This is a genomic window from Pedobacter heparinus (assembly GCF_032678725.1).
In the GTDB taxonomy this organism is placed as follows: Bacteria; Bacteroidota; Bacteroidia; order Sphingobacteriales; family Sphingobacteriaceae; genus Pedobacter; species Pedobacter heparinus_A.
On sequence record NZ_JAVTSC010000002.1, the window covers coordinates 403,701 to 461,371 of the forward strand.

A 57,671-nucleotide genomic window follows, 5' to 3' on the forward strand; every position below is an offset into this window, starting at 1 on the left:
GTTTTAATGCCTTAAGCAGGGCAGAGGCAAAGATCTTTGTCGATTTGCAGGAAGCCGGTAAGGCCTTGTTTTATTTTGATGCAGACCCTTACTATTTAGATGATCCTTTGCAGGAAGCGGGATTATTTTTACGTAAAAATATCCGGCAGCTGGGCATCAGAAATGTTTTTGAAAACAGTCCTGGTTTAATCCGTCATGAAAAACACCAGGTAAACGTGTATAGTGTGCAAGGGCAATCTGCACAGGCAAAAATTCTGAACACGATTTTAGAAGCAGATTATTTAGTTACGGAAGAGATTGGTTCTACAGCAGTTGTATTGGCTGATGAAAGTTTACTGATCCCTGCCTTGCAGACCATTCCCACCCATTACAATGGAATAGCAGTAGATCTTAATGTTACCATGGGCTTTGCCCTGGCAGCATCAAGCGTATACGGTCTGATTGATCTTTGGCTGGGTTGTCAGCTCGAGATCCAGCAAACGGGGCGGCTATCTTATAAAAATGTGGAGTCTTTTTTAACACATCCTTTAACTGGATTAAGTCAGGCCATGCGGGATAAAATTAAAACGGCTTTATTGGTAGAAAAGGAAGTAGAAATAAGTCAGACCAGGTTAGTGAATCAAAAGGGGCTGTTTGAGGTGTTCTTTAGGAAAGTCGTGCATGCTCCGGAGGTGATGCTGCAATTACTGGAAGTGATGAACTTTGTGCTGTCCAGACTCTCTAACGCAGGCTTGCTGAAAAAGATTGATGCCGAACTGTTTGTTAAAGCCATACAGGAACTGAATAGGTTGTATGATACTTTTGGCAGGCATATCGACCAGGAAGAAATTTCATTTATCCTTTCGCTGGTACAGAAAGCTATCATCGGCCTTGCCGTTCCCCTTTCGGGCGATCCTTTAAAAGGCATACAGGTAATGGGCCTTCTGGAAACCAGGAACCTTAATTTTGATAAGGTGGTGATCCTGGGTTTTAATGAAGGGATTGTACCTAAATCGACTGCAGGTAACAGTTTTATCCCCGACAGTCTTCGCCGGGTTTATGGTTTGCCGGTCTTGGAAAACCAGGATGCCATATCGGCTTATATGGTGTACAGACTGATCCAGCGGGCTGGCAGCATTAATTTTGTTTACAACAGTTTAACGGATGATGCTACTTCAGGCGAACCCAGCAGGATTTTAAAACAGCTGGCTTATGAAAGCGGTTTTGAATTCAATTACTATACCCTGGACCTGGATGTAAGAACAGAGCCCATTAAGGAGATTGAAATAAAAAAGGAAGGAAATGTTGCGATACAGGAAAGTTTGCAGCGCTACCTGAACAAACAGCGTACCCTGTCGCCATCTGCGTTAACCCAATATATCCTTAATCCCATTGATTTCTTTTTCAATTACATTGCCGGCATTAAGGAACCGAAGGAGGTTACCGCTGTTGTAGAGGCCAATGAAATCGGTTCTATTTTACACAAGGTGATGGAATATTTTTATGAGGATTGCATCGGACAGGAAATTACAGCGGCATTGCTGAATGAAAAAAGAAAAATTATACCTGGTTTAACAGAAAAGGCCTTTGCTGCGGTAATTTTCAATAACCCGGAAAGGTCCGTGCCTTTTAAAGGGATGCAAAAGGTGATCCTGGCCATTGTCGAAGCCTATGTAAATATCATTGTGGCACAGGATGAAACACAAAGCCCTTTCCGTATCATTAGCCTGGAGCAAAGGGTGGAAGCAGACATCAGTTTCCCTGTTCATGGAAAAGAAGAAAGCATCAGGATTGGAGGGGTCATTGACCGCGTTGACCTGAAAGATGGCATTACCAGGATCATAGATTATAAAACAGGAAGTGATAAGCTGACTTATAAAGATATTCCGGAGTTGTTTAATACCGATGGCAAATATATCAATAAAGCGCTGATCCAGACTTTGCTATACACCTACGTATATGAACAGTTTTCTGGTAAAACTGCTGTGGAACCCAATTTATATATCGTAAAAACCATGAGCCAGGACGGTGTCTGGTTTAAATCGGGCAGGCAAAACTTGTCTGGCCATTACCTGGAAGAGGTAAAGCCGGAGTTCTTATCGGCACTAAAAGAAAAACTTACGGAGTTATTTGAGATGCCCTACTTTAAATCTTCCAGGATTGAGGACAATTATAAATACTCTATTTATAAAACATTATTTGGTAAGTAAGGAGCAAAGTGTAATTAAACCAATACGTTTTAATGTACTTGCAAAACATATATTTCCAGGCCTAACGCTTTGTTTTTAAAGGTTTCAGCAATATGGATAAACTTGCATTTGAACGCAATTTTATCTAAGTTTGCCCCAGTAAATATTTGAATATACAATGAGAGAGATTCAATTTAGAGAAGCTTTGCGTGAAGCCCTTAGCGAAGAAATGCGTAAAAATGAAAACGTTTTCCTTATGGGCGAGGAAGTTGCGCAATACAACGGTGCTTATAAAGTTAGTCAGGGTATGCTTGATGAATTTGGCGATAAGCGTGTAATTGATACACCAATTGCTGAATTGGGCTTTGCCGGCATTGCTATAGGTGCTGCAATGAACGGATTGACTCCGATTGTAGAGTTTATGACTTTTAACTTCTCTCTGGTTGCAATAGATCAGATCATTAACGGTGCAGCTAAAATGTTGTCTATGAGTGGCGGACAGTTTCCTGTGCCAATCGTATTCCGCGGGCCAACTGGTAATGCTGGTCAGTTAGGTGCACAGCACTCTCAGAATTTTGAGAACTGGTATGCCAACTGCCCGGGTTTAAAGGTTGTGGTTCCTTCTACTCCTTACGAGGCTAAAGGATTACTTAAGCAATCAATTATAGACCCTGATCCGGTTATTTTCATGGAATCAGAGGTAATGTACGGCGATAAAGGAGAAGTTCCTGAAGAAGAATATTATTTGCCTATAGGTAAGGCCAATGTAGTTAAAGAAGGTACGGACGTTACCATTGTTACATTTGGAAAAATGCTGACACGTGTGGTAAACCCTGCTGTGGAAGAATTAACTAAAGAAGGAATCAATGCCGAAGTAATCGATTTACGTACTGTACGCCCTATCGACTACGCGACCATTATTGAATCTGTTAAGAAAACAAATCGCCTGGTTGTTGTTGAAGAAGCCTGGCCTTTGGCTTCTATCTCTTCTGAAATTGCATTTAATGTTCAAAAGAATGCTTTTGATTATTTAGATGCACCTGTATTGCGCATTACCTGTGCCGATGTCCCATTGCCTTATGCCCCTACACTGATTGCTGCAAGTTTGCCAAATGCAGAAAAAGTTGTAAAAGCAGTAAAAGAGGTATTGTATCTGAACAAATAAGCTGTTGTTTCTTTTAAGCACATTATGATATATGATCCTGCCGGTATACCGGCAGGATTTTTTGTTAACATTATATTTATTTGAGATGTCAATTGTTAGAATTAATTTTGGCGGCAATTGTACGTTAGGATATCAAACAGAAATTAAATGAGCAATCATTCTAAAATCATTGCTGCTGAACTGGCAGTAACGGAAAAGCAGGTTATCGCTACTATTGAATTACTGGATGAAGGGGCAACTGTTCCCTTTATTTCACGTTACCGGAAAGAGGCAACAGGAAGCCTGGATGAAGTGCAGGTAGCAGGTGTCCGTGATAGATTTCAACAATTAAGGGAGCTGGATAAGCGTCGGGAAGCCATTTTAAAGGCATTGACCGCCCTTGATAAACTTACTCCGGAACTGGAGGGGAAGATTAATGCTGCAACCAATATTGCAGCTATTGAGGACATTTACCTGCCTTATAAACCTAAACGTAAAACAAGAGCTTCTGAGGCAAGAAAAAAAGGACTGGAACCCCTGGCCCTGATCTTGTTGGAACAGGCTAAAACAGACCCTGAAATTGAAGCGGGTAAGTTTTTAAATGACGAGCTTGGGGTAGGATCTTTGGAGGAGGCTCTTGCGGGCGCAAGGGATATCATTGCCGAACTGATTAATGAAAACGTCGAGACCAGGACTGCTATGCGGAATTATTTTCAGCAGAAAGCTGTATTTAAATCAACGGTCATTAAAGGTAAGGAAGAGGAAGGTATTAAGTACAAAGATTATTTTGACTGGCAGGAACCTTTGAAAAGCGCGCCGTCTCATAGGGTACTGGCCATAAGGAGGGCAGAAAATGAGGCGATACTGAAGCTGGAAGCTATGCCTGAGGAAGAAGGAGCGATCGGGATTTTGGAAAAGGAGTTTGTTAAAGGAAGCAATGCCTGTGCAGCGCAGGTAAAACTGGCTATTGAGGATAGCTACAAACGTTTGCTGGGCCCTTCGATGGAAACAGAGATCCGTAATCTTTCCAAGGAAAAAGCTGATGAAGAAGCCATCCGGGTGTTTGCAGAAAATGCGCGTCAATTGCTGCTTGCTGCTCCAATGGGCCAGAAGAATGTGCTGGCTATAGATCCGGGGTTTCGCACCGGTTGTAAAGTGGTATGCCTGGATAAGCAGGGCAAATTATTGGAAAATACAACAATCTATCCACATACAGGGCAAGTTAAGAAAGCGGGGGATAAGCTCATAGAACTTTGTACTAAATATGAAATTGAGGCTGTTGCTATAGGCAATGGTACTGCTGGCCGGGAAACGGAGGTATTTGTGCGCGGTCTGAACATTCCGGCTATTGTTGTGGTGATGGTAAATGAGAACGGTGCTTCTATTTATTCTGCATCAGAAGTGGCGCGCGAAGAATTTCCTACACAGGATATTACAGTAAGAGGTGCGGTTTCTATTGGTCGCAGGTTAATGGATCCTCTGGCCGAACTGGTAAAAATAGACCCTAAATCAATAGGTGTAGGACAATATCAGCATGATGTGGACCAGCATAAATTGCAAGCTTCGCTGGATGATACGGTGATGAGTTGTGTAAATGCCGTAGGAGTAGAGTTAAATACAGCCTCAAAACAAGTGCTTGCTTATGTGTCCGGCCTGGGCCCGCAACTGGCCCAGAATATTGTAAGTTACCGGAACGAACATGGTGCTTTCAGGAACCGGGAAAGTTTAAGAAAAGTTCCCCGTTTAGGTGATAAAGCTTTTGAGCAGGCTGCAGGCTTTTTAAGGATCAGGGATGCTGAAGCCATATTGGATTCCAGTGGCGTACACCCTGAACGATATGCGCTGGTACATAAAATGGCCAGGGATTTAAACTGCAGCATCAGCCAACTGGTTAAAGATGCTGCCTTACAAAAGCAGATCAAGCTACAGCAATATGTAAGTGACGATATCGGCTTACCAACTCTTAATGACATCATGGCTGAGCTGGCTAAACCAGGCAGAGACCCGCGTGAGCAGTTCGAGGTGTTCAGTTTTACAGATGGCGTAAATGAAGTTGCTGACCTGAAAGTAGGTATGAAGTTACCGGGTATAGTTACCAATATCACCAATTTTGGTGCTTTTGTAGACATCGGTGTACACCAGGACGGCCTGGTACATACCAGCCAGATTTCAGACAAGTTTGTGGCCAATGCCGCAGATGTGGTTAAGGTACATCAAAAGGTTGAGGTTACTGTTGTTGAGGTAGATATTGCACGCAAAAGGATTTCTTTATCTATGAAAAAAGAAGTTGGGGCAAAATCTAGAAACGAACAGCATAAGCAGTCAGATAAGGCCAAAAAGTTTGTGAAGGGCGGAGCAACCCATCCGCATAAAAAACCAGTTAAACCACAACATGCGCAGAAAGCTGGACAAAAGGAAAAGCCGCTTCCTGATGGGGATCTGCAATTGAAACTGGCAGCATTGAAAAATATGTTTAAAACTGAAAAATAACCGTTCTGCTCTGCGGCTGCATAACCACGTAGTGCTCTTGAAGACAAAAATCAATAGGCACTACTGAAAAATTCCGATGAAGGATCGGAAAAGATGCTATGCCGCTTCGCAGAAGGTAATTTTTCTTTTAAAGCGAGGGTGTTAAGCATCATGCCTAACCCACGCAGAAAAAAAGGCTAAGGAAGAGGGATCGAAGAAGGAATAGAAAAGGGTGAGCACATAAAGGCAATTGAAAAAGCAACCAGTCTTAAAAAAGAAGGCTTATCAGTTGATTTAATGCGGCCGCAGAAGAGATAGGTAATTTTTAAAGTTCAATTTGCCTCCTGATGCTTTCCTCTAATGAAATCAATGTTTCTGTACGTTGTATTCCGGGCACTGCCTGGATCTCTTCATTGAGTACATGTCTCAGGTGACTGGTATCCCTGCAGATGATTTTGGCAAACATACTATAGGCCCCTGTGGTATAATGGAGTTCTACAACTTCTTTGATTTTGCTCAGCTGTTCTACAGCATCTTTATATTGAATACCCTTTTCCAAATAGATACCCAGAAATGCGGTAACATCGTAACCGGCTTTTTGCGGATCTATAATTAAATGCGAACCTTTAATGATGCCCATTTCCTGAAGCTTTTTCATACGAACGTGTATGGTGCCGCCCGAAACGATCAGATCTTTGGCAATTTCTGTATAAGGTTTGGTCGCGTCATGCATCAATTGCTTCAAGATGTCTATATCCAGGTTATCAATTTCTAAATTTTGGCTTTCTTTTCTAAGCATGATTTTGATATTTGTTAACGATAATCAAATATAATTATTAATATGGTAAAAATAAAATTAAATGATTAAAATATTTGCAACGTATTGAGGTTGTTGTTACATTTGTATCAAGCAAGTAGCAAAAAATAGTTCTTTTAACATTTGCTTATACTCTGTAGGGTGGTGAAATTGGCAGACGCACCTCCTTGTCTCGGTGGTGGAGAATATGGAAAACCCGTAAGGGCTAACTACTCCTTGAAGGTTCGACTCCTTCCCCTACAGCTAATTAAGTTTAAGATCAGGATCGACCTAAACCAAAATCTTAAACTTAATGAAGTAGTACTTTTATATCATGTTGGGTGGTGAAATTGGCAGACACGCCTTCTTGTCTCGGTGGTGGGGATAAATGGATAAACGCAGTTTATGGGTTGACCACAAATTAATTTTTGAACTGTAGCTAACTACCCCTTGAAGGTTCGACTCCTTCCCCAACAGCCAGTTTTTTTATGAATAATAAGTTAGTTAAAAACGAGTGACCTTGGATGGGGTCACTCTTTTTTTTGTCTTATTTTTGGCTTTTCAGCAAGTATTTATCACTGAATTTTTTGTCCAGTTGTTTATGAAGGTTATCCAGATTGATGTCTCTACCTTGGATAAAGGCTTTTTCTACCTTATTGGTCTTCATGTCCAATGCATCCCCGGCTGAAATAAAGAAAGTGGCATCCTTGCCAATTTCCAGGCTTCCCGCCAGTTTGTCAATTCCTAAAGCTTTAGCCGTGTTTAAAGTAATGGTTTGTAAGGCCTTTTCTTTGTCAAGGCCCCAGGCAGCTATTGTTCCGGCCATGAATGGGAGATTTCTCAACTGCCAGTAACTGTGCAGGCTCATCACTACATTAAGCCCTGCGTTAGCCAGCAAACCTGCATTTTTATAAGGCATATTTACGTCATCATCGCTATTGTTCGGTAAATTATGAGGCTCTTTTACCACTACAGTAATGTTGTTTTCTTTTAGGAATGGAATGATCAGGTAGGCCTCATCCCCTCCAACCAGGACAGGAGTGATGCCATATTTTTTTGCGAATTTTACTGCTGCAAGGATATCTTTCTCTGCATTCGCATTGATGAACAGTTTTTGCGAACCATCAAACAGGCGCCTCATGGCAGCCATGCGCGTATTAATTACCGCTGGTTTGTCGGTTTCCGCATAAGCTTTAGCCTCAGCAAAAAGCTGGTCAAGGTTATTGATCGCTTTTTGCGTACGTTCTTTAACTGCCTCTGCCGAGCCTGCAGCCCTGCTTCCGGAACTTCTGAATTTAGGCGTAACCGGCCAGTTTAAGTGTTGGGCGTCATCTTTTCTAATCGCCGCATCTTCCCAGTTCCAGGCATCCAGTTGCACTACCGATGAGCTACCCGATAAGGTGCCGCCCTGTGGAGTAATCTGGGCCATCAGTACACCATTGCTCCTGATGGTTGCCGGTACCTTTGAATCCGTATTGTAGGCAACCAATGCCCTGATGTGAGGGTTTAGCTCACCAATTTCACTATAATCTAATGTCGCTTTTACCGAGCTGATCTCGACCAGCCCAAGATTTGTAATTGGTGCAATAAATCCGGGATAAACATGTTTATCATTTGCATTGATCACCTTAGCATCTGTCAGGTCAATACGGGCCACTGTTGCATCCCCTACACCGGTAATTTTTCCTTTGTCAAATATCAGATAGCCGTTTTCGATCAGCTGACCAGTGCCCAGGTGAAGTTTTGCACCCATGATCACTGTTCTTTTATCCTGTGGCTCTGCCGGGGAGATATTGGCCTGAGCAAAAGAATTAAGACTGAAGGCAATTGCCATTAAGGTTAAAGTGTATTTATTCATGGTTGTGGCTCCTTTCCGAATCGTTTAGCTCGATGGAATAATCTTCAATTGTTTCGCAATGGAACTCACGCCGCACTTCTGCTTTCGGCCGCTGGGTTTTTGCACCTTTGCTCTTGCTTTCCTTCATTTTCTGTATCAATCGCATCCGTTCGTCATGTTGCGCTTTTCTAAGTGCCGCATCACGGTCTATGTCCCAATAGGGGATGCCATCTATAAAAGTCTTTTCCGCTCTGGCATAAATAGACAAGGGATGTGCAGACCAGATGACGATGTCCGCATCTTTACCAGGCTTCAAACTGCCTACGCTATGGTCTATATGCAGCATTTTAGCAGGGTTCAGTGTAACAAATTTTAATGCCTCTTCTTCTGAAACACCGCCGTATAATATGGCTTTCCCGGCTTCCTGGTTCAGTCGTCTGGCCATTTCGGCATCGTCGGAGTTGAAGGCGGTAGTGATGCCGACGTTGTGCATGATCTTAGCGTTGTAAGGGATGGCTTCTGCTACTTCCATTTTGTAGGCCCACCAATCCGAAAATGTAGAGGCATTGATGCCACGGGCCTTCATTTTATCGGCGACTTTGTACCCTTCCAGGATATGGGTAAAGGTATTGATCTTGAAACCCAGACTGTCTGCCACTTGCATCAGCATGTTAATTTCTGACTGAACATAGGAATGACAGGTAATGAAACGTTTGTTGTCCAGAATTTCGACGATGGCATCAAGTTCCAGGTCCCGGCGAATCGTGTTCCCTTTTTTTGCCATCTCTGTTTTATAGGCTTTAGCCCGGGTAAACTGGTCAACAAATGTTTGCTCAACGCCCATCCTGGTTACCGGGAAGCGGGCTCCACTTCCACTAAAATTGCTCTGCTTTACATTCTCTCCAAGCGCAAATTTTATAAAAGCGTCAGCACCTTCAAACTTAAGTTCATCGGGAAGTTTCCCCCACCTCAGTTTAATGAGCTGGGACTGGCCGCCCACGGGATTTGCTGAGCCATGCAGAATCTGTGATGTCGTTACACCTCCGGCAAGCTGCCGGTAAATATTCACATCTTCAGAATTGATGATGTCGCCCACCCTAACCTCTGCAGAAGAAGCCTGAGCACCCTCGTTAATGCCAGCCGTCATCGCAATATGTGAATGTTCATCTATCATTCCAGGGGTGATGTGTTTAGCTGTAGCGTCAATCACGGTAGCATTTCCGGCATTCAGGTTTTTTCCAACTGCTTTAATTTTGCCATTTTCTATCCATACATCTGCATTTTGCAGAATGCCCTCTTTCTCGTTGGTCCATACGGTTGCATTTTTCAACAGTACACTTTCCTGTTTAAGCGGTGTGGCATTGCCGAAGGCGTTAAAAGGAAAAACCAATGTACCTGGGGCCGCGGGTTTTTGAGGTTCTTCCTTTTTTAGCGCAAGCTTTGTGCTGTCTTTTTCAGTCTCTTTTTTGACCAGGATGAAACGCTTACCCTGTACCCAGTTTTCTTCGATAACATTTTCTTTTTTGAAGAGGCTGTCAGAGGTGATGATGAAATTTGCCAGTTTTCCTACTTCAAGGCTGCCTACCTTATCGGTTATGCCAATCATTGCAGCCGGGATTTCCGTAAGGGCCATTAAAGCCTGTTTCTTTGTTAGGCCATTGCTGAAAGCCTGTGAAAGGTTTGGCCATAGATCTTTAACGTTCTCCAATCCCTGGGTACTGATGGCAAACCTGACGCCTGCTTTTTCCAATGCGGCTGGATTGGTTGGGGCCAGTTCCCAGGCTTTCATCTGCGCCAAACTGATGTCTCTGGTTTCCACGGTATCTTCCACATCATAAGCGCTGATAAAATTTACCGGAATAATGAGACTGGTTCCTGTTGCTTTAACGGCAGCTATTCGCTGGTATTCATCTCCATTGGATTTTATGATGTATTGTTTGCCAAACTCTTTTGCAATTTTATCAACACGCAATATATTTTGCCAGCCATCAGCTTCGAAGATTTGAGGAATGTTTTGTTGTTTGTTAAAAGCGGCTAAAGAAATGTTGTATTCTTCTTTCTGTTTGCCATACCATTGTGCATCATAATAGGTTTGACGCAACAGGGCAATTGCACCCATTAAAGAGGTTGGATAATCGTTTTGCGAGCTTCCTTTATTAAAAGAATAATTGGCGGCCGACAGGGCGTTCAATATGGTGCTATTCTCTTTTTCGTCACTTAACGTTACTGCAGCTGATGTTCCACGCACAATGCCATCACGGTTGATCACATTTACACTGCCAAAACCGGCTTTACGCATTTCATCGGCCTTTTTTTCATCGGCTACAAATAAATTAGCCGCCTGGATTTCAGGCCTTATGGCTTCATTCCATCCGTAAGCCCCCTTTTTTGTAGAGCTAAAGATTGCCTGGCGGCCCGTATTTCCTGTTCGTATAGCTTCAGGTATTCCGTAAGCTGTAAAAGCATCGATAAGGGATGGATAAATGAATTTACCCTTCAGGTCCATCACTACATATCCCTTGGGGATACTAAGACCTGTACCAACGGCCTGTATGGTTTGGCCCTTGATCAGCAAGATCCCATTACTGATGGTTTTCTGTGCATTAACTACAATGTTGGCATTGGTGAAGGCATATAAGCCCTGGCGGATATCATAAGTGCCATTAACAGGGTATGTTTGCTGCGCAGAAAGACAGTTTGCCGAAAATGCCAAAGCGATGGTGAGCAGGATTTTCTTCATATAAGAGTTTAGATGAGGCTAAATCTATTATAAAAAAATCATTTATCCTGCGCATCACCCAAAAAGCTTTCCATGGTATTTGAGTCAGATTTATTTATTTTTCTTTTTTTCTGCCAGTTCTGTATTTTCTTTAACCCGGAACTGCGTCATGTTTTTAATGAGCTGAGCTGGTATAGGCTTGTCTAGAGGTAACTGGATGGCAGATTTGCTTACTTTATAGACCGATAATTCATGTTTAAACACCTCGTAAACCTTAGAAGGGGGGATCGAAATAGAGATATGATTGGTATAGGCAGAATAGAAGATGAGCATGCCATGGAATTTAAAGGCCGGGATGTTATAGCTGATCATTTCCTGTGCATCCGGGGCATTTTCCTTAATGATCTGTCTGATTTCCTGTAACCTGGATTGGATGTCTCCAGAAAAAGTGCCGATGTATTCGTCAACAGTTGTAAATTTTGTTGTGGCCATTCGTTGCGTTTTTATATACTATAACAAATATCGGTCAGATTTGTGGCACATATGGGGGGCATTAGCGACAATAGCAGGGATATATAGCGTAATTGCCCTTTTTATAGTGTAGGTTTGGTAAAAAAGTTATGGATGAATTAAGGCACAATATCAACCCCAACGATTTAACGCAGCTGCATAAGGCTTCTGATCCGGAGCCTGCACTTAAAGTGGGCGAAACTGTGGAATACGATGAAGATTATAGTGGCGCCATACCCTCGCTGGATCGCTTCAAAAAATATCTGGACAGGTTTTATGAGTATAAGCTGATCAGCGGAAAAGAAGATCCCCTTGACTTTCCGCTTTATAAGATTACCGCAATTAAGTAGTACAGATCAGCCGGTTACTCGCCTGAGGCCGCTGGATAAATTATATTTCGGCCTATTTGCAGCAGGTAGGCATATGTGTTGGCTTCATCCTTTACACATTGCTCGAGCAAAATTGTGGCCTTGTCAAGCTTCAAGGCTAAGGCAGCTGAGTGCAGGGACTCGTAATCGTTAATTTTTACCTGTGTAATGAGCTTGGCCCAGTGTAGGATCTGGATATCCTTCATTAAAGATTTCTGCTTTACAAAACCGGATTTGTCCTTACTCATGTCGATCAGTTGTTCGTGTACAGGATTGACAATACGTGATGCTTTGAGTTTCTCTTGCTCTATAATCATTGTCAGTCTTGAGGTATGCTGCTCCAGATCTGTTCTTTCAGGGGACAGTGCCGCACTGATTTCAGGTGTCATTGCGGCTCTGGCCAATTGTTCATATACCTTAAGGTATTTTTTTTCCGTAGCGCAAAGTTCGGTGATGGATGCCTGGAAGATCTCGTTTAAATTTAGTGGAGGTGTTTTCATTATTGCTAAAATACAAATATGCGGAAATCTTATGTGGTTATAATGCGGAAGCGGAAGTATGCTAGGAATTATTGTTATCTTTAATCAATGAAAAATGTCAGGTTGATCATTCTCTTTTCGATCTTATCGCTGTTTAGCGGTTCTTTCCCTGTTGGCCTTTCTTCTTTTAAACTTCAAAAATATACCACAGAAAGCAACTGGTCTGCCAGGAAAGAAAGTAATTTTCGGGTTGCCAGTTATCAACCAGAACAAGGACTGGTGGTTAAAACAGTGGATACGCATGCTTTAAATGTTTCCCGGCATATGGCCCGGTTATATTATACCCAATTGTTTAGGATTCAGTTCATTCGTCAACAGGCAGAATTCAGGCAGATCAAAGCTAATATTTCGCCGTCCAAACTTTTTGTTCCAGCTGCAAAATACCCATGCAGACCAGCTTTCGGCTAATTCATTTTCTGTAACATCATGTGAATTAATTCTGGCCACCTGACAGGTGACCATTGCCGAATACGAATAATTAAAATTTAAGAATGGAAAGTTTAAAGAAAGCTTTCAGGTCATTTTGTTTGATACTAATGATCTTGCTGGCTTCAATAGGGGTTGGTTTAACTGGTGGGATACCGCTACCAACCTTGAGAAAACGTGAAGATAACCTTGTCTCTATAGAATTGTTTGAATTGGATAAAATGAAAGAACAGGAAACTTCTGAAATAGATGACGAAAGACATTGATCTGGTAACCTATGGTAGTCTTTTTATCCAATATTACCTTTTTCTTGCAATAACAGCATCAGGGTAAACATTTATGGAATATGGTTTGGTATAAAAAAAGCGGGAATAGACCTGTGGTGGTTATCCCCGCTTAAATTAACGCTCTCAATACCAATATACGAAAATTAAAATACATTGGATTTAATTATTTATAGGTTTTTAAAAATGCTTCGCCAATAGCTTGTCGCTCTCCCGCGGCATTGACAGAATTACTAACCTTGAGGCAGGTTTTATGGCCAATGCTAAGTGTAACTAAACGTTACGCTTAAGAATTAATGTTAATCGAATAATTGATTTCAACGCCTCCGGCTGCAAGCATATCGTGTACAGAACAATATTTTTTTACAGCCAGGCCTGCTGCACGTTCAGCCTTATCCGGATTGATATCTCCCTTAAGGCTGAAAGTCATGTGAATCTTCGTGAAAATGGTTGGAATCTGCTCCCTGCGTTCTGCTTCAACCGAAACAGAAAAGTCTTTTATTTCCTGTTTCTGTTTTTTAAGAATGTTAACCAGGTCAAGGGAGCTGCAGGAAGCCAATGCCATCAGCACCATTTCCATCGGCCTTACGCCCAAACCAAGCCCGCCAATTTCAGGTGATCCATCGATCTGAACTTTTACAGTTGATGATGGGGCCGAAGCCTCGAAATGCACAGCATCGTTTACTCTTTTTAATTCTACTTTCATCTGTTAGCTTATTTTCTTTTTAGGTTAGATGGAACCATGTTGGGTTATTTCTAAAATTTTAGCTAAAATACAGGAATTGGTGCATGGATTCAAATTGGGCTTGACTATTGACAATCTGGAGATATATTGGCAGAAAGTGTGATTAGCATATAATTTATAACGATTCTAAAAACTATTTACTTTTTGCCTTTTATGCGAATCAGAAAGTAAATAGTTAAGTTTGAAAGAAAAACGATTATGTATCAGATTTTAAAAAGCGCACATTCTGGCTGGCGTTACCTGGTTTTAATTTTACTGGTGATTGCCCTTATTCAAGCCATTTCTGGCTGGTTGGGTAAAAAGGCATACACTGAGGGAAACAGAAAACTAAATGTTTTTACCCTGATTTCCGCCCACATCCAGTTTCTATTAGGATTGATCCTCTATTTTATGAACGATTGGTATAAGATAGACAGCAGTGCTGCTCTTGGCCGCTATTGGAAAATGGAACACATCAGCATGATGCTTTTAGCTGTGATATTGATTACAGTTGGAAATGCAAGATCTAAAAGAGGCACAGATGCTGTAGTAAAACATCGCTCGGTAGCACTTTATTTTGGCCTGGCCCTAATCCTGATTATTGCCGCGATTATCGCCATGGTGAACGCCGATCCATCTCGCTCATTCTTTGGTGTTTCATAAAAATTACAAATTTAATTTTGCTTTGTTAGATTTATTTATATTTTTGTGACACATGATTAACAATATACATACCTGGCAATGGCGTAGTACTCCTCAAAAGAGTCTAGTCGTAGCTTTGTGTACTTTATAGTTTATCAACCTAAACCAAACCACATTGAAAACCCGACGTAGACCACACGTCGGGTTTTTTATTTGATTAAATTTAAAAAGAGGCCCCTGAACAAGACAGGGCAATGATGCATATGAATAATTATATAATTAACACCACTTATAAGAAGAGACTGGCGGATACAACCACTCCCGTGAGCATCTATTTGCGGTTGCGCGACGTATTTCCTAATACCATTTTGCTGGAAAGTTCTGATTACCATAGCCGCTCCAATTCAGTGAGTTATGTTTGTGCCGAACCGGTTGCCGGCATAATTTTGCAGGATGGCCTGCTTTCAACCTATTTCCCAGACGGAAAAAAAGAAGAAAAGAAAGATTTTGTACTTACCACAGAGATTGATGTCTTTAAAGCACAGTTTAAACCCGATGTGGTAGACGATACGCGGTACATTTCAAGCGGCTTGTTTGGTTACTTTACCTGGAATGCGGTACAGCAATTTGAAGACATTACCTTTAGTGCAACCTCGCCAAAGGATCAGGAAATTCCTTTAATGCAATACCACATTTACCGGTATATCATTGCTATCGATCACTTTAAAAATGAGATCACCCTGTTTAAAAATGCTTTTAACGGAGATGACAATGGGGACCTGGAAAAGATGGAATACATTATCCAGAATAAGAATTTCCCGGAATACAGCTTTAAAATTGCAGGTGAAGAGCAATCCAACCTGAGCAATGAGGGATTTATGGAAATGGTGGAGCAGATGAAGAAGCACATTTTACGTGGGGATGTGTTCCAGATCGTACCTTCAAGGGCCTATAACCAGGGCTTTTTAGGAGATGAGTTTAACGTGTATCGTTGTTTGCGTTCTATTAATCCGTCGCCTTACCTGTTTTATTTCGATTATGGCAGCTTTAAGCTTTTTGGTTCTTCGCCGGAAGCACAGATTACGATTAAGGACAATGTGGCCAGTATTTTCCCTATTGCGGGTACTTTTAAACGTACCGGGAACGACGAGGAGGATGCAGAGCTGGCCAGGAAACTGGAGCAAGACCCTAAAGAAAGTGCCGAGCATGTAATGCTGGTAGATTTGGCCAGGAACGATCTGAGCAGGCATTGCAGCGGAGTAGAAGTAAAATCGTTTAAAGAGGTGCAGTACTACTCTCACCTGATCCACCTGGTATCGAAAGTCAGCGGTAACCTTCAGCCAAATGTATCGGCCTTTAAGGTAGTTGCAGATACCTACCCTGCAGGTACACTAAGTGGTGCACCTAAATACAGGGCCATGCAGCTGATTGATGAATATGAAGGGCTGGGGCGTAATTTTTATGCCGGTGCCATTGGTTACATAGGCTTTAACGACCAGTTTAACCATGCCATCATGATCAGAACATTTATGAGTAAGAACAACCAGTTACATTATAGGGCAGGAGCAGGGATCGTTGCCGATTCTGTTGCTGTAAATGAGCTGAATGAAGTAAACAACAAAATTGCAGCCTTGCGCAAGGCAATACAAATGGCTACAGATATTTAAAACAATGAACAGCGAAAACATACAAAAGAAAGTATTGGTTATTGACAACTACGATTCGTTTACCTACAATCTGGTGCACCTGGTGAATGAGCTGGGTAGAGAGGTAGAGGTTTGGAGAAATGATAAATTTGACCTCGCGGATGTAGACCGGTACGATAAAATCATTTTATCGCCCGGGCCGGGTATCCCTGAGGAAGCAGGATTATTGCTAGATGTGATCAGGACTTATGCCCCTACTAAAAGCATTTTCGGGGTTTGCCTGGGGCAACAGGCTATTGCTGAGGCCTTTGGTGGAACCTTATTGAATTTAGGCCGCCCGATGCATGGCATTGCGACGCCAATTACAGTTTTAGACAAGACAGAGTTGCTGTTTAAGGATTGCCCTGATACGATAAATGTTGGACGTTACCACTCCTGGGTGGTGAGCAACGAGGGGCTGCCGGATTGTTTTACGGTTACAGCTACGGATGTTGACGCCGAGATTATGGCTTTGCACCACAATGAGTATGATGTGCGGGGGGTACAGTTTCACCCGGAGAGTGTACTCACTGAGTACGGGAAACAGATGATGCAGAACTGGTTAGAAAATTAGATATGACTATTTTAGATAAAATTGTAATCCGTAAAAAGGAGGAAGTAGCCTTTGCAAAGCAGGCGGTTTCAGTTAAACAACTGGAGGCTGGTTTGCATTTTAACCGCAATCCCTACGTCTTTAAAGATTTTTTACTGGCACCGGACAGGACAGGGATTATTGCAGAATTTAAAAGACGTTCACCCTCCAAAGGCATCATTAATGATCAGGTAAGGGTTGAAGAGGTTACCCAGGCTTATGCTGCTGCCGGGGCATCGGCATTGTCCGTGTTAACCGATAAAGACTTTTTTGGCGGACATGACAATGACTTGTTATCCGCCAGGGCGGCAAATAAAATTCCGGTATTGAGAAAAGACTTTATGATTGATGAATACCAGATTATTGAAGCCAAGGCCCTGGGTGCAGATATCATTTTGTTGATTGCTGCAATTTTGACACCCGCAGAGATTAAAAATTTGTCAGAGGTTGCCAAAAACCTTGGTTTAAATGTATTATTAGAGGTACACAATCAGGAAGAACTGGACAGGAGTATTTGTAAAGACTTGGATGCGATCGGAGTAAATAATCGTAACCTGGCTGATTTTACAGTAAATATTCAGACTTCTTTTGAGCTGGTGAACCAGATACCTGATGAGTTTATGAAGATATCGGAAAGCGCCATAAGTGCAGTGGATACGATAAAAGCACTGAAGATGGCAGGTTTTAATGGCTTCCTGATTGGTGAGAACTTTATGAAAACAAGTAATCCGGGCCAGGCCATGCAGCACTTCGCAAATCAATTGATCTCGGTATAACTTTTGTATCTTTGTAATTTAAATGGGAAGACAAAAATTATACGATACAGCGGTTAAGCAGGAACGGGCGGTGCTTGTTGGGGTGATCAGGCCTGGTGAAAAGCCTGAAGAAACCAGAGAGTACCTGGATGAACTGGCTTTTTTGGTGGATACCGCGGGAGGATTGGTGGAGCATGAATTTACCCAAAAAATGCTTAAGCCAGACCGCGCAACTTTTGTAGGTACGGGGAAACTGGAAGAGATCCAGGCTTATGTAAAGTCTGAAGAGATTGATATGGTCGTGTTTGACGATGAACTGTCGCCATCACAACTGAGGAATATTGAAAAGGAACTGCAGGTTAAAATACTGGACCGCAGTAACCTGATCCTGGATATTTTTGCGGGCAGGGCACAAACTGCCCAGGCCAAAACCCAGGTGGAGCTGGCGCAGTTGCAGTATTTGCTGCCACGTTTGACCCGCTTATGGACCCACCTGGAGCGCCAGAAAGGTGGTATCGGGATGCGTGGGCCGGGCGAAACGCAGATTGAGAGTGACAGAAGGATGATTTTAGAAAAGATCTCCCTGTTGAAGTCCCGGTTGAAACAAATAGACAGGCAGAATGAGACGCAGCGAAAAAATCGCGGTCAGCTGATTCGGGTGGCCCTTGTAGGTTATACGAACGTGGGTAAATCAACCATTATGAACATGCTCTCAAAATCGGAGGTATTTGCAGAGAACAAGCTCTTCGCGACATTGGATACAACAGTACGTAAAGTGGTAATTGAAAACCTGCCTTTCTTATTGTCGGATACAGTAGGGTTCATCAGGAAGTTGCCGCATCATCTGGTGGAATGTTTTAAGTCTACACTGGATGAGGTAAGGGAAGCTGATATCCTGATTCATGTGGTAGATGTCTCACATCCTAGTTTTGAGGACCAGATCAATGTGGTTAACGAAACATTGAAAGACCTGGGCGCACGTGACAAGGAAACCATTATGGTATTTAATAAAATCGACGCCTATGTGAGTCCTGAACCGGATCATGAAGATGAGGAAAAGGTTTTGCTTACCCTCGAAGATTTTAAGAAAAGCTGGATGGGTGCCGAGAATACCCCTGCAATATTTATTTCTGCCCTGCATAAAGAGAATCTGGAAGAATTCAGGCAATTGTTGTATGATAAGGTGGTGGCTTTGCATACCAAACGTTATCCTTATGACAAGCTGTTATATTAATTAATGCCGTTAAAGAAGAAAGAGAAAAATTATGGAAAGTAAACGTCAACAGAAATTTGCCGGGGTAATACAAGAGGAATTAGCGGCCATTTTTCAAAGAGAAGGTTCAGCCTATTTACCCAATACACTGGTTACCATTACGAAGGTTCGTGTTTCTCCGGATTTAGCGGTAGCGAAAGTTTATCTGAGTTTTTTGAATACCAACAACACTTCTTTATCCGTAGCCGAGGTAAATTCTCATTCCAGCGAGATCAGGTATAAGCTGGGTGCCCGTATCCGCCATCAGGCGAGGGTAATTCCAACGCTTACTTTTTTTGTGGATGATACGAATGAGTATGTGGAGCATATGGATAAGCTTTTTGACAAGATATCAAAAGACCGTAAAGAAAATGATGGGGAAAATGTGTAAATTAGGATATGACAAAGATCCTGGTCACATTTCTGATGCTGCTAACGGCTGCCGTTAGCGCCCAACCTACCATAAAAGATGGCCTGGAAGCATTTGTTGTGGCAAATAATGTTTATCCGCAATATTCACTGCAAAATTGTATCCAGGGCACGGTGATCATCAGTTTTAAACTGGATAAGCAGGGGCAGGTTTATTATTCAAAAGTAAGCTCAGGCATAGGTACAGACCTGGACGATGAGGCCTTAAGGCTGATCAGGCTGAGCAGCGGCAAATGGGCTGTACCTGCAAATCACGATACCTCGATATTCCTGATAGCTCCCATGAAATTTACCTTGTCAGGCTATAACTGTGCAGACAAAGATCCACAGGGCATCAAAAAGGCGATTGCAGTTTACCGTTCCAGTGAAGCCCTCGCAAATTCCATTCAGAATTTTTATAAGAACAAGGAAAAAGGAGATTTTAAGCCTGCGGAAGAAGCCCGTTTTATTGCTTTAAAGAAGGAGCTGGGTTATGATGATGAATATTTGAGCGGGAGGATACAGGATGGCCTTAAAAAACTGAAACAAAAGGATAAACAAGGGGCCTGCGAAGATTTCCTTTTTGTAAAATACATGGGGTCTGACCTGGCAGACGAAGTATTGGAAAAATACTGTAAATAACCACGATGTTTAGGGAGCAATGATATTAATCGCATCTTTGATGATGTGTGCCTTAACATTGTTCAATTTTCCGATATATTCTCCGTCAACCTGAAAATGTGCTTTATGTCTGGTTTTAATGCTGAGATCAGTAGTCTGAAAAGATTCAATATTTTTAGGATTAAAAGGCAAATTGGTGAACCGGAGCTTCAGGATTTCCATTACCGAATACTCTTTAACGAGGATGACCTCAAAAAAATCATCATCAAGGTGCCCCTCCGGATTGATCTTTACACCAGTACCATACATAGTAGCGTTGGCAATCACCACCATGGCGGCCTTTGAACGAATGGTCTGGTCTTTGATCTTGAATTCAACGTCCAGTTTATAGTGGTTCCATAATGCCATCCAGGCTGCCTTTGCATAAGCCAGTTTTCCGCGATGAGGCAGTCCGTCAAACTTTTTTACCAGGTAAGCATTAAAGCCGATATCAGCAAGATGGATGCAGAGTTCACCGTTAGCCACTATGGCGTGGATTTTTTTTGGCTTGGCGTTTATTGCGATATGGAGCGCCTCTTCTGCATTCTCAGGGATATTAAGCTCCCGGGCCATCCCGTTGGCAGAGCCGGCTGGAATGAGGCCAATAGGCATGTCTGTTTCGAGTACACATTCGGCAACCATTTTTAAGGTCCCATCCCCGCCTACTGCAATCACCCGCTGTGCCCCGGATTGCTCAATTACTGCTTTAATTTTTGCCAGGGAGCAGTTTTTTTTGAGCTCGTAAAGCTCAAAATCCTGTTGTTTATCTGTACAATACGTACCAATGACCTCGCTGAAGTTTATTTCTCCTTTTCCCGAGCCTGGGTTCACAATAAACAGTAGTTTTAAATTTGAAGTCTTTTTATTCATTAGTAAATACCTAATAGCACAAACAACTGCCGCGCTGCTCTGTTTTAATTATAATGAATAAATCGGTCAGTGTTAAAGTATATCATGGTTATGGACATACACACAATTTGGTTGTATACGGGCATGTGTTCCGTTTTAGGGCCAAAAACAAACAGATATACAGTAATAACCTGTTTGTAAACATTTTCCACCTGCTGAAACTTTTTATTTTAAAACCCTATCCTTTTGTAAAGGTAAGACTGACTTTTAATGGACAGGTAGTGCACAACAAGACAGAATACGATGGCTTCTTTAAGTTCGAATGGAAAGCCACAGAAGAGGTAAAAGCAGGCTGGCACAGTGTTAAAATAGAGGCTTTAAGCGATGGGGATAAGGTGCTGGCAGCTGGGCATGGAAAGGTATTTGTACCGCACATTACCCAGTATGCCTTTATTTCGGATATTGACGATACCGTAATGGTATCCCATTCTGCAGCCATCGGCAGAAGGCTTAGAGAATTGTTCATCAAAAACCCAAGGACAAGAAAGACTTTCAGCGATACCTATACGCTTTACCATGCCTTGGCATTGTCACATACCAATGCAAATCAGCCAAATCCTTTCTTTTATGTTTCCAGCAGTGAATGGAACCTGTATGATTACCTGGTAGAGATATTCAGATACAATAAGTTGCCAGAGGGGGCATTTTTGTTAAACCAGATTAAGCGCTGGAAAGACCTGATGAAAACGGGCAAAACAGGTCATGAAGGTAAATTGATGCGGGTAATGCGGATCCTTGATGCCTTCCCGAACCAGCGGTTTGTATTTTTTGGCGACAATACCCAAAGAGATCCCGCCATTTATACGATGATAGCAGAGAAGTACCCTAAAAACATTGAGGCAGTATACATCAGGAACATCCGCAAGGAAAAGGAAGCAACTACACTTGAGTTGCTGAAAAGAATTGAAGCACAGCAGATCAAAACCTGTCTTTTTGAGAACAATCAGGAGGCCATAGCACATGCTACTGCTGCCGGCCTGATCAGTGCCGAAGGTTTATTACGTTAGATAAAATCTAATGTGTTAAACCTTCTGTTCAGGATCTGGGCATTGCTGACAGCCAGCCATTTGTCGAGAATCGTGGCATATACTTCTCTGAAATCAACCTGGTATTTTAAATCGCCAGCCTCCAGGTTGCCCAGATCGGGTGCATTATTATAAACGCCCTGTTTTTTTAAACGACCTCCAAAAATGAACATGTTGTTTGCTGTTCCATGATCAGTACCGTTGCTGGCATTTTGTGCCACGCGCCGGCCAAATTCAGAAAAAGTGATCACCAGGGTATCGTCGAGCTTGTTGTTTTGCTTTAGCTCTTTAATAAAGGCAGTCATGGCTTCCGCATATTGCTGTAACAAGCGGCCCTGCTGTTGATTTTGATTCACATGTGTATCAAAACCACTCATGGATACATAGTACACCTTGGTTTTTAAGCCCGAGTTGATGAATTTGGAAACTGTTTTTAACTGGCTGGCAAAGCCGGTATTGGGATAAGTAAATCTTTGCTGGTATATTTTGGATGTGTTTTGAATATAATTGGCTGAAGAAGAGGTTTCGATCATGGTTTTGTACAGATAGCCCAAATTTTCTTCGTCCAGATGTGCCTTTTCTCCCTTGATCATTTCTTTAAAAAAAGGCTCGTTGGTATTCCTGAACAGCGTACCCGCATCTTTTAAAGCAATGCCCTTCTTTGTCCCACCCTTCATGGCCATAGATAGGCTATCGTCTACTTCAATAGCGGTATAAGGAAACTTACAGGTTTCGCAATTGGAGTCCAGGTAGCGGCCAATCCATCCTGTAGACAGGAATTGATTGGAATCGCTGGCACTTTGCCAAATGTCCATGGAGCGAAAATGTGACCTGTCGGGATTGGGATAACCCACGTCGTTGATGATGCTCATCCAGCCCTGATCGTAAATTTCCTTTAAGGCAGCAAGGTTAGGATTCAGGCCTTGCATATCGTTCAGTTTGATGACTTCTTCTGGCCTGACACCAATGGTTTTCCGTAATTGGTAATAGATGTCGTTGCCAAAAGGGACAACTGTGTTGAGCCCATCGTTGCCACCTGAAAGCTGTATCACTACCAGGTTTTTATAAGCGCTCAGCTGATCGAGCGCCAAGGCTTCAAAAGGCTTCATAAACGCAGGTACCATAAAAGTTCCGGCAGCTGCAAAGGCAGAATGTTTTAAAAAATCTCTTCTTTTCATGATCATATCTCCTGTAAGATCAGCACAGCTGGTATTCCGGCATGCTGGTGATTTCTATGGCCGTATTCTTTAAACTCTGGTTGTTCTGGACCATTTGGATAATTCTATCTGTTAGCACTGGTTGTAGCAGGAAAGCTGCAAGGGTAGTTGTGTTTATCTTTTTTGGTAAGCCATCCATGAACTTTGGCCAGTCTGCTTTGGCATCTACATAGGATTTACTGGCCTTGATATTGCTTTTTTTCCCTTGTGCAATAACCGCTTCATCTTCGGGATCGGCTTTTCCGCTAAAATCTATCTGACCATAATTTAATACGAGCGATGGGATTTTCATCCTCAGCATCAATGAGGAGCTGTCGATCCAATTTTTACCACCTGGCCAGCCCGCTACATTAGGTGGATTGAAGAGGTATTGGCCCAGGTTGCTTTGAAGCTGGATCAGTACCTGTGGTTTATTGTAGGTAACATGGAACTGCCTGCTCAGGCCCACTAAAAATTCTGCCGGGGATTTGATCCTGGTACCAATATTGGCTTTGCTGTAAAACCAATCTGAACTGAACATTTTTTGCATCAACGCTGCAGTATTGTATTTCTGCCGGTAAAAAAAATTGCTGAGTGCAGTAACGTGTGTTTCATCGGGGATGTCGTTCACGAAAAACTGGTAAATTTTTCTGCAGATAAACGTTGAGGTTTCGGGTTTGTCCAGAATTTGGTCTATGATGGCCTCCCCATCAAAATTCCCGGTATTCCCAAAAAAGCTTTTAATCTGGTCATCATGTAACGCCTTTTTGAACTCAAACTCCCCTTCTTTATTGTAAGTCCAGCCGGTAAATGACCTGGCCGATTCTTTTACATCTTGTTCGGTATAATTGCCGCGGCCAATGGTAAAGAGTTCCATTAACTCCCGTGCAAAGTTTTCATTCGGCCTGTTTTTTCTGTTTTGCTGATTGTTCAGGTACTGCAGCATGGCGGGCGATTTGGAAACTTCAATCAATAGGGTTTTAAAGCTGCCCAGTGCATATTTACGCTGAATGTTATTGAGATGCTGGGCAAACATGGGGTTGTTGGACCTGCATGCGAAATGCCCGTGCCAGAATAGGGTCATTTTTTCAACCAGCGGGTTTTCGGTGCCGATCATCTTTTGTACCCAATCAAGGTTGAGCTTGCGGCTTTGCTCGTTCTGGTCTCTGGTAATCTGCTGCCGCTCTTCTTTTTCCTGATCGGTAAGCTCCTTTTTAGCACCCAGTTCTGATTGCCTTCGCATTTGTGCCTTTATAGCCTCAGGATCAACAGTATGCAGATCCGTGTTTTGCTTTGGGATTAACAAAAGCCCTGCTATTACTTTGTCAATATTCTTTCTGCTTAATTTAATTACGTCGTTATAAGCAATGCCAAAGCCCGCTCTGTTATAGAGGTGTTTGATGTTGATAAAGTTTTCTTTTTTATCCATGGCATTAATTGTTAATGATATTTCCGACTATTTATAAAACGAACCTATGGAGATAATGTTTTAGTACGTAATATTGTAAATGGTTTTTAAGTTAGACGATAATAGAATCGTTTTTCCAGATCCGGGGCTCGCAGATCCCGACGGGTTATTGGCAATAGGGGGCGACCTTAGGCCGGAAAGGCTTATTTTAGCCTATAAGAACGGAATTTTTCCCTGGTTTAGTGAAGGGGACCCGATATGTTGGTATGCCCCGGCTGAACGCTGTGTAATTTTTCCTGAAAATGTGATCGTCAGCAAAAGCATGGCCAGAATATTTAAACTTAAGCAGTTTGAATTCACCTACGACCGATCATTTAAAGCAGTTGTAGAAAACTGCGCAAAGATTGACAGGAAAGAACAGGATGGAACCTGGATTACCAGGGATATGCAGGCAGCTTACATGGAGCTGCACCAGCGGGGATATGCACACAGTGTGGAGGTTTGGCAGAACGGGGAGCTTGTTGGAGGCCTGTATGGCGTACATATTAACCAGATTTTCTGCGGGGAAAGTATGTTTAGCAAAGTAAGTAATGCCTCTAAAGCTGCCTTGATCTGGCTTTGTCAGAACAAGGGTTTCAGCATGATTGACTGTCAGTTGCCTAACAATCATCTGATGAGCTTAGGTGCCGAAATGATCAGCAATGACCGCTATTTTAGTTCGCTAAAGGCTAATTGAGCAATTCGCTGATGTCTTCCTTACTTAAGGATTTAAAAAAACTTTCTTCTGTAGTGATGAGTGAGTTGGCCAGCCTTTTTTTACGGTTTTGTAAAGCAAGGATTTTTTCCTCTACGGTATCCTTTGCTATGAATTTATAAATGAAAACCTTTTTATCCTGGCCAATTCTATGTGTTCTGTCTATGGCCTGTTGCTCCACTGCCGGATTCCACCATGGATCAAGAATAAACACATAATCGGCCTGGGTTAAGTTTAAACCGACGCCGCCAGCCTTAATAGAGATGAGAAACACTTTTAGTTCAGTGTTCTTCTGGAATTCTGCTACAATTTCTCCACGATTTTTAGTAGCCCCATCCAGGTAGGCAAAAGAAATGTGCTCTTCTTCAAGGTATTGCCTGAAAATATTCAGGTGCTTTACGAACTGAGAGAAAATAAGCACCTTGTGCCCGCCTTTGAGTACGTTATCTAAGGTATGGACCACGTTTTCAAATTTGCCCGAGTCTGAATTGTAGCTGTCATCTATCATTACAGGATGGTTGGCCAGCTGCCTTAAAGCGGTAAGACCCTGTAAAAGCTGTACCTGCTTTTTAGCGTAAGTGCCATCGTCCATGCTGTTGAGCAAATCATTTCTATAGACAGATTTGGTTTTTTCATAATAAGCAGCCTGGTCTTCGCTCATGTTACAGTAAAAGATCTGTTCGGTTTTTGGCGGCAGCTCTGAGGCCACCTGTTCCTTTGTTCGTCGCAGTACGAAAGGTTTAATAATGGCCTGTAATTTTCTGGCCTTTTCTTCGTCTTTTTTCTTTTCAATGGCCTGCACGTATTCCTCGTTAAAGAAGGCCTGGGTACCCAGTAACCCTGGGTTTAAAAATGTCAGCTGTGTCCAGAGGTCGCTTACTGAGTTTTCGACAGGTGTACCACTTAGTATAAGTTTATGTCTGGATTTAAGCACCCTGACGGCTTTAAACGATTTGGATGAAGGGTTCTTGATGTTCTGGCTCTCGTCCAATATAATGTAACTGAAATAAAAATCTTTGAGGGTATCGATATCCACCCTGGTAATGCCATAAGTGGTAATGATGATGTCAAAATTGGCAAAACGGCCTACGTCTTTATTCCTGGAGGTGCCTGTATGGGCATGGATTTTTAGTTTCGGTGTGAATTTTTTAGCCTCATTGAGCCAGTTATAGATCAGCGAGGTTGGCATGACGATGAGTGATGTACTGTGTTTGGATTGTTCCTGGTCCTCTTCTTTTAATTTCTGTAACATGGCCAGGGTTTGTATGGTTTTCCCTAAACCCATATCATCAGCCAGGCAGCCACCAAAATTGTACTCCCTTAAAAAACTGAACCAGTTGTATCCAGCTTTCTGGTAGCTGCGCAGGTCGCCTTTAAAATGAAGGGGCATTTGCGTATCGGCGATGTCTTCGAAATCGTTCAGCCTTTGCAGTTTCCTGCTCAGGGTAATACTGGCAATGCCATCCTCTGCCAGTTCATTGATCAGGCCAATATGGTGTTTTTTGAGCTTTAAGCCTTTTCCGCCATCAGAAAGACTAAACAGGCTGCCGTATTGGGTAAACCATTTATCGGGGATGATCGCTATTGATCCGTCGGGTAAAACAAACTCCCTTTTTTTATGCAGGATGTGGTTTTTTAAAGAGATAAAAGGAATGGGATGACTGCCAAAATAAACGATGGCATTGATGTCAAACCAATCGTTGTCTTCCTTGATGTCAAAGCTGATCTTATTGACGGCAAATAAGAACTTTTTAGTGCCGCGGTGCTGTTCAATTTCAAAACCTGCTGTCTGGAGTTTTTCAATATGTTCATTAACCCAGTTGATAACGGCATAGGATTGATCCTCGGCTATCTCGGCCGGTACTTCAAGGTGGTGATAAAGCGCACTTGTTTTTTTGAGCCCAAGGCTTAAAAGGTAATCAAATTTCTGCTTTTCCCAGGAAACATCTCTTTTAATACGGGTAAAGATGTAATTGTCCTCTTCCTTATGCAGATGAACAGTTACCTTTTTCTCATTTCCCATAGCAAATGCATGCTCGCCATATTTAAAATAAAGCTGAACCTGGGAAATTCCCGCATCAACATAAATTACCTTTATAATAGGGGTAGGTTCATGTTTTTCTGTTTTGATGTCAAAGCCTTCCGCATAAACGTGGTATTTCTCAATCAGTGGCCCCACAAACTTTCCGAAATAGGCCGCTTCTGTGGTCTTAGGAATGGTGATGTATCTTTTATTTAGAAAAGGGATTAGTTTTTTGCCTTCAATATCCTGTTCAAAGAAATAGAGTACGTCATTGAGCAGGAGCCAGGAGGGCTGATTACTGATTACCTGGGCATCTTTAAACATAAAATCAATGCGCAATCCCTGATATTTGATGGTTGGGAAATAACGGGTCTCGATTTCATTTCTCCTGAAATGGAACAATACGGTTGAGGCTGCTGTTGCAATGTCAATTTTTCGCTCTGCAGGCCAGCCATCTTTATCCATTAGGTAGAGCGAGCCTTCGGTTTTAAGAATCTCTAAAACCTCGGACAGCTTCTTTTCAATTTTTGGACGGACATTATCGTAGAATTTATCGTTGAAAAACTTGCTGAAAAATTCTACAGGCCTGATCGCTTTTTTATGAAACTTTTTAATGATGAAATCCTGTTCTGTCTCATCCAGTATTTTGATGAGTTTAAAATCGGTTTCGCTGAGGTGCTTGTTAAATTCTTTTGCAGTATGCGAAAAAATACGTTGATAGGTTAATGAAAAATCCCCCTGCGGATTTAACTGGACAATATGTGGTTCAATTAAATAGCCCAAATACGCATGCTTACACAAAGAATAAACAATTTTGCAGGGTTTGGAACTATCAACACGTAACATTGGCAAGCGATTAAAACAATTAGCAGATAAGCATTTAAAAACCGCTAAACTTACATCAAATTGAATTGCTTTCAAATAAAATCAATTGGTTTTTTTATGAATTGTTGCGAAATGCTGACCGTTGATTGTGGTTGGTCGAAAAAAAATGACTGTTGGTCGTTTATTCCGGGAAGCTTGCCTAAAAGGTTAAAAAACGCTGTAACGTTTTTGATTTTACCGCGACTTATAGGTAATCAGGTAAAGAAACTTAACAGCTAAAAATATGAAAACTCTGGTAAAAACATTATTTACAATAGCCTTATCAGCTATTGTACTCTCCTACTCAGCATTTGCTTCGTTAGCAGCCGATAAAAACAGTAAGGAAACCGAAATCACTTTGCCTTTAGATTTTAATAAGGTGGTAGTTACGGGTAACGTAAAGGTAATGCTGATTCAGTGCAACACACAAAGTGTAGTGATTCAGGAAGAATACAACAGGAAACTAACGTCTGTAATGCAGAAAGGAGATAAATTGTACATCAATTCCAATGAAGCGGAACCTATTCATGTCAATGTATATTTAAAGGATTTACAAAGAATTGATGTTGCCAATAGTGCCTGGGTAAGTACAAGAGGCAAATTTTCCTCAAGTGTACTACAGGTTTTTTTGAGGGATAAGGCAAGGGCCTTCATCGATGCGGAGATTGGGAGTTTGTATACAGTAATAAAAGACCAGGCAGGTTTAAAACTGAAAGGGTCGACCAATGACCATACCTTGGTTAAAGATGACATTGCAAAATTGAAAATGGATCAGTTTGCTGCATTAACAACTACGATAGAACTCCAGGAAGTGCAGTTCAAGTTACCTGGGTATAAGCCAGGAATTTCGAAAGACTCAGTAATAGCCGAACGGAAAATCAGATAACCATACGATTAACATTAACACACATTGAAAAAGGCGGCAGAATTTCTGCCGCCTTTTTTTTGATCACAGATCAAACTTAATGCCTTGTGCCAGCGGTAGGGTATTGGAATAATTTATCGTATTGGTTTGCCTGCGCATATAAGCTTTCCATGCATCGGAACCACTTTCTCTTCCGCCGCCTGTCTCTTTTTCTCCGCCAAAGGCGCCGCCGATTTCTGCTCCCGAGGTTCCGATATTAACATTTGCTATTCCACAATCAGCGCCTGATGCAGATAGAAACTGTTCGGCTTCCCTTAGGTTCAAGGTCATAATAGCAGCGGATAACCCTTGAGGTACACCATTTTGCAATGCAATTGCCTCATCCAGTGTTTTGTATTTTATAAGGTATAAAATTGGTGCAAAAGTTTCGTGCTGAACAATTTGGTAATCATTTTTAACCGCTGCAATGCAAGGCTTTACGTAACAGCCACTAGCATATTGAGGTCCTGCCAACAGCCCACCCTCGACAACAAACTTTCCGCCTTCGGCTTTGCACTTTTCGATGGAGTCAAGGTAGGCATTAACAGCCGCTTTGTCAATCAAGGGGCCAACATGATTGTGCTGATCAAGCGGATCGCCAATGCGCAGTTGCCCGTAAGCTTTAATCAGTTTGGCCGTAAAAACATCATAAACACTTTCATGAATAATTAGTCTTCGCGTTGATGTGCAGCGCTGCCCGGCAGTACCAACTGCACCAAAAACAGCACCGATCAAACTCATATCCAAGTCGGCATGCTCAGAAATGATAATGGCGTTATTGCCACCAAGTTCAAGCAGGCTTTTACCAAGTCTGGCGCCAACGGCAACAGCAACAGCTTTTCCCATGCGGGTAGATCCGGTAGCAGAGATCAATGGTACCCGGGTATCATTTGTCATCAGCTCTCCAACCTCCTTATCTCCGGTAATTAAATTAGAAACACCCTCTGGAACACCATTTGCTTTGAAAACAGCTGCGATGATGTGCTGACAAGCGATTGCAGTTAATGGTGTTTTTTCTGAAGGTTTCCAGATACATACATTTCCACATACCCAGGCCAGTGCTGCATTCCAGCTCCAGACTGCTACGGGGAAATTGAAGGCTGATATAATCCCCACAATACCCAGTGGATGCCATTGCTCGTACATGCGGTGGCTGGGGCGTTCCGAATGCATGGTTAAGCCATAAAGCTGACGGGAAAGACCCACGGCAAAATCACAGATGTCTATCATTTCCTGTACTTCGCCAAAACCTTCCTGTAAACTTTTACCCATTTCATAAGAAACCAGGGTACCCAGGTCTTCCTTATTTTTACGCAGGGCCTCAGCAAACTGGCGGATAATATCTCCGCGTTTAGGAGCAGGCAAATTGCGCCAGAAAAGAAACGCTGCTGATGCTTTTTTTATCACAGTCTCATAATCTTCAGCCGTCGCAACCTGCACCCTGGCTATTTTCTTTCCGTCAACAGGAGAAACGCTGTCAATGGTTATTGCAGCAGTCAAAGCGCCCCAGTTATTGCCGGTGCTGAAAGCCGGATTTAAATCAAGAATGCCTAAATTCTTTAAAACAGTACTGATGTTATTCTGCATATTGTAATGATTAGGTATACGATACAAATCAACAAAAAAATAATGGAAGGTGGGTAAAGCAGGATGTTAAATGAGTTTCGTGACCTGAATTTTACTTGTTTTCGCATAATGTTGTGTTCCTTTGTAAAATATTTCAGATCATAACCCGCTCGCATTATTAATATAATCAGTTACTTAACAAGTAAGTTGTGTGTATGTTGAAAATTATTTGGCGCATCCAAGGCATAATAATTGTAAACTTATAATGTATTTAACAACAAGGGAAGCTGTTCTTTAATTATTCGATACATGGAAGAGGAATTTTACTTTGATTTTAGTGATGACGCCCAACGGTCAGTTGAACGTTACGAGGAGATGATACGCAATCAGGATCAGTATTTTTTTGATGCCCAGGCCTTTGAAAATATTATTGATTACTATATTGAGAAGAGTGACCCGGTAAAGGCCCTTCAGGTGATAGAATATGCGCTTAACCAGCATCCTTATGCTGCGGTATTCCTGGTTAAACAGGCACAATTGCTGTTCATCACAGACCAGACAGAACGGGCATTCTTATCCTTGCAGAAAGCAGAAATGCTGGAGGCTTCGGAAGCAGAGATCTATATTTTAAGGGGCAATATTTTTAATAGCCTTGAGCGCTATTCAGAAGCATTGGATAATTTTCAGAAAGCCTTGGAGTTCGCGGAAACGACAGATGAAATTTTGTTGCAGATTGCCTATGTGTACCAGAACATGCTGGATTATGAAAGTGCGATTGTGTACATTAAGCAGAGTCTGGAACAAAACATGGAGAACAAAGATGGTTTGTATGAACTGGCCTTTTGTTATGATATCCTGGACAAGCAGGAAGAAAGCATCAAGTTTTATCAGGAATATATTGATAACGATCCGTATTCTTATGCTGCATGGTATAACCTGGCCAATTCTTACCATAAACTGGACTTGTTTGAGAAAGCAATTGATGCCTATGATTATGCCATCCTGATCAAAGATAATTTTGCTTCAGCCTATTACAATAAAGGGAATGCATTGGTTCAACTGGACCGGTATACAGAAGCTATTGAGGTTTATAAACAAACTTTTGAATATGAGCCGCCCAATGCTGACACCTATTGCGCCATAGGGGAATGTTATGAAAAGCTCGAAAGGATGGATGAAGCGCGTTCTTATTACAAGAAATCTGTTAAAATGGATGCAAAGATGGCCGATGCCTGGTTTGGCATAGGCGTTACGCTTAATTTTGAGGAGCGCTACTTTGAGTCACTACATTTTTACAGAAAGGCCATTGAGCTGGATGCCGAGAATCCGGACTTCTGGTTTGCCATGGCTGATGCACACTATAAGCTTGGTCAGATCGACCAGTCGGTAGAAGCTTATCATAAAGTGCTGGAATACAATCCAGTGGATGTAGAAGCCTGGCTTGATTTTTCAACGGTATTGTACGAACAGGGCAAATTAGTAGAGGCTTCTGAAACCATGTCTGATGCCATAAAAAATAATCCTGATGCGGCAGAGCTATATTATCGTATGGTTGCTTACTTATTTGCGCTGGGAAAAAAGAATGAGGCACTTTTGTATTTGGAAACTGCATTGGTTACCGATCCGGAAAAGCACTATATTTTATTTGAATATTTACCGCAATTGCAGGATAACAGCGCAATTGTTGATGTGATCAGCCGGTATATAAAATAGTATTGTGCCGTTGTCAATTTTTTCTTCACCTTTGTGACCTATATGAATTACCCATTGAATAATATACCGGAGCGTCCTGCAAAACCACGTAATAAAGGAATTACAATGGTTATGGATAAAGGACTAAGCTTAAGACAAACTGAAGATTTTATAGAAGTTGCCGGAATACATACTGATATTGTGAAGTTAGGCTGGGCCACTTCATTCGTTACGCCCAACCTAAAAGAAAAACTACAGATCTACAGAGATGCGGGGATTCCTACTTATTTTGGGGGAACACTTTTTGAAGCATTTATTATTCGCAACCAGTTTGATGATTATTGCCGGGTACTGGATCAGTTTGGCATGGAGTACGCCGAGGTTTCAGATGGCTCAATTACTATTGAACATGACCAGAAATGTGAGTTCATCCAAAAGCTGGCCAAACAGGTTACTGTGATCTCTGAGGTCGGATCCAAAGATGCCACTAAGATATTTGCACCTTATAAGTGGATCAAACTGATGAATGCAGAGATTGAAGCGGGTTCATGGAAAGTTATCGCTGAGGCCAGAGAAGGAGGTAATGTTGGTATTTATAGAGGTTCTGGCGAAGTTCGTGAAGGTCTGGTAGATGAAATTTTAACCCAGATCCCTGAAGAAACGATTATATGGGAAGCGCCTCAGAAAGAACAGCAGGTATGGTTCATTAAACTTTTAGGGGCTAATGTAAACATTGGCAATATTGCGCCTGCAGAGGTAATCCCGTTAGAAACCATACGTTTAGGCCTGAGGGGAGATACATTTGATCATTTTTTGAATCTGGACAAATAGTGCTGTAAATGCATTCTTATAAATAATGAGAAAATTTGGTTTAATCGGTTATCCTTTATCACATTCTTTTTCAAAGAAATTCTTTACTGAAAAATTTAAGAAAGAGCACATCACCGACTGCGAATACGAACTTTATCCGATAGAAAATATTGAGCTTTTTGTCAAACTGTGGTCTGACAATCCTGAACTTTATGGTATTAATGTTACCATACCATATAAAGTACAGGTGCTGCCGTTTTTAGACGAAATGGATGAAGCTGCAACGGCAATTGGTGCGGTTAATTGCATCCTGATCGGTAGAAAGAATGCGGAGCAGTGTATCAAAGGTTACAATACCGATGCCTATGGCTTTGAAGAATCTTTAAAGCCCCTGCTCGAACCCCATCACCGTAAAGCATTGATTTTTGGTGACGGCGGCGCGGCAAAAGCAATCAAATATGTATTGAATAAACTAAACTTTCCTTTTTTGGTGGTCACCAGGAAACCAACGGAACATAGTATCCCATATGATGCGGTAGATGAGGCGGTGCTAAGGGAATATACTATACTGGTGAACACCACCCCTCTAGGGATGTCCCCGAATGTTGGAACCTGTCCGGATATACCTTACCATTTATTAAGCGATAAACATATCGGTTACGATCTGGTTTACAATCCTGAAGAAACCTCCTTCCTAAAACAGGTAAGAGAACAGGGTGGAAAAACAAAGAACGGCCTTGAGATGTTGCATTTGCAGGCCATCCGCTCCTGGGAGATTTGGAATCCATAACATGAACAGATATTTCTTTCTTTTACCCGGAATTTTACTCGCTTTTTCAGCCTGCAACAGCAATTCTTATTCACCCAAGCCCAGAGGCTATTTTAAAATTGATTTTCCGGCTAAGGTTTATCAGACTTACCAGAAGGACTGTCCTTTTTCCTTCGATTATCCAATCTACGCGGTTTTACAGCATGACAGCAGTGCTGATACCCAGGCTTGCTGGTACAACCTTTCCTTCCCGCAGTTTAACGGGCGTTTACACCTTACTTATTACGATATTTCTTCAAAAACAGCGTTTGAAAATCTGGCAGAAGATGCCCGGACATTTGCCTTTAAGCATACCGTAAAAGCAAACGCGATAGATCAGAAGCTCATTAATTATCCCGAAAAAAAGGTGTATGGGGTGTATTATGCCATTGAAGGCAATACCGCCTCATCTGTCCAGTTTTTCTTAACCGACAGCACAAAGCATTATTTTAGGGCTGCATTGTATTTTAATGAGCGCCCTCAATACGATTCTATTCAGCCGGTAATCCGTTTTATTAAAACAGATATAGACCGGATGATCAGCACATTTAAATGGAAGAATTAATTGTAAAACATCAAAATATATGATCAGCATTCAACAATTCACCTTTAATCCGATAAGCGAAAATACTTATATCCTTTATGATGAAACAAAGGAATGTGTGATTATTGACCCGGGAATGTACGATGCGGAAGAGCAGAATACGGTGGTTAAGTTCATTAAAGAAAAAGAATTGAAGCCTGTTCTTTTGCTGAATACGCATTGTCACTATGACCATGTATTTGGTAATAAATTTGTTTACGATAACTGGGGCCTGAAACCGCAGTTCCATAAAGGGGAACTGTATGTTTTGCAGGCCATGCCTGGTTATGTGCCTCAAATGGGCCTGCACTATGAACTTTCTCCGGAACCGGAAGTGTTTTTGCCAGAAACCGGAACCCTAAAGTTTGGCAGCAGCCAGCTGGAACTGATCTTTGCTCCGGGTCATTCTCCGGCCCATTTATGTTTTTATGCAGCGGCTGATAACTTCTTAATCGGCGGGGATGTTTTATTTTACTACAGCATAGGCCGAACTGATCTCCCTGGAGGCAACCATTTGCAATTAATCAATAGTATCAAAAATAACTTGTTTATATTGCCTGATGATTGCAAGGTTTATCCGGGCCATGGTCAATCTACCACCATAGGTTTTGAAAAACAACACAATCCTTATTTACAATAGGCATTATCATTAATAAAACATTGAATACACCTTTCTACATAGCCCGGCGGTATCTTTTTGCAAAAAAATCTACCAATGCCATCAACATCATCTCTACCATTTCGGTACTTGGGGTTTTTGTGGGCAGTGCAGCTTTGATAATCATATTATCCGTATTCAATGGTTTTGAAGAAGTGGTTTTAAAGATGTTTAATACGATTACTCCTGAATTGGTGATTGCTCCGCTCAAGGGGAAAACATTTGATCCGAATACCAGCTATTTTAATGAACTGCGAAAAGATAAGGACATTTATTCTTTTACGGAAGTGCTTTCAGAAAATGCTTTATTAAGGTATAACGATAAACAATCCGTTGGATTGGTAAAAGGGGTAAGTACCGACTACCTGAAGAACAAGAGCCTGGATAGCATAACGATTGATGGTAATTTCGTACTGGAAAAGAAAAATCTGAACTACGCTGTAATAGGTTCAGCAATTCAAACCTTTTTGATGGTAAACACTACTGATCCTTTTTATCCGCTTCAGATTTTTTCACCTAAAAAGCAGCGCAACCATGCCAGTTCCATCAATCCGGCAGATGATTTTACCATTCTATCCATACCCGTTTCCGGCGTTTTTGAAGTGCAGCAGGATTTTGACAATGTGGCGATTGTTCCTTTAAGATTTGCCAGGAAATTGCTGGAAGAACCTCAAAATATCTCCGCAATTGAGATCAATCTGGAAAAAGGCGTTAATGCTGATGTGTTTAAACAAAAGATAGAAGAGCAGATTGGGAATGATTTTGAAGTAAAGGACAGGATACAACAAAATAAGGTTTTATACAATATTCTGGGCAGTGAAAAATGGGCTGTATATATCATTCTGACCTTTATCCTGATCATTGCTATATTTAATATTATTGGTTCTTTAACGATGCTGGTTATAGATAAATTAAAGGACATTGCGATATTAAGCAGTCTGGGTGCGGGCAAACAGCTTATTAAACGTATCTTTTTGCTGGAAGGAATGATGATTTCGATGACCGGCTGTATATTTGGACTGATCATCGGACTTGGCTTTTCTCTGCTTCAACAGAAATTCGGTCTCATAAAAATGTCGGAAGACAACCTCGTTATTACCAATGCTTATCCCGTAGCGCTAAAATGGAAAGATTTTTTACTTGTGTTCTTAACGGTAAGTGTTTTTTCTTTTATGGCATCAGCTTTGTCATCTAATTTGAGTGTTAAGAAGATAAACCATTTAAATCAAGATCTATAAATCATGAATATATTTAAAAGCCCGCTATTTTTATTAATGGCCATTGCTGTTACGGTACTGGCTTGTAATCCAAGGCCAGCAGAAAATAATCAGCAGGCCGGCAGAGTACTGAAGGGCTTGTATAGTTATGGTCCTGAATTAAAATCGTTTACAGATTGTGAAGAAGGGACTGAATATTGGGTTGCAGACAGCGCAAAGACCCTTGAGCTGGCTTACAACAATTTCAACTTTGAAAAACCTTATGAGCCTGTCTATATAGAAGTGGAATGCCATGCCATTAAATCAGATAGTTTGAGCATGTCGGCTGATTTTGATTCTACCCTTGTAGTAACCAAAGTGCTTAAAATTACCAGGGAAATACCAGACGGACCCTGTAACTAAAGCCTAAGGTATCAGGTAAATGTCATGCTGAACAGGAGGGATCAGTTCTTTTTCCCGGGCCATGTTAAATAGGGTGTCAATTGCTTTTCTTCCCTCAGTACCGAGTTCAATGCTGTATTTGTTTACATACAGTTCAATGTGTTTGTACATCACCTCTTCACTCATTTCCTGGGCATGCTGCCTGATGAAATCCAATCCGGATCTGGGATTCGCAAAAGCAAATTCTACTGATTTTTTGATCAGCCTGTTCACTTTTTCCTTGGTTTCCTGATCAAGCTTTCTGTTGGCGACAATTCCGCCCAGCGGGATCGCACAACCTGTTTGCTGTTCCCAGTAGTTTCCCAGGTCAATGATTTTATGTAATCCTTTTTCCGTATAAGTAAATCTGTTTTCGTGGATAATCAGGCCCAGGTCAATCTGGTCTTTTAACAATGCGTTTTCTATTTCTGAGAAAACCATTTCCTGTTTGTTAGTCAAATGGGGGAATGCAATGCCCAATAAAAAATTGGCCGTTGTATACCGGCCGGGTATGCCAACTTTAAGACCGGCACTTAATTCCCCGCTGTTTTGGGTAAAATGCTCCTGGTGACAGATCAGCAAAGGGCCAACCCCAAAGCCCAGGGCACTTCCCGAATCAAGCAGTGCATACTGCTCAGAAACATAGGCGAATGCATGAAAGCTTAGCTTGGTGATGTCCAGTTCGCCACGAAATGCTTTCTGGTTCAATGTCTCCACATCGTCAAAAAAGACTTCAAATGTTAAGCCTTCGGTATCAATTTTATGGTGGATCAATGCGTCAAAAATAAAAGTGTCGTTCGGACAGGGCGAGAAACCAATGCTTAACTTCATGTTGTAAAGTTAAGCATTTGTCAAAAATTCAATGGTCCATTCGTTCAGGTTCTTCAGGGCAAGTCCGACCTGCCAATTTTCTTTATTTCTCGGTTCTACATAATTTGAAATGCTGCGGACCTGAAGACAAGGCAATGCCGCCTGCTGACAGCAATACAATACAGCTGCGCCCTCCATGCTCTCCGTGTCCGGGTTAAATTGTTTAATGGTCCTGTCAATACTTTTCTGGTTGCCGTGAACACGATTTACAGTAATCCCCTTCACCTTTTTAAGTTTCGCAACAGATTCATGCAAGAGATTGTTTGCCGCTACAAATCTGGAATGGCCAAAACCAAGCTGTTCCATACTTAAAAAATCATTTCCATCTTCTGCACCCAGTTCTGCAAACTCATCGCTGGTAATATTGAGTACATTACCCAAGGAGACAGCGCGGTTAAATGCGCCTGCAATACCCAGGTTTAAAACCAGTTTATAAGCTCCAGACAAGTGTTTGCCCAGCGCGTAGGCTGTTGCCGTCATGCCTACACCGGTAATCAGGATGTCAAAATCAGCAGTGCGCACAAAATCCTTTTCGGGTAAGTGGAAGTGTTTGGCCAATAAAGCGATTTCTGGCCAGGTAGCGGCAACCAATAAGATCTTCATGATAGCTAAGTTAGAGATTTAACCTTTCTACTTTAACCTTTCTGCGTATATTTGTCAATAATATAACAGCGCATGATTTATATAACCAGAAAAGCATCATTTAACGCAGCACATAAATTGTCCAGACCCGACTGGACCGAAGCTCAGAATACAGAAGTTTATGGAAAATGTGCCAATCCAAACTGGCATGGACATAATTATCAGTTGTATGTAACTGTTAAGGGAGAAATTAACCCGGAAACGGGTTTTCTGGTCGATCTCAAATGGTTGAAAGACATTACCAATACTGCTGTAGTAGATAAAATTGACCATAAAAACCTGAACCTCGACGTTGATTTCATGAAAGGTAAGTTAGCCTCTACCGAAAATCTGGCCATTGCCATATGGGATGAACTGGTGAACCTGATTGCAGGCTCAGGTGCACAGCTGCACAGCATAAAAATTTACGAGACTGAAAATAACTTTGTGGAATATTTCGGTTAATAACCCTTTGACATGAATAATCATACCGATCATTTAGATGAAACAGAAAACGGATACATTAAAATAGACCGTTATAACCAGGGTAAAATTGATGCCGTAGCTGAGCATTATAGCGACATCTTGTCCCAGCTGGGAGAGGACCCTTCCCGTGAAGGTTTGTTAAAAACACCTGAGCGTGTAGCAAAAGCCTTACAATATCTTACCCATGGTTATGATCTGGATCCGGCTGCCATCCTTAAAGGGGCAATGTTTAAAGAAGACTACAGCCAAATGGTGGTGGTAAAAGATATAGAAGTTTTTTCTATGTGTGAACACCACATGCTCCCATTTTTTGGTAAAGCCCATATCGCTTACATCCCAAATGGGCATATTGTGGGTTTAAGTAAAATTCCGCGCATAGTTGATGCCTTTGCGCGGCGCCTGCAGGTTCAGGAGCGGCTGACCAATGAGATCAGGGATTGCATCCAGGATACCCTGATGCCGGCTGGTGTAGCCGTAGTGATAGAATGTAAGCATTTATGTATGGCCATGCGCGGCATCCAGAAGCAAAATTCAGTGACCACCACTTCAGCATTTACAGGAGAGTTTGCCAAAGATAAAACCAGGGCCGAGTTCTTAAGATTAATTACCGCTAATCTTCACTAGTTAAGAAAATCATATCAAACACAAGGCAATTGCCGTTATAAAAAATAAACCAACAGATGAAAGCATATCTATTTCCAGGACAAGGGACTCAGTTTTCGGGCATGGGTAAGGAACTTTACGAAAACGAGGAAGCCAAAGCGCTGTTCGAGAAAGCAAATGAAATTATAGGTTTCCGGATCAGCGACATCATGTTCTCTGGTTCTGACGAAGAACTTAAGCAGACAAAAGTTACCCAGCCTGCTATATTTTTGCATTCTGTAATATTGGCAAAAACACTCGGCGATGCCTTTCAACCAGATATGGTAGCAGGACACTCCTTAGGGGAATTCTCGGCACTTGTGGCCGCTTCGGCCCTTTCTTTTGAGGATGGGCTTAAACTGGTCATCACAAGAGCCAATGCCATGCAAAAAGCATGTGAGCTGGAGCCTTCCACAATGGCAGCCATTCTTGGTCTGTCGGACGAGGTTGTTGAAGATATTTGTGCAAGCATTGATGCAGTTGTGGTAGCCGCAAATTACAATTGTCCTGGTCAGATTGTGATATCGGGAAGCATTGAAGGGGTTGATCTGGCTTGCCAGAAACTCACCGGGGCTGGCGCTAAAAGGGCCTTGAAACTGAATGTCGGCGGGGCCTTTCATTCACCCCTGATGGAGCCTGCAAGAATCGAACTTCAGGAAGCGATAGAGAAAGTGAGCGTATTGCCTCCGGTATGTCCTATTTATCAGAATGTTGATCCGGTACCAAATACAGATCCTCAAAAAATAAAAGCCAATCTGATCACCCAGTTAACAGGCGCAGTGAAGTGGACACAGGCTGTTGAACGCATGATCGCTGACGGTGCGGACGAATTTATTGAAGTTGGCCCGGGAAATGTATTACAAGGTCTGGTAAAAAAGGTAAACAGAGCCGTACAGACAAGCTCTGCTACTGCAGAATGATGGGTTTGATCATGAATACTTAAAAAATAGGACAAGCGTGGGTATAAGAGGTAAAATCAGATTTCTTTTATTATTACTGGGCGCTTGTTGTATTGTTACAGCCTTATCTTTAAAGCATTCCATCACTAAAAAAGAACTGCTCGGTTACGAAGCCCGGCAGCTTCAGGAAAACCTTGGCACCAAGGAACAGCTTGTTTATAATTTTTTAGCAGATGACAGGCAGGTTGAAAATGCCAGGAATTTTGACAAGAATGAGAACCATGGCTTGAATTTCATTAAAACATACCGTAGCCAGGGCATCAATATTTTGGTGTATAAAGGCGATAACCTTAAATTTTGGAGTTCTTTCCGGGTATTTCCTTCCAATCCAGAGGCCATTAAAGAAGGCTCTTCAGTTGTTCCTTTACGCAATGGATATTATGAGCTGATCAAAAAGACTTCAGGAGATTATGTGCTCATTTTTTTGATCGACATCAAAAGCCAGTTTGATATCCAAAATCAATACCTGGAAAACACCATCTCCAAATACCTTTGTCCCTCCAATTCCTTAACTCTGGCAACTTATACAGACAGAGAGGTTTACGGGATAAGAAACATCAAAGGGGAGCCCTTGTTCGAAGTGAAATTAAGACAAGGCTATTCTAAAAGCATCTATGCCACGATTGAAGTCTGGCTTTGGGTAATCGGACTTTTTAGCTTTTGTTTGTTTTTTAATTCACTTTCTGCCTGGCTTGCAAAGGGAGGAAAGCCGGTTGCGGGTACCCTGCTGCTGATCTTGTTCTTTGTAGGCATCAGGGTAACAGATCTGGAATTTGGCTGGTTTAACCACCAGTTTAACTTACAGATATTTAGTCCTACTATATTTGGAGAAAGCTTTTTCCTGCCCTCTTTGGGCGATTTCTTACTCAACGTCATTGCGCTTACCTGGGTTGTGCTCTTCATGTATACCTATAGCGATAAATACAGGTTGCCGGCATGGCTGGCCGGCAGTAAAGTTGGCGGATTGATTTTTCACCTGCTGTTGCTGATTGCTTTTGGTAAACTGGCCTTTTTATTTGACGATATTTTTCTGGGCTTTATCCTCAACTCAAAAATTAACTTCAACATCACCAATATCATTAACCTGGGCTGGATCAGCTGGGTAAGTATCATTATTTTATGCCTGGTATGGTTCAACATGTACCTCATCGGGAATATCTTTATGCAGCAGACCCTGCAGCTCAATGTAAGCAACCGAGAGCGGCTGATCCTGTTTCTTGCTGCATTTTTTGCCTACCTGATTTACAGGGTGGAGACCGACTTCAGTATATTTTTTATCGCCTATGCTTTATTCATCTTCATTATGGCATGGAATATCTATATCCGGAAACAAAAGTTCTCCATAGGCATATTTGCGGCCCTTTTCTTTTGCCTGGCTTTTATTACTTCTATAAAATACCTGAGATTTACCAATTTAAAGGAAAAAAACAAAAGATATACCGTTGCCCAAAAGCTGGGTTCTACAGATGACCCCAAGGTGATCAGCTCTATAGAAAACCTGGAAAAAACCGTTTCTTCGGATGTTTTTATCGCGGAGTATTTTAAGCGCCCTGTATTGGAGGGAACATTTGATCTGCAGAAGCATGTGAATAAAATATTGCTTGGCGACTATCTCACCCAGTTTGAGTATAATTTGTACGAGTTTAACGGCCAGGATTCTGCAATTTCAAAGAAAAATTCGGTCGCTTTAAGCTATTATAAAAACCTGGTCCGGTCAGGCTCTGTCAAGGTGCCTGAATCCGATTTTTTTTACCGCATGAACTACACCTTCGGTTACCAGAATTATTTTGGCATCATCCCGATATTTGTAGACAACAGGATATTAGGCACACTAGTTATAGACCTAAAATCTCCACAGTATAATTTCAACAGCCAGCTGCCAGAAATATTAGCTGAAGGGAGAATTAAAGGGGAAGATGATTACAGCAGCTATTCTTTTGCTTTTTACAATGCCGGTAAACTCATCAGCCAATCGGGTAAATATACCTATAAGCTTTCGAGTGCGGATTTTAAAGGTAAGGTAGGGAAAGGTGAATTTGTAACAGATACCTTAGGTTATACGCACCTGGTATATATGCCTGCCAGTACCAAAATGATCGTGATCAGTAAAGAGAAGGTTTCTTATGTGGCAAGGCTGGCTACCCTGTCCTTTTTCTTCCTTGTGTTTATCATCTTTTCCGTCACACTTTATGCGCTGATCTGGCTACTCAAAAATATTGATGAAAGCTGGGGTGGCTGGTTTAACATCAACAGGTCGCTCATGATCAATGCCAATAAGATCCTTTACAAAACCCGGATACAGTTTTCCATTGTACTTTCGGTAGTAGCTACCTTGCTGATCGTTGGTTGGACAACCTATTTTTACATCAGGGATGAATACCGCAAGCAGCAGGAAACCTTTATCAAAGAGAAGATCCGAAAGGTCCAGCTGTCCTATGAGAAGCAAATCTTTAGTGCCGGGGGCTTGCCCGAGGTTACGGACCAGGCAAATGCCGATTTTAACCAGTTCGCCAATATTAATGCCACCTACCTCAATCTTTTTGATACCACAGGGACGGTGCGTTTTACTTCGCTCCCAAAAATTTACGATTATGGTATTATAGGGAAAAAAATGGGCCCTGAAGCTTATATTTACCTTAAAGCCCAGCAAAAATCGGAGTATATCAATCCTACTGAACACATTGGTGAGGATTTCAGGTATGCATCAGCTTATGCACCGGTCAGGAATGCACAGAATAAAACAATTGCCTATATCGGCTTGCCTTATTATGCGAACGAAGCTGATTATCAGAATAAAATTGGCCTCTTTATCAACACGCTGATTAACATTTATGCCCTGGTTTTTGTGGCCATAGGTATACTGGCCGTTTTCCTGGCTAACCAGATTACCAGTCCCTTAACCTTTATACAGGACAGCATACGTAAAACAAAACTAGGTCAGAAAAATCAGCCTATCCAATGGTCCCGACATGATGAGATCGGATCTTTGATCAAAGAATATAATAAAATGATTGCTGCTCTGGAAGAGAGTGCGGCGAAACTCGCCCGGTCTGAGCGCGAAAGTGCCTGGAGGGAAATGGCCAAACAGGTAGCCCATGAAATAAAAAACCCGTTAACACCATTAAAATTAGGCGTTCAGTTATTGGAGAAATCCTGGAAAGAACAGGACCCTAATTTTGAAAAGAAGTTTGAACGCTTTAACAAATCATTCATTGAACAGATAGACAGCCTGTCTACCATTGCTTCCGAATTCTCTAATTTTGCCAAAATGCCTGATACCAAGCTGGAAAAACTACAGCTGTTGCCAATTATAGAACAGGCAAGGAATGTCTTTACAAATGCAGAAGACGCAGAAATCTTCATTTTCAACCATACCCGGATGGACATTGAGGTGCTTGGCGACAAAGACCAATTGCTCCGTACCTTTAATAACCTTCTTAAAAATGGAATTGAAGCCGGAAATGTAAACGACAAATGTCTGATCAAGGTCAGGATCAACCATAGTGATACCGATGTGTTTATTGAAGTAGAAGACAATGGGAAGGGGATAGACCCCTCCCTCCAGGATAAAATATTTGTACCCAATTTTACCACAAAATCATCCGGAACAGGTTTAGGGCTGGCCTTTGTAAAACAAGCGGTAGAGAACGCCGGTGGTACGGTCGATTTTAAATCCATTACGGGTGTGGGAACTACCTTTTATCTGAGTTTTCCTTTATCTTAAAACAACAGCGGCTTTGCCCATTGTAAAGCCATCGGTGTAGAGGATAATGGAATAATTACCTTTTATAAAGTCATTTGGGTTCACCCAGTCCATCTTATAGATTGTATTGTCGTCATTATAAGATATAGAGGTTGAGGAGGTATACTGCATTTCCTGACCATCAGCTTCAAACATGTTATTGTCGTCGGCAATGAGGTTGCCTGCAGGATCAAAAATGCGAAGATAGATCCTGTGGTAATTTTTCTCAGCAAGTGGATTGGATACAATGTTAAACTTGACACTTAATTTTTTTGCACTGCTGGCACGGGTTACTTCTATGTTCTTCCCACTGCTTTTTACTTTATAAGCAACAACCTGTACGTTATTAGCTTTTAAAGAGGCACTGGTCTTCACCTTGGCATTCAGTTCCGAGTTTTTCCTGGCCAGCTCTTCTGCTTTGCGGCTCTCGGCATTGGCAAATTCCTTTAAACTGTCCCGCTGGTTTTTCAGGTAGGCATTTTCCTTTTCCAGGCGATAAATCTGTTCATTGTGATTTTTAACAAATTCCCTCAGTTCCTGTACTTCCTTTTGTGCATCAGCCAATTTACCTTCTGTTAAAGCACCTTTCTGCAAGGCCAGCTTTAATGCTGCAATCTTATCTCTTGCTAACTTTTGTTCTTCCTGTAATTTATCACTCAACACCAAATTCAGGCTGTTTGCTTTATCCAGCTCTATTTCTATCTTTTCCACCTCCAGTTTCAAACGGTCCTTTTCCGTACTTACCGTCACAAAGCGCTGGTTCTGTTGCCTGTCTTTAACGTATAAATATAAATTGGTACCCAATAGTGCAACAATAACCACAACAAGAAAATAAATTTTGTTGCGGTCACCCTTATTCACCAGATCATTTTGGTTCGACATTTCTCAGTTCTAATCTAAAAACAAAAAAAAGAGAATGGAATTAATTGCAGGATTAAGTAAAAAAACATTCAAATTGTATGAGACTTTAAAAAAAATCGTTTACTTGCTAGATCAGCTATAGCACTGTAGACTGAACACAACAAAATGAAACCGAATTTTTAGCCTAACTGTAAAAGATGTTTAAACTCATAACCTATGCACTATTATCAATAATAATAACCCCTATTTCCCTAATCGCACAATCCCCATCAAAAATTGCTCCAAAAAGAGAATTTAGAGGAGTTTGGGTGGCAACTGTAGCAAATATTGATTGGCCATCCAGGCCAGGGTTAAGCATTGATCAGCAAAAACAGGAACTTATTGGTCTGCTTGAGCAGCATAAAGCGAACGGGATGAATGCCATTATTTTACAGGTGAGGCCCGCTGCAGATGCGTTTTATTCGAAATCAAGGGAGCCCTGGAGCCAATGGCTGATGGGTAAGCAGGGCCTGGCCCCGGCACCTGGATACGACCCGCTTGCCTTTGCCATTAAAGAAGCACATTCGCGTGGTATGGAACTCCATGCCTGGTTTAACCCTTATCGTGCAACCATGAGTGCAAACGCCATAGTCAGCGCAGATCACATGACCAGGAAAAGACCCGATCTGTTCTTTGTTTATGGAGGGAAGAAGCAATTTGATCCTGGTATCCCTGAAGTAAGAGAATACATTGTTCAGGTCATCCTGGATGTAGTAAAAGGTTATGACGTAGACGGTATTCATTTTGATGATTATTTTTATCCGTATAAGATTGCCGGACAAAGTATCAATGATGCCGCTACTTTTAATAAATATGCAAATGGCTTTACCAATATCAGCGACTGGCGCCGTAACAATGTCGATCTGCTGATCAAACAACTGGACGATAGCATCCACCACTATAAGAAATATGTAAAGTTTGGTGTCAGCCCTTTTGGCATCTGGAAAAATCTGTCAGAAGACAGTTTGGGTTCTGCTACCAATGGACTGTCCAATTACTCGGAGTTATATGCCGATTCCCGCAAATGGGTAAAAGAGGGTTGGGTTGATTACATCAATCCCCAGGTATATTTTAGTTTTACCAGAAGGGCCGCGCCATTTGGTACCATTGCAGATTGGTGGACAAAAAATGCCTTTGGGAGGCACGTTTATATCGGTCATGGCGCCTACCTGATCCATAACGGCAGTACCAGAAAGGAAGCCGCATGGGCTTTTCCTAACCAGATTCCCAATCAGATCCGGCACATACGTGAAAGTAACCTGATCCAGGGCAGTGTATTCTTTAGTTCCAAATCATTCTCAACCGTAGCCCGTGCCTTGGGTGATTCCCTGAAGAACAACTATTATAAATACCCCGCCTTGCCACCTCAAATGCCCTGGCTGGATGGTGTAGTACCCAATGAACCCATTAACCTTACGGCTGAAGCACAGGCGGATGGTGTGCACCTGAAATGGGAAAAACCGTTAAAGGCCAGTGATGGTGAAACAGCTTCAGGCTATGTGATCTACCGTTTTGACGAGGGAGAGAAAATAGATGTATTGGATGCCAGGAATATCCTCAGGATCAGCTTTGAGGATTTTCCCAGCTTCATTGATACAAACGTAGCGCATGGAAAAAGATACAATTACCTGGTTACCGCATTAGACCGGTTAAAGAACGAAAGTGAGCCCAGTGGCCCGGTTGGCATACAGGCAAAAGAACTGGCCAGCGCAGAATAAAATTGCGGGCCAGTTCTTTATTTCTGGGCCATCAGTACCGCCGGATATAATGTTATCAAACTTTTATAATAATTTTTTTATCGTACATCACCCAAAGAATAACCAGCCAGAACAGGATAAAACTAATGGCCCAGGCCAGTGAGGCATTAATAGGCGAAAAGGTCGCAGCAAAGCCGGAGTACATCCAGGCCTGCAGGTTCATGTCCGATCCATCAGCCCCCTTTACAGTAATCAAACGCAATATCCTCGGAATCAGTCCCGACAAAAAGAAAACCGTAATCGCATTTACTCCATAAACCACAAAAGGCCTGGTAAAGCGGTTGTATTGCTGGACATCGATGATCCAATAGCATAAGGACAGAATTATGGTAGCCAATCCACCTGTATAAAGTACAAAAGAGCTGGTCCAAAGGGATTTATTAATGGGGAACTGAAGGTCCAAAAGCAGGCCCAAAGCTACTGCTGCGCATCCTGTACAAAACAACCAGGCAATTTTTGTGGCCGCATCTGTATCCTTTCTCTTCAAATAGCCGCCAACCAATATGCCAAATAAACCAGTTGCAACAGCAGGCAATGTACTCAATATCCCCTCAGGGTCCCATGTTTTAGCAGCCTTATATAAATGGGCCTCTGTAAGTATGGTTCTGTCCAGCCAGGCGCCAAGATTGGTCTCTTTTTCCAGGTTCGGGTAACCTGATCCGGGTACCGGAACAAAGGTCATGAGTGCCCAGTAAACAGCCAGTATCAGCAACAAAATTTTGAAAATACTCCGCTCCGTATTTTTAAGGAAAATGACAGATGAAATGAAGAACACCACAGCAATCCGCTGTAATACCCCTGGAATGCGTACGTTTTGGAATGCTTCAATAGGTGCGGTGAAAACTTTGGGGAACAGGGATAAGAACAAGCCCAGTCCAAATAAGATCAGCGCCCTTTTTAAGGCCTTTAAAATGGTTTTACCATGCGTAGCGGGATCTGCTTTTTTACTGCCCATTGCATAAGCTATGGATACCCCTACAATAAACAGAAAAAAAGGAAAGATCAGATCTGTTGGTGTACAGCCATTCCATTCTGCATGCTTTAGCGGCGCATAAGTATTTCCCCAGTCTCCCGGATTGTTAACCAGGATCATCGCGGCAACAGTTGCGCCCCTGAAAAAATCAAGGGATAATAATCTTACTGGCTTGTTTAGGCTGGGTTGAGGATTCATAATCAATGATTTTAAACAAAAAAACCGTTATCGCCCAAGCGATAACGGTTATAAATATAATAAATTTAACTAAAACTTATAGCGGACAAAAGCTTCCATAGCCTCATATTCTGCTAAGCCTAAGCTGTCATAAGCCTGGGCTGTTTCCCTGTTCCTGTCTTCTGCACGTTGCCAAAATTCCCTTGCATCATCTCCAGGGAATACCGCTCTGTCTTTTTGCGACTGGTGTTTGAAGATGGCAAATTTCTTACGCTCCACTTCCTGCGGGCTAAGTGGTACAGCCATTTCAATTTCATGGGTCTCAAATTCCTGCCATGCACCACGGTACATCCATAGCCAGCAATCTTTAACCCAGTCTTCCGTTTTGGCCAGACGTTTTAAAGCCTCCAGTATGATGTTAAAGCAAACGATGTGTGTGCCATGCGGATCTTCAAAATCGCCTGCAGCAAATACCTGCTGAGGTTTTACTTTTTGCAGCAGCTCCATCGTCAATACCACATCCGCATCTGTAACCGGATTTTTCTGGCTTTTGCCGCTTTCATAAAAAGGAAGCGCCATAAAATGAATATGGTCGTCCGCTAAACCGCAATAGCGCGCGCCGGCAATGGCTTCACCCTTTCTGATCAGTCCCTTTACCGTCTGTATCTCCGGCGTATCTATCTGGTTGGGTTTCTTTTGCTCAATAAAACTGCGCATGTTCTGGTACAGGGTTTTTAATTCCTGAGTTTCCAAACCCATTTTTTCAGAAAAATCGATGTTGAACTCTACAAATCGCAAGGCATCATCATCCCAGACGGCAGTATTACCGGAAGTCTGGTAGGCCACATGCACATCTTGCTGCTGATCTACCAGACGGATAAAAGTACCGCCCATAGAGATCACATCATCATCAGGATGGGGAGAGAAAATAATAGCGCGCTTTTTGGCGGGCTCTGCTCTTTCCGGCCGCTGAGAATCATCTGCATTAGGCTTGCCACCCGGCCAGCCCGTAATGGTATGCTGCAGTTTGTTAAATATATGAATGTTGATGTTGTAAACCGGGCCCTGCTCTACAGCGAGTTGTGCCATACCGTTGTTGTTGTAGTCATCCTCGGTAAGTTTAAGTACAGGTTTTTTAAGGGTATTGGCCAGCCAGATTACTGCTTTCCTGGTTAATTTTTCATCCCATACACAATCCTTAACCAACCAAGGCGTGTTAAAACGAGTCAACAACGATGCCGCATCCCGGTCTAAAATGAATTCTACATGATCAGACAGTTGCAAATACGTTGCCGGTACCTCGCTGGAAATCTCCCCTTCAACAGTTTTTTTAATAATCGGTGCTTTTTTCTTGTTCCAGGCCATCAGAATGATTTCCCTGGCTTTAAAAATGGTGCCTACGCCCATGGTGATGGCTTTTGTTGGCACAAAAGACTTACCACCAAAATCCCTGGCCGCATCGCGTCTGGTCAGGTCATCCAATGTTACCAGACGTGTGCCCGAATTGGGAGCAGAGCCCGGCTCGTTGAAACCGATGTGACCTGTACGTCCGATACCGAGGATCTGTATATCCAGTCCTCCAAGGTCTCCAATCTTTTTCTCGTAATCCAGACAGAATGCAGGGATTTCCTCTAAGCTCAATGTGCCATCCGGAATGTTTACATTGTTCTTATCGATATCGATGTGATCGAACAAGTTCTCATTCATGAAGGTAACATAACTCTGTGCGGCGTTAGGCTGCATAGGATAATACTCATCTAGGTTAAACGTGACTACGTTTTTAAAACTCAAACCCTCTTCTTTGTGCATTCTAACCAGTTCGGCATATACTGCAATAGGAGTTGCGCCTGTAGCCAAACCCAAAACTGCCTGGGCGTTGTTTTTTTGTTTTTCTTTAATGAGGTTCCCGATGCGCTGTGCAACGCTAAGAGATGCTTCTTTGGGGTTTTCAAAGACAGAAACAGGCAGTTTTTCAAAGCGTGTTTCTTCCAGAAGATTTAATCTAGCCATTTTTAGTTCTTAAATTTTGTACGGAGCAGTAAATATAGCTACTCTGCTGACTTTATCAAATTTTTTAAGAAGTATAACCTACTTATTTATTGGGTAAGCTCCTGCGCAAACGGTTGAAAAGCAATAGAAAACCATTTCATTTTCTTATCTTGCCGTATAAAAATTCTTACGAAATGAACGCAACCTGGCAAAAGTTTTTTCAAATCATTCAGAAACCCGAGCGGCTAATTATTGGACTGATGTCTGGCACCTCCATGGATGGTTTAGATATTGCTTTATGTGCAGTTACCGGCAGCGGTGTAGCAACCAGGGTAAAGTTAGCGGAATTTAAAACCGTACCCTATACCAATGCCTTCAAAGCCGAGGTAAAATCTATTTTTTCAAGGAGGGATGCGGATTTACAAATGGTATGCCTGATGAACGAGAAAATAGGTTTGCTGCATGCCGAAATGATACTAGAGGCGATTGCCTCCTGGAATTTAAAGCCGCAGGATATCGATGTTATTGCCAGCCATGGGCAAACCATTTTCCATGCCCCGCAATCTTTACATGGACTGGATAATTATCCAAATGCAACTTTACAAATTGGCGACGGTGATCATATTGCGGTTAAAACGGGTATCATTACCATCGCAGATTTCAGGCAAAAACACATTGCGGCAGGTGGAGAGGGTGCTCCTTTAGCGGTTTACGGTGATTACCTGCTTTTTTCAAAAAAAGACGAAGATCGCATTATGCTCAATATAGGTGGCATTGCCAATTTTACCTACCTCCCAGGTGATCATGATGCCGCGAGGGTTTTTTCTACCGATGTTGGACCTGGAAATACGCTGATGGATCAGTTTGTGCAAAAACATTACAAAGGCAGGTATTTTGATGAAGACGCCAGGATAGCCATGGCAGGCTCGGTGAACGAGCAATTGCTTACAGCGCTGATGGTATCGGATTTCCTGCTTGCAGGCTTTCCCAAAACGACAGGACCAGAGCTTTTTAACCTCGGCTATCTGGAACAGGCCCAGGTAAGGTCAAAAACGGAACAAATCAGTAAGGAAGATGTAATGGCCACACTGTCCAGGTTTTCTGCTGATGTGATTATCAATGCCATTGAAAAATGCTTTGGAAAAACACAAACGCCTTCAATTTTTGTTAGTGGAGGAGGCATGCATAACCCACTCCTTTTAAACCAGCTTAAGGCTGGGCTGAAAAATGCCCGCTTCTTTTCAACTGATGCATTGGAAATAAATCCAGATGCTAAGGAAGCAGTTTTGTTTGCTATACTGGCAAATGAGACCATGGTAGGTAATAAAACCAATTTTGGCAACAGGGAAGGTGTGCCTTCTGTATTTATGGGGAAAGTCTGTCTGCCGGAATAGTTCTGGCCTATGCTAAGCAATTGGGTTGATGACATAGTACGCCTACTGTTAATCTACAGTTAACCCAGGCTAAGCCCACCTTTTTTTCGGAAAAAACGTGGACTCACTGTGGGCTCACTGTGGACTCACTGTGGACTCAGTACAAGAACGTCTGTAGTGGTGTTAAACAATAGGTTAATCAAATTTCTTTAACCTAAATGATCTGCAAAGTTTTTATCCTGTACGAATTCAGCGTTTCTGCTGCGGGGTCAAGTTCTGTGATCAGAAAATCTATATTTTCCAGCGCGGCTACTTTTAACCGGAGTGAGGTATCCAGTTTTTCGGAAATACATAAAATCCCGGTCTTTTTGGAAGCGCTGAACATCGCTTTTTTAAGCTGGTTGATCTCCCAGTCGGTATCTGTCAGGCCATCCTGGGGGTGTATGGCACTGGTTCCCAAAAGACACAGGTCTGCATTGATCTCCGAAAGCTGATTGATCACATGTCCTCCATAAGTTACCTGTGAGTTTTTGGAAAACAGGCCTCCAATAAGGATAACCTCGATTCTGGTATATTTGGCCAGTTCTATAGCTACAAAAGGACTGATGGTAAAGAATGTCGCATTTAAATTCTCCGGCAGTCGTTTAACCAGTTCTATAATAGAGGTACCACCCCCGGTTAAGATCACCATTCCATCTTTAATGAGCTGTATGGTTTTTTTTGCGATAATGATCTTTGCTTCTTTGGCATATACTTCTGTATCGTTAAAAGAAGACTGATAAGATTTGGAGAGCGCGCCACCATGTACTTTGGATAGCTGGCCTTTGTCTGCCAGCTCCTGGAGGTCGCGTCTGATGGTGTCTTCAGATACGTTTAAAAGCTGAACCAGATCAGAGGAGAGTACGCGGTTGTGTAAATTGATCTGTCGCATTACAAAATCATGGCGTTCGGTTTTAAGCATTCGTTTAATTTTTAGCCAAAATACACAAATGTACGCAAAAGCCTGCAATAAATTTTGCCGGTTTTTGCAGCTTTTTATTTTGGGCGCTAATAAAAATGTCTGTTTATATTGATAAAAATAGTATAATGTTTTGTAATAATGTAAATATTATTTATGATCTTTACTACAGGTTTGATTTTGTGCATGTAAATGCGTGTTTGAGAATCAGGCTTACAAAATTGCTAACTAAACTAAAAAAGCTTTTATGAAAAGAAGACTACTATTACTTTTTGTGGGCATTCCTTTATTGTTTACGCAAACGTTTGCGCAGCAAATTACAGTAACCGGTACGGTTACTTCTTCCAGCGACGGGCTGCCCATACCCGGAGCTTCTGTAAAAATTAAAGGAACACAGATCGGCACCCAGACCAAAGCTACGGGGGCCTATTCGATCAGCGCAAAAAATGGAGATGTGCTGGTGTTTTCTTACATCGGCTCCTTAACACAGGAAAAGACGGTGACCGGTGCAACGCTTAATGTAGTACTTAGAGAGGATGACAAGGCTTTGAGTGAGGTTGTGGTTGTTGGTTATGGTACACAAAGGAAGGCTAACCTGACCGGTGCAGTTACTTCTATTGACGTAAATAAGACCCTTTCCGGTCGGCCTGTTGCTGATGTTGGAAGGTCGCTCCAGGGAGTTGCATCAGGATTAAGTGTGGTGGTTCCCAGTGGAGAAGTCGGGTCAGATCCGCTGATTAAGATCAGGGGTCAGATTGGTTCCTTCAGAGGCAGTGCACAACCTTTAATTTTATTGGATAACGTGGAGATACCCAGTATTCAATTGGTAAATTCAGCTGATATTGCCAGCATTAGCGTGTTAAAAGATGCTGCTGCTGCATCTATTTATGGTGCCAAAGCCGCATTTGGGGTGATATTAATTACTACAAAGACGGGATCAGGATCTGACAAACCTACGATCACTTATACGAATAACTTTTCTTTCCAGAACCCCTGGAAAGAGTTGAGGATGGGTGAGGTCAGTGCCTTGAAATATACGGTTGATGCTGCTGAACGTATTGGGACATTTACACCTACAGGCGCATTTTATTATGTAGATCGTGCCAGCTATCAAAAGGCCGTAGAATGGCAGAATAAATATGGAGGTACAATAGGTTCCAGTGACCCCACTGTTTTTGGAAGAGATTGGTATGTGCAGGGTGCTGACAACCAGAAGATGGGGGTGAGGACATATAATCCATACGACTTAATGGTTAAAGAGTGGGCGCCAACCCAGCAGCATAACCTGTCAATTGGCGGTACAACAGGTAAAACCAGCTACAATGTCGGATTGGCTGCATTGAACCAGAGTGGTATGATGAAGCCGGCTAAATCGGATAAATTTACCCGTTACAATGGTTCGGTAAAAGTATCGAGCGAGCTAAATAAATACGTTACAGTTCGCGGAGGAGCATTGCTCTCTCAAAGAAATAAAGAATATCCTTATATCACCAACTCTACTACCGCCGATCCATGGTTGTATCTTTACCGCTGGGGGCCGTTGTATCCTTTCGGTAATGATGAAAATGGTGACCCGATAAGAAGTCCGGCCAGTGAGGCTGCGGCGGCAAATACAGCGAGTATTCTGCAAACTTATTTTAACGCTAATGCTGGTGCTACAGTTAATATCACAAAAAACTGGAAAGTAGATTTTGATTATACTTATTCCAGACAGGATACCGCCTGGAAACGGCCGGGTACCCGATATACTGCCAGAAACTCCTGGGTTGCACCAAGGGCAAGGGTAGATGGAAATGGGGCACCCGTTTATGTGAATTCAGAAGGGCAGGTGGTATCCAGTACTGCTCCCGGAGCTATCCGGGCATTTGACCTTTTCAAAGAAACCTATACTGCCGCCGGATCTAATCCGGACCATATGTACAGATTTGCAGGCAACTGGTATAGCCATACGATTAATGCTTTTACTACTTATAACCTGAAATTAAAGGAAGATCACGATTTTAAATTTATATTGGGTTTAAACCGTGTTGCAGTTTCCAATGAGACGCAGTTTACACAAATTACAAACCTTACTGATATCTCCAATCCTCAGTTTCCATTTGCTGCGGGTACAACTACAGGTGGCGGAGGTTTGTACAAGGAGGCGCAGCTGGGCTATTTCGGCAGGGTCAATTATGCCTTTAAAAATAAATACCTTCTGGAAGGTAACTTGCGTTACGATGGGACCTCAAAGTTTCCGCGTGATTTATGGTGGCGATGGTTTCCATCTTTCTCTGCAGGATGGGTGGCCAGCGAAGAGCAATTTATGGAATGGACCAAACCTTCATTGTCGATGTTAAAGGTGAGGGGTTCCTGGGGCTCTATCGGTGATCAGACCGTGTCTCCGGGCCTGTACATCTCTCAGATGCCAAACGGACTCTCTAACTGGATTAGTGGTGGGATAAGGGCTCCTTTTGTCGGAACGCCAACAGCAGTACAAGCCTCTATTACATGGCAGGATATTGAAACTAAAAATCTGGGTCTGGATCTGGGCTTCTTTAATAACCAATTGACGGCAACTCTTGATATTTATCAGCGGAATACAAAAAATGCCATTGTTCCTAAGGAGGGTATTCCGATTACTTTCGGTGTAACTGCACCTGTTGGTAATTATGGTGAGCTAAGTACTAAAGGTTTGGAATTGGCTATTGAGTATAACCATAAGTTTGAAAATGGCGTTGGGGTGAACCTGCAGGCTAACTATACAGATGCGAAAACTACCATTACCGAGTATGGTACACTTACCGGGGTGAATGATAATTATGTAGGCCGGAATATTGGCGACATCTGGGGGTACCGCACAGACAGGTTGTTTCAGCTGAGCGATTTTGACTTAGATGCTGGCGGGAAACCGCAGTTAATTACTTTAACAGCAGCAGAAAGTGCTTTAAATGCGGGTAAAAAAGCTTATAAATTAAAACCAGGGCCTAACGGTGAGAAACCGGTTTATCAGCCATTCCTGCAAACCTCTTCAAACTTTTATTTTGGCCCTGGAGACGTTAAGTTTGTTGATGTAAATGGCGATGGTGAAATCAGCAATGGAAAAGGGCTGCTGGCTGATCATGGTGACCAGGAGATTATTGGTAATGCCAATCCGAGATATGAATATGGTTTCAGATTAGGGGCTGACTATAAAGGATTTGACATCAGTGCTTTCTTTCAGGGTGTAGGTAGCCGTAAAATATGGGGGGATGGTTTCCTTGCCATTCCGGGTTATAACTCTGCTGACGGTGCAATGCCGGCAGCCTTTTCTGAAAATTACTGGACTCCCGAAAATACCGGGGCTTTTTATCCTGCGGCTTATAACAATGGAGCCAGTAATAATGCAAACAACATGCAGATTCAGGACCGGTACCTATTGAATATGGCTTATCTGAGGCTTAAAAACCTTACTTTGGGCTATTCATTCCCGCCTTCTTTACTAAAAAAGATAAGTGTAAGTTCACTTAGGGTATATGCGGCTGTCGAGAATTTAATTACCTGGGATAAGCTTGGGGATTTACCTATCGATCCCGAAGCGATCAATGGGTATTCCATGTGGAACATTTCCAATTATAATTCAGGTCGTACAGCGACAGGGGTGCCTGCTTTTAAAAGTATATCGTTTGGTCTTCAATTAAATTTTTAATACATAGAGATATGAGATATTTTAGATATATATATAGCCTGGTTGCGGTAATCATTTTATTCGCTTCCTGTAATAAAGAGGTTTTGGACAGACCTCCTCAGTCTTCTTACATCAATGATAACTTCTGGAGAAATGAAGATGATCTCCGTTTGTATGGCAATGGATTTTATGCCAACTATTTTAATGGGTATAATTCTGGTTTTACCGCTGATTATACGCCTGTAAGGGGCTACACATTTTCGGATGACCTGACTGGTAAAAACGTACAGACAGCTTTTGAAAGCAGTGTGCCAACTACGAGAGGATCTACATCTGAAACTGCAGAATGGCTAGGTACATATGCAGGCCCTACCTGGGATTTCGCCTGGGTACGCAAGGCGAATCTGTTCCTGAACCGGATAGATAATGTGACAAAGCCAAATCTTTCTGATGATGCCTATAAACACTGGACGGCTGTGGCAAGGTTTTTCCGTGCCTATGAATACTGCCGTTTAGTAAGCGTGTTTGGAGATGTGCCATACTTTGATAAGGAGATCGACGAAAGCGACTTGCCGACAATGTATAAAGACCGCGATGATCGCGGCTTGGTTATGGACAAGGTATACGATGATTTCAAATATGTAATGGCAAATATGCGCGAAAGCGATTTGAATGTGCAGAATTTGAACAGGTACGTTGCAGCTTCTTTTATATCCAGGTTCATGTTATTTGAGGGGACTTTTCAGCATTATCATAACCTGGATGCGGCAAGGGCTAAAAAATACCTGGAGTTTGCAGTGGAGGCAGCGAATTATGTGATGGCTCCGAAGAAATGGTTGTTTAACAGTGATTATAAAGCCCTGTTCTCTTCAGATAACCTGGCGGGTAACCCCGAAGTGATTTTCTATAGAACCTACGATGCTGGTTTGGGCATTACGCATTCTATTGGTTCCTATAATAATGGTACAGAGGTACCGGGCGTAGATGCAAACCTGGTGTTTATCAAGTCCTTTATTCTTAATGATGGTAAGGTATGGCAAAATTCGACAGTACCTAATGCCAGTTCGTTTGCTATTGCTGATCTGGTAAAAACCAGAGACCCAAGGTTTGAAGCTTCATTTATTGATAAGGCATTGGGTTCGTCAGCAACTTTATTGTATAGTTTTAAATATGCTTCCAGAGAGGCGATTACCTATATTGGTAAGAGCTATCCTGCCGTCTGGGGAAGCAATACCAACACCAGTGATGCGCCTGTAATGCGCTTAGGAGAGGTGGTATTGAACTGGATTGAAGCAAAGGCCGAACTGGCGACATACTACAGTGGTCCTCCTGTCGGTCAGGCAGATTTAGATGCTTCCATTAATGCCATTCGTAAGCGCCCTATAGATGCTGTTGCTGCTGGAAAAGGTGTGGTTCAAACAAAACCATTAATTTTGGGTGCTTACCCAGTTGATCTTGCAGCTGATGCGGACGTGCCTCCATTAATCTGGGAAATCCGTAGGGAAAGAAGGATGGAGTTGATGTTGGAACATTCCCGTTTGCTTGATTTAAAGCGCTGGAAAAAACTGAACAACATGAACTTTAGTACCAATCCTGATTACTTATTGGGACCATGGGTAAATGTTCAGACAGAGGTTCCTGCTTTTTTAACTGCTGCAAATGCGACTGCAAAAACAGTTAAGGTGAAAAAGCTGGATGGGACTATTGTGACATATGATGGCACCAATGCAGCGGCAATGATTGGCTTCTGGATGGTAACCGGC

Annotated in this window: 48 protein-coding genes and 2 tRNA genes (2 of these 50 cut by a window edge); 33 read left to right on the plus strand and 17 right to left on the minus strand. The window is 42.2% G+C overall.

The genetic code is table 11. The features are described from left to right. The 3 genes from R2Q85_RS05070 to R2Q85_RS05080 form a co-directional block, all read left to right on the plus strand. Positions 1–2,189: the 3' portion of a PD-(D/E)XK nuclease family protein gene (locus R2Q85_RS05070; protein WP_316810658.1), read on the plus strand. The gene continues 667 nt to the left of window position 1, outside the view; the window shows 2,189 of its 2,856 coding nt (coding positions 668–2,856); the start codon falls outside the window, past its left edge; it ends in the stop codon at positions 2,187–2,189. 157 nt (positions 2,190–2,346) lie between these two features. Then, on the plus strand, positions 2,347–3,333 hold the full coding sequence (locus tag R2Q85_RS05075; protein ID WP_316810659.1) for a pyruvate dehydrogenase complex E1 component subunit beta: 987 nt from the start codon (positions 2,347–2,349) through the stop codon (positions 3,331–3,333). 147 nt (positions 3,334–3,480) lie between these two features. Beyond that, positions 3,481–5,802 (plus strand): Tex family protein, encoded by a 2,322-nt coding sequence (locus R2Q85_RS05080; protein ID WP_316810660.1) that lies wholly within the window; start codon positions 3,481–3,483, stop codon positions 5,800–5,802. Positions 5,803–6,106: 304 nt separating this feature from the next. On the opposite strand, the gene R2Q85_RS05085 is transcribed toward R2Q85_RS05080, so the two are convergent. After that, a complete protein-coding gene (locus R2Q85_RS05085; protein WP_015809975.1) occupies positions 6,107–6,580 on the minus strand; it encodes an Lrp/AsnC ligand binding domain-containing protein in 474 nt (157 codons plus the stop codon). Between the two features lie 153 nt (positions 6,581–6,733). Between R2Q85_RS05085 and R2Q85_RS05090 the strand changes: the two genes are divergently transcribed. Together R2Q85_RS05090 and R2Q85_RS05095 are read left to right on the plus strand one after the other, a co-directional pair. Then, positions 6,734–6,841 (plus strand) — tRNA-Asp (locus tag R2Q85_RS05090). Between the two features lie 71 nt (positions 6,842–6,912). Further along, a tRNA-Asp gene (locus tag R2Q85_RS05095) sits at positions 6,913–7,057 on the plus strand. A 67-nt stretch (positions 7,058–7,124) separates the two neighbouring features. Here R2Q85_RS05095 and R2Q85_RS05100 read toward each other — a convergent pair. The 3 genes from R2Q85_RS05100 to R2Q85_RS05110 all read right to left on the minus strand — a co-directional run bounded on the left by R2Q85_RS05100 (position 7,125) and on the right by R2Q85_RS05110 (position 11,625). Beyond that, positions 7,125–8,435 carry an amidohydrolase family protein gene (locus tag R2Q85_RS05100; protein ID WP_316810661.1) on the minus strand — a complete coding sequence of 437 codons (1,311 nt, stop codon included), beginning with the start codon at positions 8,433–8,435 and terminating at the stop codon, positions 7,125–7,127. Continuing rightward, on the minus strand, positions 8,428–11,154 hold the full coding sequence (locus R2Q85_RS05105) for an amidohydrolase family protein (RefSeq protein ID WP_316810662.1): 2,727 nt from the start codon (positions 11,152–11,154) through the stop codon (positions 8,428–8,430). Before R2Q85_RS05105 ends, R2Q85_RS05100 begins: the two co-directional genes overlap by 8 nt. Positions 11,155–11,244: 90 nt before the next feature. Then, a complete protein-coding gene (locus R2Q85_RS05110) occupies positions 11,245–11,625 on the minus strand; it encodes an iron chaperone (protein ID WP_316810663.1) in 381 nt (126 codons plus the stop codon). A gap of 128 nt (positions 11,626–11,753) precedes the next feature. Here R2Q85_RS05110 and R2Q85_RS05115 point away from each other — a divergent pair, with 128 nt between their 5' ends. After that, the gene (locus R2Q85_RS05115; RefSeq protein WP_316810664.1) at positions 11,754–11,993 is read left to right on the plus strand and encodes a hypothetical protein; all 240 of its coding nucleotides are present in this window, start codon (positions 11,754–11,756) and stop codon (positions 11,991–11,993) included. A 14-nt stretch (positions 11,994–12,007) separates the two neighbouring features. On the opposite strand, the gene R2Q85_RS05120 is transcribed toward R2Q85_RS05115, so the two are convergent. Continuing rightward, positions 12,008–12,511, minus strand: coding sequence for a DUF892 family protein (locus R2Q85_RS05120; protein WP_316810665.1), 504 nt, complete (start codon positions 12,509–12,511; stop codon positions 12,008–12,010). An 87-nt stretch (positions 12,512–12,598) separates the two neighbouring features. Between R2Q85_RS05120 and R2Q85_RS05125 the strand changes: the two genes are divergently transcribed. Together R2Q85_RS05125 and R2Q85_RS05130 are read left to right on the plus strand one after the other, a co-directional pair. Then, positions 12,599–12,958, plus strand: a complete 360-nt coding sequence (locus R2Q85_RS05125; RefSeq protein WP_316810666.1) for a hypothetical protein — start codon at positions 12,599–12,601, stop codon at positions 12,956–12,958. Positions 12,959–13,041: 83 nt separating this feature from the next. Continuing rightward, positions 13,042–13,242 (plus strand): hypothetical protein, encoded by a 201-nt coding sequence (locus R2Q85_RS05130; RefSeq protein WP_316810667.1) that lies wholly within the window; start codon positions 13,042–13,044, stop codon positions 13,240–13,242. A 304-nt stretch (positions 13,243–13,546) separates the two neighbouring features. On the opposite strand, the gene R2Q85_RS05135 is transcribed toward R2Q85_RS05130, so the two are convergent. Then, the gene (locus R2Q85_RS05135) at positions 13,547–13,966 is read right to left on the minus strand and encodes an OsmC family protein (RefSeq protein WP_316810668.1); all 420 of its coding nucleotides are present in this window, start codon (positions 13,964–13,966) and stop codon (positions 13,547–13,549) included. Positions 13,967–14,203: 237 nt separating this feature from the next. On the opposite strand from R2Q85_RS05135, the gene R2Q85_RS05140 reads away from it, so the two are divergent. The 7 genes from R2Q85_RS05140 to R2Q85_RS05170 all read left to right on the plus strand — a co-directional run bounded on the left by R2Q85_RS05140 (position 14,204) and on the right by R2Q85_RS05170 (position 19,960). Then, complete coding sequence (locus tag R2Q85_RS05140; protein WP_316810669.1) at positions 14,204–14,647, plus strand: cytochrome B; 444 nt, start codon at positions 14,204–14,206, stop codon at positions 14,645–14,647. A 242-nt stretch (positions 14,648–14,889) separates the two neighbouring features. Beyond that, positions 14,890–16,293, plus strand: a complete 1,404-nt coding sequence (locus tag R2Q85_RS05145) for an anthranilate synthase component I family protein (RefSeq protein WP_410478841.1) — start codon at positions 14,890–14,892, stop codon at positions 16,291–16,293. A gap of 4 nt (positions 16,294–16,297) precedes the next feature. Beyond that, a complete protein-coding gene (locus tag R2Q85_RS05150) occupies positions 16,298–16,885 on the plus strand; it encodes an aminodeoxychorismate/anthranilate synthase component II (RefSeq protein WP_316810671.1) in 588 nt (195 codons plus the stop codon). A 2-nt stretch (positions 16,886–16,887) separates the two neighbouring features. Further along, positions 16,888–17,679 carry an indole-3-glycerol phosphate synthase TrpC gene (trpC, locus tag R2Q85_RS05155; RefSeq protein ID WP_316810672.1) on the plus strand — a complete coding sequence of 264 codons (792 nt, stop codon included), beginning with the start codon at positions 16,888–16,890 and terminating at the stop codon, positions 17,677–17,679. A gap of 22 nt (positions 17,680–17,701) precedes the next feature. After that, positions 17,702–18,892 (plus strand): GTPase HflX, encoded by a 1,191-nt coding sequence (gene hflX / locus R2Q85_RS05160; protein WP_316810673.1) that lies wholly within the window; start codon positions 17,702–17,704, stop codon positions 18,890–18,892. 31 nt (positions 18,893–18,923) lie between these two features. Further along, on the plus strand, positions 18,924–19,301 hold the full coding sequence (gene rbfA, locus R2Q85_RS05165) for a 30S ribosome-binding factor RbfA (RefSeq protein WP_316810674.1): 378 nt from the start codon (positions 18,924–18,926) through the stop codon (positions 19,299–19,301). Positions 19,302–19,309: 8 nt separating this feature from the next. Beyond that, positions 19,310–19,960, plus strand: a complete 651-nt coding sequence (locus R2Q85_RS05170) for a TonB family protein (RefSeq protein ID WP_316810675.1) — start codon at positions 19,310–19,312, stop codon at positions 19,958–19,960. Between the two features lie 9 nt (positions 19,961–19,969). Here the strand turns inward: R2Q85_RS05170 and R2Q85_RS05175 are convergent, their stop codons facing one another. After that, positions 19,970–20,848, minus strand: coding sequence for a diacylglycerol/lipid kinase family protein (locus R2Q85_RS05175; RefSeq protein WP_316810676.1), 879 nt, complete (start codon positions 20,846–20,848; stop codon positions 19,970–19,972). 53 nt (positions 20,849–20,901) lie between these two features. Between R2Q85_RS05175 and R2Q85_RS05180 the strand changes: the two genes are divergently transcribed. Beyond that, positions 20,902–21,894, plus strand: coding sequence for an App1 family protein (locus R2Q85_RS05180; protein ID WP_316810677.1), 993 nt, complete (start codon positions 20,902–20,904; stop codon positions 21,892–21,894). Here R2Q85_RS05180 and R2Q85_RS05185 read toward each other — a convergent pair. Further along, a complete protein-coding gene (locus R2Q85_RS05185) occupies positions 21,891–23,090 on the minus strand; it encodes a DUF1501 domain-containing protein (RefSeq protein ID WP_316810678.1) in 1,200 nt (399 codons plus the stop codon). The two genes, R2Q85_RS05180 and R2Q85_RS05185, sit on opposite strands and share 4 nt — an antisense overlap. Before the next feature lie 19 nt (positions 23,091–23,109). Further along, positions 23,110–24,537, minus strand: a complete 1,428-nt coding sequence (locus R2Q85_RS05190) for a DUF1800 domain-containing protein (RefSeq protein ID WP_316810679.1) — start codon at positions 24,535–24,537, stop codon at positions 23,110–23,112. 79 nt (positions 24,538–24,616) lie between these two features. On the opposite strand from R2Q85_RS05190, the gene aat reads away from it, so the two are divergent. After that, a complete protein-coding gene (gene aat, locus R2Q85_RS05195; protein WP_316810680.1) occupies positions 24,617–25,252 on the plus strand; it encodes a leucyl/phenylalanyl-tRNA--protein transferase in 636 nt (211 codons plus the stop codon). Here aat and R2Q85_RS05200 read toward each other — a convergent pair. Beyond that, the gene (locus tag R2Q85_RS05200) at positions 25,245–28,139 is read right to left on the minus strand and encodes a DEAD/DEAH box helicase (protein WP_316810681.1); all 2,895 of its coding nucleotides are present in this window, start codon (positions 28,137–28,139) and stop codon (positions 25,245–25,247) included. The genes aat and R2Q85_RS05200 overlap by 8 nt on opposite strands. A 262-nt stretch (positions 28,140–28,401) precedes the next feature. Here R2Q85_RS05200 and R2Q85_RS05205 point away from each other — a divergent pair, with 262 nt between their 5' ends. Beyond that, positions 28,402–29,043: a GIN domain-containing protein gene (locus tag R2Q85_RS05205; RefSeq protein ID WP_316810682.1), complete on the plus strand. Its 642-nt coding sequence runs from the start codon at positions 28,402–28,404 to the stop codon at positions 29,041–29,043. 63 nt (positions 29,044–29,106) lie between these two features. Here R2Q85_RS05205 and R2Q85_RS05210 read toward each other — a convergent pair whose 3' ends face one another. Beyond that, positions 29,107–30,648, minus strand: coding sequence for an aldehyde dehydrogenase family protein (locus tag R2Q85_RS05210; protein WP_316810683.1), 1,542 nt, complete (start codon positions 30,646–30,648; stop codon positions 29,107–29,109). Positions 30,649–30,936: 288 nt separating this feature from the next. Between R2Q85_RS05210 and R2Q85_RS05215 the strand changes: the two genes are divergently transcribed. The 7 genes from R2Q85_RS05215 to R2Q85_RS05245 are packed head-to-tail and all read left to right on the plus strand — an operon-like array spanning position 30,937 to position 36,797. Continuing rightward, positions 30,937–32,340, plus strand: a complete 1,404-nt coding sequence (locus R2Q85_RS05215) for a tetratricopeptide repeat protein (protein WP_316810684.1) — start codon at positions 30,937–30,939, stop codon at positions 32,338–32,340. Positions 32,341–32,382: 42 nt separating this feature from the next. Further along, on the plus strand, positions 32,383–33,150 hold the full coding sequence (locus R2Q85_RS05220; RefSeq protein ID WP_316810685.1) for a phosphosulfolactate synthase: 768 nt from the start codon (positions 32,383–32,385) through the stop codon (positions 33,148–33,150). 25 nt (positions 33,151–33,175) lie between these two features. Next, positions 33,176–33,919 (plus strand): shikimate dehydrogenase, encoded by a 744-nt coding sequence (gene aroE, locus R2Q85_RS05225; RefSeq protein ID WP_316810686.1) that lies wholly within the window; start codon positions 33,176–33,178, stop codon positions 33,917–33,919. A gap of 1 nt (position 33,920) precedes the next feature. Next, entirely contained in the window at positions 33,921–34,502 is a 582-nt protein-coding gene (locus tag R2Q85_RS05230) for a gliding motility lipoprotein GldD (protein ID WP_316810687.1), read from the plus strand. A gap of 19 nt (positions 34,503–34,521) precedes the next feature. Beyond that, entirely contained in the window at positions 34,522–35,160 is a 639-nt protein-coding gene (locus tag R2Q85_RS05235) for an MBL fold metallo-hydrolase (protein WP_316810688.1), read from the plus strand. A gap of 20 nt (positions 35,161–35,180) precedes the next feature. Next, positions 35,181–36,416 (plus strand): FtsX-like permease family protein, encoded by a 1,236-nt coding sequence (locus tag R2Q85_RS05240; protein ID WP_316810689.1) that lies wholly within the window; start codon positions 35,181–35,183, stop codon positions 36,414–36,416. A 3-nt stretch (positions 36,417–36,419) separates the two neighbouring features. Further along, on the plus strand, positions 36,420–36,797 hold the full coding sequence (locus tag R2Q85_RS05245) for a hypothetical protein (RefSeq protein ID WP_316810690.1): 378 nt from the start codon (positions 36,420–36,422) through the stop codon (positions 36,795–36,797). A gap of 3 nt (positions 36,798–36,800) precedes the next feature. Here the strand turns inward: R2Q85_RS05245 and R2Q85_RS05250 are convergent, their stop codons facing one another. Both R2Q85_RS05250 and mqnB read right to left on the minus strand, forming a co-directional pair. Then, on the minus strand, positions 36,801–37,646 hold the full coding sequence (locus R2Q85_RS05250; RefSeq protein ID WP_316810691.1) for a 1,4-dihydroxy-6-naphthoate synthase: 846 nt from the start codon (positions 37,644–37,646) through the stop codon (positions 36,801–36,803). A gap of 9 nt (positions 37,647–37,655) precedes the next feature. Continuing rightward, positions 37,656–38,288, minus strand: coding sequence for a futalosine hydrolase (mqnB, locus tag R2Q85_RS05255; RefSeq protein WP_316810692.1), 633 nt, complete (start codon positions 38,286–38,288; stop codon positions 37,656–37,658). A 72-nt stretch (positions 38,289–38,360) separates the two neighbouring features. Here mqnB and R2Q85_RS05260 point away from each other — a divergent pair, with 72 nt between their 5' ends. The 4 genes from R2Q85_RS05260 to R2Q85_RS05275 are packed head-to-tail and all read left to right on the plus strand — an operon-like array spanning position 38,361 to position 44,117. Further along, positions 38,361–38,771, plus strand: a complete 411-nt coding sequence (locus R2Q85_RS05260) for a 6-pyruvoyl trahydropterin synthase family protein (RefSeq protein WP_316810693.1) — start codon at positions 38,361–38,363, stop codon at positions 38,769–38,771. A gap of 12 nt (positions 38,772–38,783) precedes the next feature. Next, positions 38,784–39,416 (plus strand): GTP cyclohydrolase I FolE, encoded by a 633-nt coding sequence (gene folE, locus R2Q85_RS05265; RefSeq protein ID WP_316810694.1) that lies wholly within the window; start codon positions 38,784–38,786, stop codon positions 39,414–39,416. A gap of 56 nt (positions 39,417–39,472) precedes the next feature. Continuing rightward, on the plus strand, positions 39,473–40,354 hold the full coding sequence (fabD, locus tag R2Q85_RS05270; RefSeq protein ID WP_316810695.1) for an ACP S-malonyltransferase: 882 nt from the start codon (positions 39,473–39,475) through the stop codon (positions 40,352–40,354). Positions 40,355–40,391: 37 nt separating this feature from the next. Beyond that, positions 40,392–44,117, plus strand: coding sequence for a HAMP domain-containing sensor histidine kinase (locus R2Q85_RS05275; RefSeq protein WP_316810696.1), 3,726 nt, complete (start codon positions 40,392–40,394; stop codon positions 44,115–44,117). Here R2Q85_RS05275 and R2Q85_RS05280 read toward each other — a convergent pair. Next, a complete protein-coding gene (locus R2Q85_RS05280; protein WP_316810697.1) occupies positions 44,109–45,017 on the minus strand; it encodes a hypothetical protein in 909 nt (302 codons plus the stop codon). The genes R2Q85_RS05275 and R2Q85_RS05280 overlap by 9 nt on opposite strands. Positions 45,018–45,193: 176 nt before the next feature. On the opposite strand from R2Q85_RS05280, the gene R2Q85_RS05285 reads away from it, so the two are divergent. Next, complete coding sequence (locus tag R2Q85_RS05285; RefSeq protein WP_316810698.1) at positions 45,194–46,753, plus strand: glycoside hydrolase family 10 protein; 1,560 nt, start codon at positions 45,194–45,196, stop codon at positions 46,751–46,753. Positions 46,754–46,808: 55 nt separating this feature from the next. Here R2Q85_RS05285 and R2Q85_RS05290 read toward each other — a convergent pair whose 3' ends face one another. Together R2Q85_RS05290 and nagB are read right to left on the minus strand one after the other, a co-directional pair. Continuing rightward, positions 46,809–47,963 carry an acyltransferase family protein gene (locus R2Q85_RS05290; RefSeq protein WP_316810699.1) on the minus strand — a complete coding sequence of 385 codons (1,155 nt, stop codon included), beginning with the start codon at positions 47,961–47,963 and terminating at the stop codon, positions 46,809–46,811. A 69-nt stretch (positions 47,964–48,032) separates the two neighbouring features. Next, positions 48,033–49,952: a glucosamine-6-phosphate deaminase gene (gene nagB, locus R2Q85_RS05295; RefSeq protein WP_316810700.1), complete on the minus strand. Its 1,920-nt coding sequence runs from the start codon at positions 49,950–49,952 to the stop codon at positions 48,033–48,035. 173 nt (positions 49,953–50,125) lie between these two features. Here nagB and R2Q85_RS05300 point away from each other — a divergent pair, with 173 nt between their 5' ends. Next, positions 50,126–51,325, plus strand: coding sequence for an anhydro-N-acetylmuramic acid kinase (locus tag R2Q85_RS05300; protein ID WP_316810701.1), 1,200 nt, complete (start codon positions 50,126–50,128; stop codon positions 51,323–51,325). Positions 51,326–51,518: 193 nt separating this feature from the next. Here R2Q85_RS05300 and R2Q85_RS05305 read toward each other — a convergent pair whose 3' ends face one another. Then, positions 51,519–52,265, minus strand: a complete 747-nt coding sequence (locus R2Q85_RS05305) for a DeoR/GlpR family DNA-binding transcription regulator (protein ID WP_316810702.1) — start codon at positions 52,263–52,265, stop codon at positions 51,519–51,521. Between the two features lie 244 nt (positions 52,266–52,509). On the opposite strand from R2Q85_RS05305, the gene R2Q85_RS05310 reads away from it, so the two are divergent. Together R2Q85_RS05310 and R2Q85_RS05315 are read left to right on the plus strand one after the other, a co-directional pair. After that, positions 52,510–55,929: a TonB-dependent receptor gene (locus R2Q85_RS05310; RefSeq protein ID WP_316810703.1), complete on the plus strand. Its 3,420-nt coding sequence runs from the start codon at positions 52,510–52,512 to the stop codon at positions 55,927–55,929. Positions 55,930–55,940: 11 nt separating this feature from the next. Then, positions 55,941–57,671, plus strand: partial view of a RagB/SusD family nutrient uptake outer membrane protein gene (locus R2Q85_RS05315; RefSeq protein WP_316810704.1) — the 5' portion only. 114 nt of this gene lie beyond the right edge of the window; the window shows 1,731 of its 1,845 coding nt (coding positions 1–1,731); its start codon is at positions 55,941–55,943; its stop codon lies off the right edge, out of view.

What these genes read in the sequence shown, in the direction of transcription:
- R2Q85_RS05075 (WP_316810659.1), top strand. Translation starts at nt 2,347, where the DNA reads ATGAGAGAGATTCAATTTAGAGAAGCTTTGCGTGAAGCCCTTAGCGAA.
- R2Q85_RS05080 (WP_316810660.1), top strand. Translation starts at nt 3,481, where the DNA reads ATGAGCAATCATTCTAAAATCATTGCTGCTGAACTGGCAGTAACGGAA.
- R2Q85_RS05085 (WP_015809975.1), bottom strand. Translation starts at nt 6,580, where the DNA reads ATGCTTAGAAAAGAAAGCCAAAATTTAGAAATTGATAACCTGGATATA.
- R2Q85_RS05100 (WP_316810661.1), bottom strand. Translation starts at nt 8,435, where the DNA reads ATGAATAAATACACTTTAACCTTAATGGCAATTGCCTTCAGTCTTAAT.
- R2Q85_RS05105 (WP_316810662.1), bottom strand. Translation starts at nt 11,154, where the DNA reads ATGAAGAAAATCCTGCTCACCATCGCTTTGGCATTTTCGGCAAACTGT.
- R2Q85_RS05110 (WP_316810663.1), bottom strand. Translation starts at nt 11,625, where the DNA reads ATGGCCACAACAAAATTTACAACTGTTGACGAATACATCGGCACTTTT.
- R2Q85_RS05115 (WP_316810664.1), top strand. Translation starts at nt 11,754, where the DNA reads ATGGATGAATTAAGGCACAATATCAACCCCAACGATTTAACGCAGCTG.
- R2Q85_RS05120 (WP_316810665.1), bottom strand. Translation starts at nt 12,511, where the DNA reads ATGAAAACACCTCCACTAAATTTAAACGAGATCTTCCAGGCATCCATC.
- R2Q85_RS05125 (WP_316810666.1), top strand. Translation starts at nt 12,599, where the DNA reads ATGAAAAATGTCAGGTTGATCATTCTCTTTTCGATCTTATCGCTGTTT.
- R2Q85_RS05130 (WP_316810667.1), top strand. Translation starts at nt 13,042, where the DNA reads ATGGAAAGTTTAAAGAAAGCTTTCAGGTCATTTTGTTTGATACTAATG.
- R2Q85_RS05135 (WP_316810668.1), bottom strand. Translation starts at nt 13,966, where the DNA reads ATGAAAGTAGAATTAAAAAGAGTAAACGATGCTGTGCATTTCGAGGCT.
- R2Q85_RS05140 (WP_316810669.1), top strand. Translation starts at nt 14,204, where the DNA reads ATGTATCAGATTTTAAAAAGCGCACATTCTGGCTGGCGTTACCTGGTT.
- R2Q85_RS05145 (WP_410478841.1), top strand. Translation starts at nt 14,890, where the DNA reads ATGAATAATTATATAATTAACACCACTTATAAGAAGAGACTGGCGGAT.
- R2Q85_RS05150 (WP_316810671.1), top strand. Translation starts at nt 16,298, where the DNA reads ATGAACAGCGAAAACATACAAAAGAAAGTATTGGTTATTGACAACTAC.
- trpC (WP_316810672.1), top strand. Translation starts at nt 16,888, where the DNA reads ATGACTATTTTAGATAAAATTGTAATCCGTAAAAAGGAGGAAGTAGCC.
- hflX (WP_316810673.1), top strand. Translation starts at nt 17,702, where the DNA reads ATGGGAAGACAAAAATTATACGATACAGCGGTTAAGCAGGAACGGGCG.
- rbfA (WP_316810674.1), top strand. Translation starts at nt 18,924, where the DNA reads ATGGAAAGTAAACGTCAACAGAAATTTGCCGGGGTAATACAAGAGGAA.
- R2Q85_RS05170 (WP_316810675.1), top strand. Translation starts at nt 19,310, where the DNA reads ATGACAAAGATCCTGGTCACATTTCTGATGCTGCTAACGGCTGCCGTT.
- R2Q85_RS05175 (WP_316810676.1), bottom strand. Translation starts at nt 20,848, where the DNA reads ATGAATAAAAAGACTTCAAATTTAAAACTACTGTTTATTGTGAACCCA.
- R2Q85_RS05180 (WP_316810677.1), top strand. Translation starts at nt 20,902, where the DNA reads ATGAATAAATCGGTCAGTGTTAAAGTATATCATGGTTATGGACATACA.
- R2Q85_RS05185 (WP_316810678.1), bottom strand. Translation starts at nt 23,090, where the DNA reads ATGAAAAGAAGAGATTTTTTAAAACATTCTGCCTTTGCAGCTGCCGGA.
- R2Q85_RS05190 (WP_316810679.1), bottom strand. Translation starts at nt 24,537, where the DNA reads ATGGATAAAAAAGAAAACTTTATCAACATCAAACACCTCTATAACAGA.
- aat (WP_316810680.1), top strand. Translation starts at nt 24,617, where the DNA reads ATGGTTTTTAAGTTAGACGATAATAGAATCGTTTTTCCAGATCCGGGG.
- R2Q85_RS05200 (WP_316810681.1), bottom strand. Translation starts at nt 28,139, where the DNA reads ATGTTACGTGTTGATAGTTCCAAACCCTGCAAAATTGTTTATTCTTTG.
- R2Q85_RS05205 (WP_316810682.1), top strand. Translation starts at nt 28,402, where the DNA reads ATGAAAACTCTGGTAAAAACATTATTTACAATAGCCTTATCAGCTATT.
- R2Q85_RS05210 (WP_316810683.1), bottom strand. Translation starts at nt 30,648, where the DNA reads ATGCAGAATAACATCAGTACTGTTTTAAAGAATTTAGGCATTCTTGAT.
- R2Q85_RS05215 (WP_316810684.1), top strand. Translation starts at nt 30,937, where the DNA reads ATGGAAGAGGAATTTTACTTTGATTTTAGTGATGACGCCCAACGGTCA.
- R2Q85_RS05220 (WP_316810685.1), top strand. Translation starts at nt 32,383, where the DNA reads ATGAATTACCCATTGAATAATATACCGGAGCGTCCTGCAAAACCACGT.
- aroE (WP_316810686.1), top strand. Translation starts at nt 33,176, where the DNA reads ATGAGAAAATTTGGTTTAATCGGTTATCCTTTATCACATTCTTTTTCA.
- R2Q85_RS05230 (WP_316810687.1), top strand. Translation starts at nt 33,921, where the DNA reads ATGAACAGATATTTCTTTCTTTTACCCGGAATTTTACTCGCTTTTTCA.
- R2Q85_RS05235 (WP_316810688.1), top strand. Translation starts at nt 34,522, where the DNA reads ATGATCAGCATTCAACAATTCACCTTTAATCCGATAAGCGAAAATACT.
- R2Q85_RS05245 (WP_316810690.1), top strand. Translation starts at nt 36,420, where the DNA reads ATGAATATATTTAAAAGCCCGCTATTTTTATTAATGGCCATTGCTGTT.
- R2Q85_RS05250 (WP_316810691.1), bottom strand. Translation starts at nt 37,646, where the DNA reads ATGAAGTTAAGCATTGGTTTCTCGCCCTGTCCGAACGACACTTTTATT.
- mqnB (WP_316810692.1), bottom strand. Translation starts at nt 38,288, where the DNA reads ATGAAGATCTTATTGGTTGCCGCTACCTGGCCAGAAATCGCTTTATTG.
- R2Q85_RS05260 (WP_316810693.1), top strand. Translation starts at nt 38,361, where the DNA reads ATGATTTATATAACCAGAAAAGCATCATTTAACGCAGCACATAAATTG.
- folE (WP_316810694.1), top strand. Translation starts at nt 38,784, where the DNA reads ATGAATAATCATACCGATCATTTAGATGAAACAGAAAACGGATACATT.
- fabD (WP_316810695.1), top strand. Translation starts at nt 39,473, where the DNA reads ATGAAAGCATATCTATTTCCAGGACAAGGGACTCAGTTTTCGGGCATG.
- R2Q85_RS05280 (WP_316810697.1), bottom strand. Translation starts at nt 45,017, where the DNA reads ATGTCGAACCAAAATGATCTGGTGAATAAGGGTGACCGCAACAAAATT.
- R2Q85_RS05285 (WP_316810698.1), top strand. Translation starts at nt 45,194, where the DNA reads ATGTTTAAACTCATAACCTATGCACTATTATCAATAATAATAACCCCT.
- R2Q85_RS05290 (WP_316810699.1), bottom strand. Translation starts at nt 47,963, where the DNA reads ATGAATCCTCAACCCAGCCTAAACAAGCCAGTAAGATTATTATCCCTT.
- nagB (WP_316810700.1), bottom strand. Translation starts at nt 49,952, where the DNA reads ATGGCTAGATTAAATCTTCTGGAAGAAACACGCTTTGAAAAACTGCCT.
- R2Q85_RS05300 (WP_316810701.1), top strand. Translation starts at nt 50,126, where the DNA reads ATGAACGCAACCTGGCAAAAGTTTTTTCAAATCATTCAGAAACCCGAG.
- R2Q85_RS05305 (WP_316810702.1), bottom strand. Translation starts at nt 52,265, where the DNA reads ATGCTTAAAACCGAACGCCATGATTTTGTAATGCGACAGATCAATTTA.
- R2Q85_RS05310 (WP_316810703.1), top strand. Translation starts at nt 52,510, where the DNA reads ATGAAAAGAAGACTACTATTACTTTTTGTGGGCATTCCTTTATTGTTT.